This window comes from Paeniglutamicibacter psychrophenolicus (genome assembly GCF_030812255.1).
In the GTDB taxonomy this organism is placed as follows: domain Bacteria; phylum Actinomycetota; class Actinomycetes; order Actinomycetales; family Micrococcaceae; genus Paeniglutamicibacter; species Paeniglutamicibacter psychrophenolicus_A.
This window is the reverse complement of the sequence record NZ_JAUSSH010000003.1, coordinates 226472-284142: the sequence shown is the minus strand read 5'-3', so window position 1 is coordinate 284142 and position 57671 is coordinate 226472. Positions and strand designations below refer to the sequence as shown.

The window sequence follows — 57671 nt, the reverse complement described above, 5'->3', positions numbered from 1 at the left end:
ACTCGTCGCGCAGCCCGGCCCCCTGGCCGACGGAACCGCAGGCATCCCGCCCGAGGATCTGCGCCAGGGCATGGCCCCGCACAAGAACACCCAGGCCTTCATGCAGGCGCACCTGCACATTTCCTCCGGAGAAGCCTGCCGACGCATCAACGGATCCAGGCTCCTGGTGGCCTTGCCCGCTGCAGGCGCCGACGAAACGCCACCGACACCCAGCTACCCGATCCTGGCCAAGGCGGCATCCGACGGCACCGCGGATGTCGCCAACCTCGCCTCGTTGGCCGGGCAGCTGGAATCCATGCAGCCCCGCATCAAGACCCGGCCCGACGCCGAAAACGTGAACACCGCCATCGAGGATTCCCTGGCCCACGAAGCCAGGACCGGCGACCCGAAGACGTGCGGCCAGGCCCTGCGTGACTGGGGCGGCTTCCTGGCCCAGAACGGCACACCCATCAGCGACGAGGAAATCCGTGCCCGGCGCGGAGTCTTCTACCGCGGCTTCCGTGACGGCAGCGACGAGTACCTGCTGCGCTGCGATCCCGAGGACTCCGAGGTGCTTTTCTCCTGCTGCGAGGCGTGGACCAATCCACGCTCGACGAAATCCCCGCCGTTCTCCGTCTCCACCACCCCTCGGCCCCCGGCCGGCGAGATCCCGGGCATGCCGAGCCTGCCCACGATGCCGACCAGGCCGACCAGGCCGACCAGGCCGACCAGGCCGACCAGGCCGACCAGGCCGACCAGGCCGACCAGGCCGACCGGGCCAGTCGACGGCCAGCAGCCGGCAGGCAACCCCCGGCTCGAAGCAGGCAGGGAGCAGCGTCCCGACGAGCCGGACCCCGACACCGGCGACGGAGCCACGCACACGATCCCCGCAAACCCGGAACCGGCCACTGAAGCCCCGCCAAGCGCAGCCACCACAGGTGAAGGCACCACCGGCGAACCCCGGCGGCCAGTGCCGCGCGAGCCCTCGCCCTCCGGGACTCCGACCTTTTCCCCGGCCGGCACCCCCGCCCCGGAATGGGCCACGCCGGCGGGCGCCAGCGGCTCGCAGATTCCGCTCAGCGAGTTCGCCTGCGGCCTGCCTCCCGACGGTTCGGGATTGGAACAGCTCACCAGCCAAGATCCACGCACCAACCCCCAGCTGTTCCTCGACGCGCTCATCGCCGCCTGTGCAGGGGTCATGAACGGGACCGACATCGCCGAATCCGGCGGGATGCGCGTGAAGATCGGTGTGCTGATCGGCTACCGCAGCCTGCTCGGGCAATGCGAGGAAGCCGGACTGACCGACCACAACCGGCCCATCTCAGCGGCCAACGTCCGGAGGCTCGCCTGCAGCGGAGACATCCTGCCGGCGGTCATGGGAGACGAAGGCGCCGTCCTGGACCTGGGCCGCGAGATCCGCGGTTTCACCAAGGCCCAGCGCCGGGCCATCGCCATCCGTGATCGCGGCTGCATCATCCCCGGTTGCAAGCATCCGGCGTCCATGTCCGAATGCCACCACGTGATTCCCTGGAGCGAGGGCGGCCCAACGAGCGTGGAAAATTCGGCGATGCTCTGTGAGTACCATCATTTGCAGGTGCATGCCGGGTTGATCAAGCTCGGATCGATCAATGGCGTGCCGTACGTCGTTGAAATCGCCGGACAGGCACGAGGAGCCCCGCAACGAAACCTTTACTGGCACCCCGAACTGCGCACCGCAGGTTACCAGGCGCCGCTCTTCGAGATGGCGCCGGGAACACGACGCTGCTAGAACCAGCCCGTAGTCCCGCACCAAGCTCCCGGGTGCTGTCTTTCCGCCGGTGGGGTCGCCCCCATGCCCCACCGTCGCGACGCGACGACAGCACCCGGGTTCCTCATATTCTTGTTTCGAACCGGTGCCCGGTGTGCCGGGGCGAATCCCCACAGGGCAATCCTGCAATCGGGGCATGCCAACCGAGTGACCGAGCACGTCGACGGGGCAGGCAACCTGCCTGATCTGCAGCGCCGGAAACGGACACCCGGATGCTCAACTAGGCTGGGGGAGTGAACGATCTGCTCAGTGCCTTGGGTGACGACGAGGAAAACGACGAAGAACATGTGCGGCCGCGCGCACCCCTGGCCGTGCGCATGCGCCCCCGCTCGGTCGAGGAGCTGGTCGGCCAGCAACACCTGCTGAAGGCGGGTTCGCCCCTGCGGCAACTGGCCGGCGTCGACGGGCCGGGCCCGTCGGGTCCCTCCAGCATCATCCTCTGGGGCCCGCCCGGCACCGGAAAAACGACCATCGCGCACGTGATTGCCCGATCCCCGGGCCGCCGTTTCGTCGAGCTCAGCGCCATCACCGCCGGCGTCAAGGACGTCCGCCGCGTCATGGACCAGGCGCTCGAGGACCGCGACCTGCGCGGCTTCACCACCGTGCTCTTCCTCGACGAGATCCACCGATTCAACAAGGCACAGCAGGACGCGCTGCTGCCCGGGGTGGAAAACCGCTGGGTCGTGCTGGTCGCCGCCACCACGGAAAACCCGTCCTTCTCCGTCGTTTCCCCATTGCTCTCGCGTTCCCTGCTGCTGACCCTGCGTCCCCTGGAAGAGGGAGACATCGCCGCGCTGATAACCCGTGCCCTTGCCGACGTGCGCGGGTTCAACGACGAGCTGGTCCTTGACCCGGGAGCACTCGACCACCTCGTGCGCATGGCCGGGGGAGATGCCCGCCGCGCACTGACGGCCCTGGAAGCGGCGGCAGGCGTGGCCTGGAGCGCCGCCGAGGCCCACGGACTGCTCGCCAAACGAGCCAAGTTGCTGCAGGCCGCCCGCTCGGATAACACCGCGGAGGTCCCGGACGGGGAAACCGTCGACATGCCGGCCCCGGTTCCACCCGCGGTCCTGACCGACGAGGAACCCGCGGACGGCGAACCCGCCGTGCCGGCGGACGAAGTCCCATCCGCCGACGCAACCCAAGACACCGCTGCCGTACATGACGACGCCGGTGCGCTGACCCCGGCGGGCCAGATCGTCATCACCATCGAGCACACCGAGCGTGCCATGGATGCCGCGGTCCAGCGCTACGACAAAGCCGGGGACCAGCACTACGACATCATCAGCGCCTTCATCAAGTCGGTCCGCGGATCCGACGTGGACGCCGCGCTGCACTACCTCGCCAAGATGCTGGAGGCCGGCGAGGACCCGCGCTTCATCGCCCGGCGCATCATGATCAGTGCCTCCGAAGACATCGGCATGGCCGATCCCACCGCACTGCAAACCGCCGTGGCCGCCGCCCAGGCGGTGCAGCTGATCGGCATGCCCGAGGCCCGGCTCATCCTGGGACACGCCGTGGTGCACCTGGCCACCGCGCCCAAATCCAACGCCGCCTACAACGCCATCAACGCCGCGGTGGCCGACGTCCGGGCCGGCCGCGGCAGGGGCGTGCCCAAGCATCTTCGCGACGCCCACTACGCCGGCGCCCAGCAGCTGGGCCACGGCAAGGGCTACATCTATTCGCACGATGCACCGCACTCGGTCGCCACCCAGCAGTACGCGCCGGACGACCTGCTGGGCGTGGACTACTACAAGCCCACCGCCAACGGCGCCGAGCGCGGCATCGGCGAACGCGTCGAACGCATCCGCGGCATCATCCGGGCCAAGGACCGCCGACGCACGTAATCCGACGCGCGAAGACGACGCATCCCACAGGGCAGGCCGCCACCCGGGGTGCACTTTGGGTTTGCGCGCGGTGGTAGGATTGATCCTTGGCTGGCAAGCTGCCCAACCGCAAACCACCCGGAACCCCGGTCCCGGACGGCGTGCACCGCGGCAGTTGTAGTGACTAGGGATGCGGTTTCCCACAACTCTCCATCATGGAGGCCAGACCCAATGACAACCGCTCACAAAAGATAAGGACACTCGTGGCTAACAACACTCGTGCCCGCCGCAAGGTTCGCCTCTCGCGAGCCCTCGGCCTTGCCCTGACCCCCAAAGCTGAAAAGTACATGGAGCGTCGTCCGTACGGTCCCGGCCAGCACGGCCGTGCCCGCAAGAAGCAGGACAGCGACTACGCAGTGCGTCTGCGCGAAAAGCAGCGTTTGCGCGCCCAGTACGGCATCCGCGAAGCACAGATGACCCGTGCCTTCGAGGAAGCCAAGCGCACTCCGGGCCAGACCGGTGAAAACCTGGTTGCCCTCCTGGAAATGCGTCTGGACGCCTTGGTTCTGCGTGCAGGCTTCGCCCGCACCATCGCCCAGGCCCGCCAGCTGGTTGTGCACCGCCACATCATGGTCAACGGCCAGCGCGTGGACCGTCCCTCGTTCCGCGTGTCCGAGGGTCAGCTGATCCACGTTCACGAGCGTAGCGAAAAGATGGGTCCGTTCCAGATCGCCGCTGCAGGCGCCCACCGCGATGTTCTCCCCGCCGTACCGGCCTACCTGGACGTCAAGCTTGAAGCCCTTCAGGCCAAGCTCGTCCGCAAGCCGAAGCGCTCCGAGGTTCCCGTAACCTGCGAAGAGAACCTTGTCGTCGAGTACTACGCACGCTAAATTCACCGGGTTCACACCCAGCGAATGCAGTTTGCAACACGAAGCCCGTGGCCCCGCGCCGCGGGCTTCGTGTTATCCAAGACGTTTCGGTTCCGTGCTACCGCCAAGCATTCGGTAAGGTGGAAAAGCACACGTCACCAACGGTAGAGGAAAAGCACATGACAGGGTCGGATATCGCCGGACTCATTGCGGCAGGCGTCTTCGCCATACTGGTGGCCTTGCTCGCCATCCCCATCTGGAAGCTCGGAAAGGTGTTCGACGAGCTGCGCGGCGCCGTGCGGGAAGTATCCGACGGCACCACCCCGTTGCTGTCCGAGGTCACCAACACCGTGGCAACCACCAATGACCAGCTACGCAAGGTCGATGGCATCACCTCGCACGTCTCCGACGCGTCTGCCAACATCAGCGCGCTGTCCTCGTTGACCGCGGCCACCGTCGGCCGTCCCCTGATCAAGGTCGCCGCCTTCTCCGCCGGGGTCCGCTCGGCCCTTGGCACCAAGCCGACCGGCAAGGGCCGACGCTCGCGCTGACCGGCACCGAGGCAGCACCGGGTTTGTTGCCCCGTCACCACCCGGTCCCGTCGGGGGAGCGGAGTCTGCCGGCAACCGGCAGCTGCCGTGCAGCGCACGATCCACCATCCACGAAACGAGGAAACCGCAGATGAAGAAACTATTCTGGGTCGGCATCGGTATCGGCGTCGGAGTGCTGGCCGCCCGCAAGCTTTCCGAAGCCAGGGAGCTTGCCAGCGCCGACGGACTGAACCGCACCGTGGGCCGCATCAGCGATTCGCTGCATGAAGTGGCCGAGGCCTTCCGCACCGGCATGAACGAACGCGAAACGGAATTACGCCAGGCCCTGGGCCTGGATGAAACAACCGGCGCAAGCCACCACTAAACTTATTGACGTGGCACTCCGGTGACCGCCACGATGGCGGAACCCGGCAGCACGCCGTTCCCCGGCCAACCGGCCTCGGGGGAACCGGAACTGGAAGCCACATCCAAGCACAGCGCCCGTAAGCTCGAAGGGATCGAAGAGGAACGATGAAATCGCAGGAAATTGCACGCCGGTGGGTCGACTACTTTGAGTCGAAGGGCCACACCGCGGTTCCCAGCGCCTCGTTGGTCTCCTCCGACCCGTCGTTGCTGTTCACCGTCGCCGGCATGGTGCCGTTTATTCCGTACCTGACCGCACGCGAAGAACCGCCGTACAGCCGCGCCACCTCCGTCCAGAAGTGCATCCGCACCGGCGACATCGAAGAGGTCGGCAAGACCGTGCGCCACGGCACCTTCTTCCAGATGGCCGGAAACTTCTCCTTCGGCGACTATTTCAAGGAAGGCGCCATCTCCTACGCCTGGGAGCTGCTGACCAGTTCCCTTGAGGACGGCGGCTACGGCCTGGACCCGGAAAAGCTGTGGATCACCGTTTTCCACGAGGACACCGAGGCACTGGAGATCTGGCGCGACAAGATCGGCATCCCGGAGAACCGCATCCAGAAGATGGGCATGGAGGACAACTACTGGTCCACCGGCCAGCCCGGCCCGGCCGGCCCCTGCTCGGAGATCTTCTACGACCGCGGACCCGAGTACGGCATCGAGGGCGGCCCGGAGGCCGACGACACCCGGTACATCGAAATCTGGAACCTCGTGTTCATGCAGTACCAGCGCGGCGAGGGCACCGGCAAAGACAGCTTCGAGATCCTGGGCGAACTGCCCAAGAAGAACATCGACACCGGTCTGGGCCTCGAGCGCCTGGCGATGATCCTGCAGGGCGTCGAGAACATGTACGAGACCGACCAGGTCCGTCCCGTACTCGACAAGGCAGCGGAGCTGGCCGGCAAGGCCTACACCTCCACCGAGGACCCGAAGGACCCGAACCACGCGGACGACGTGCGCATGCGCATGGTCGCGGACCACATCCGCTCCTCGCTGATGCTGATCTCCGACGGCGTCTCCCCTGGCAACGAGGGCCGCGGCTATGTGCTGCGCCGCCTGATCCGCCGCGCCGTGCGCGCCATGCGCTTGATGGGCGTGGAAACCGCGGTGCTCCCCGAGCTGCTGCCGGCCTCCCGCGACGCCATGAAGGGCGTCTACCCGATCGTCGAAACCGACTTCGAGCGCATCGCCCGCATCGCCTACGCCGAGGAGCGCGCCTTCCTGCGCACCATCGCCTCGGGCACCACCCGCCTGGAGGAAGCGCTGAAGGTCTCCAAGTCCAAGGGCAGCTCGCTCTCCGGCGAGGACGCCTTCGCACTGCACGACACCTTCGGCTTCCCGATCGACCTGACCCTGGAAATCGCCGCCGAGGCCGGCCTGGCGGTCGACGAAACCAAGTTCCGCGAGCTGATGAACGAGCAGCGCACCCGTGCGCAGAAGGACGCCAAGGCCAAGAAGGCCGGACACGCGGACCTGACCGTCTTCACCCAGCTGCACGAGCGCGGCGACGTCATCTTCACCGGCTACGAGGAACTGACCAGCGAATCCACCGTGCGCGGCATCGTGCGCGACGGCTCCCTGGTCGAGGTGGCCGAACAGGGCCAGCAGATTGAACTGGTCCTCAACGAGACCCCGTTCTACGCCGAGGCCGGCGGACAGGCCGGAGACGTCGGGCTGATCACCGGCGACGGCTTCGTGCTCGAGGTCCTGGACGTCCAGGCCCCGATCCGCGGGCTGAACGTCCACCAGGCCATCGTGCGCGAGGGCGAACTGCCCGCGGGCGCCTCGGTGCTGGCCGAGGTCGACCGCACCCGCCGCCACTCCGGGGAGCAGGCGCACTCCGCCACCCACCTGGTCCACGCGGCGCTGCACGAGATCCTGGGCCCCGACGCCCTGCAGTCCGGCTCCTTCAACAAGGCCGGCTACCTGCGCTTCGACTTCTCCTGGTCCGAAGCCCTGTCGGCCGCGGCCCGCAACGAGATCGAAGAGGTCGTGAACCTGGCCATCCGCAACAACCACCAGGTGCGCACCAACGTCATGCCGCTGGCCGAGGCCCGCGCCGCCGGCGCCATGAGCCTGTTCGGCGAGAAGTACGGCAACACCGTGCGCATGGTGGAGATCAACGACGCCTGGAGTCGCGAGCTCTGCGGCGGCACCCACGTGGCCAACACGGCACTGATCGGCTCGCTGACCCTGCTGGGCGAGGCATCCGTGGGCTCGGGAAATCGCCGCGTGGAGGCTCTGGTCGGCATGGAGGCTTTCCGCCACGGGGCGGCCGAGCGCGCACTGGTTTCGGATCTGTCGGCCATGTTCAAGGTCCCGGCCTCACAGCTGAACGAACGCATTTCCGACACCGTCGCGAAGCTGCGCCACGCCGAAAAGGAAATCGAGAAGCTGCGCGGGGCCCAACTGGCCGCCCAGGCCGGCGCCCTGGCGGCAAAGGCCGCCACGGTCAACGGCATCAAGGTCCTGGCACAGGATGTCGGCGAGGTCCCCTCGGCCGAAGCGCTGCGCACCCTGGCCCTGGACCTGCGCGATCGCCTCGGCTCGGAGGCATCCACCGTTGCCCTCACCGGTGCGTCCAACGGACGCCCGCTGGTGCTGGTGGCCACCAACGACGAGGCCCGTGCCAAGGGCGCGAAGGCCGGGGCGCTGGTGCGCACCGCCGCGAAGATCCTCGGTGGCGGCGGCGGCGGCAAGGACGATGTGGCACAGGGCGGCGGCCAGGACGTTTCCAAGACCGCCGAGGCCCTGGAAGCCATGGTCCGCTCGATCCGGGAGCTGTCATAACCTCGGTGCCAGGCGAAAGCGCACCTTCCGGGGTTGCCGGGGTGCTGCTGGGCGTCGACGTGGGCATGGCCCGCGTCGGCGTCGCGGCGTCCGACCGCAACGGGGTCCTGGCCACCCCGGTCAAGACGCTCAAGCGAGACCTGAAGAAGTCCAGTGACATTTCGGTGCTGGTCAAGCTTGCCGCCGAGCGCGAGGTCGCCCAGATCTTTGTCGGGCTGCCATGGTCGATGTCCGGCGGGGAAACCGCTTCCACGACCATGGCCCGCGATTATGCACGAGACTTGGCCAACGCCCTGTCCCGTGCCCACGTGGTGGCGGAAGTCAGGCTGGTCGATGAGCGACTGACCACCGTCAGCGCGCACCGCGCCCTGCACGAGGCCGGCCTGGACGGGCGCAAGCACCGGGCGGTGGTCGACCAGGTCGCCGCCGTGGAGATTCTCCAGCAAGTGCTTGAAATGCGCCGCAACGGGCAGCACTCGCCCGGGCAGCTTGCCGACGGCCGAACCTTCGGGCCGGGCGATGGCAGCTGAACCGGGACAAACCGCCGGCGCCGACCGGGGGAGCGCACGCCGCGCTGCCCCCGGGGTGGTGCCCGACGGCCCCGCTTTGGGTTACGATCGCATAACATCTCATTCGGCTGAAGACACGGGCCTGCGTCGCCCCTCGGCTACTACGTTGCCTGCGGGCAAGGGAGAAAACCGCATGACACACGAATCGTCCAACGATTCTCCGCGCCACGAACCCGGGACTTCACCCCGGCGTGCCGCCCGCGCCGCGCGCGAAAACGCCGAGCGCGAACGCGCCGCGGCCCAGGCACCGGGCACGGGGGATCCGTCCCCCGACCCCGCGCCGACGGAACACCCCCAAAAGTTGCCTGCCGCAACCGCAGCCGACGAAGAATCCGCGAGGGCCGCCGCCGCGGCACAGGTTCTTGCGGAGGAACGCGCGCGGGCCGCTGCCGCGGAACGCGCCACGGCGCTGGATGCCGCACAACGGGCGCGGACCCAAAGCGCGCAGCGGGCACGCAAGGAAGCCATCGAGGCCCAGCGCGCCGCCGCCGAGCGCGTGCGCCAGACGCTGCGGGCCAACGCCGCACCATTGCGTGACAGGTCCGCCGCGGCCCGAAGCGCCATCACCCCCGATTCATCGCACGCCGCGCCGTCCACCGGCCAACCCGTAGTCCCGGCCGCCGCACCGGTCGACCAGGACGCGTCGCGGCACCGCACCGGCGCCACCCCTGAAGCAGTGGATCCCGCGGCAACCCAGGCGCAGGCCCTGTCCACTCCCGGCACCCAGGGGCCGCCCGCGCACCCGGCCGTCCCGCAGACCTTCCCGCCGGCCGTGCAGAAGCAGCAGACCCGGGAAACGCGCCGGGACCAGGCCGACGCGGCCGGTTCCGCCTACCCGGACCCCGACCCCGAACACCTGCAGTTCCCGGATGCCCACGGTGCAGGGGTCCACGCGCGGCCGGAGGTCCACGAGGACCCCGGCGCCCACCCCGAGGCCTACGCCGCGGAACCCGGCATGGAAAATGCCGGCACGGATCACCATGCCATCGATCCCCACCAAGCCGGATACCAGGACGTCGGCCACTACGACGCGGGACACCCGGACCTTGGGCAGCCCGGGGCGGAATTCCTGCCCGCGGGCCCCTACGACGGCACCACCGCTTACCCGGAGGCAGCCGACGAGTCGCTGGAACGCGAAAACCTGTTCCTGACCACCATGGAGGCAGACCCGAAGGCGCGCAAGACCCGCCGCCGCCGGCGCAACTGGATCGTGCTCGTGGTGCTGCTGGGCTTCTGCGCCGTCATCTTCGGCGTCGTTCTCTTCCTGCAGGGACTCATGGAACGCCTGAACCCTGGGGACTACCCGGCTCCCGGCGGCGCGGCCGTTTCCTTTGACGTCAAGCCCGGCTGGGGCCCGAAGCAAATCGGGCGCGAACTGGAAAACCGGGACATCGTCGCCAGCGACAAGCTCTTCCTCGAGGCCATCCAGCTGGTGGACACCGAAAACCGCGAGATCCACCCCGGAACCTATGACCTGCGCCAACAGATGCCCGCCCTGGATGCCGCCACGATCCTGATCGGCGAGCCCGCCGCCAAGGTCTCCTACGTGGCCATCAAGCAGAACACCCGCCTGTCCGGCGTGCTCGAGGAAATCTCCACGTCCACCGGCGTGAAGCTCGAGGACCTCCAAGCCCTGTCCGAGGACCCCAAGGCCTTCGGCATCACATCCGGGGCCGGCAACCTCGAGGGCTACCTGCACCCGGGCGAGTACCGCTTCCCGCTGGATGCCGACGCCAAGACGGTGCTCAAGGACATGGTCGATGCCACCACCAAGACGCTGAAGGCCAACGGCGTCACCGACCCGAAGCAGCAGTACCACGTGCTCAAGGTCGCCTCGATCCTGCAGGCCGAGGCCCGCCAGAACGACTACGCCACCGTGGCCGGCGCGCTGGAAAACCGCCTGCACCCGAACAACACCGAGACCAACGGCCTGCTGCAGGTCGACTCGGCCGTCATCTACGGGCTGGACCGCTACACCCTGCAGATCAGCGGGGCGGAGAAGGTCGACGCGAGCAACCCGTACAACACCTACATGCACAAGGGGCTGCCGCCGACCCCCATCGGTTCCCCGGGGGACCCGGCCATCAAGGCCGCGGCCAACCCGACGCCCAACGACTACTACTACTGGGTCACCGTGAACACCAACACCGGTGAAACGAAGTTCGCCAGGACCTACGCCGAACACCGCGTGTACCAGAACGAATTCCGTTCCTGGTGCGCCGCCAACACGGACGTGTGCAAGTGACCGCGGCGCGCCGCGCGGCGGTGCTCGGCCACCCGATCTCCCATTCGCGTTCCCCGCTGCTGCACTCCAGCGCCTACCGCGCCCTGGGCGTGGACATCGCCTACACCGCGATCGACACCCTCCCCGGGCAGGCCGAGGCCTTCGCCCAACGCCTGCGCACCGAGCCGGGCTGGGTCGGGGTCTCGGTGACCATGCCGCTGAAGGACGCGCTGATCCCGCACCTGGACGAGCTTTCCGAGCGCGTGCAGCGGCTCGGTGCACTGAACACCGTGGTGGTCCAGCACCGTGACGGGGCCGTTCACCTGTACGGGCACAACACCGACGTCGACGGGATCGTGGGGGCGATGGCCGGGGTGCTTCCCGCGCGCCGCCCCGGCGACACGCCGGGCGCCGAACGCCGCGCCGCGATCCTGGGGTCCGGGAACACCGCGCTGGCCGCGTTGGAGGCCTGCGCCGAGCTCGGGCTCACCCAGGTGGACCTGGTGGTGCGCAACCCGCTGCGCGCCGCCGACGCCCTGGCCCTGGCCCACACCCTGGGACTGGAATGCGAAGCGATCGACAGCACCGTCGCCGGTCGGCGGCTGGCGCACTACCAGGCGGTCATCTCGACGCTACCGGCGCACGCCGCCGACGGGCTGGTGGCCCCGTTGGGCCTGGACCCGGAACACAGCCCGGACCCCGGCCTCAGGGCGCCCGGCGCCCCGGCCCCCGGAGCGGTGCTGCTGGATGTCGCCTACGATCCCTGGCCCTCGGTGCTTGCCACCGCCTGGGAGCGCGCCGGCGGCACCGTGGTCTCCGGGCTCGCGATGCTGCTCTACCAGGGAGTGGAGCAGGTCAAGCTCTTTTCCGGTGTCCAGCATGCGGACTGGAAGCACGTCACAAATGTGATGTGCGACGCAGTGGGGCTCTCCCGGCCCTGATCACGGCCCCGGGACATGGCAAGATGGAGTGCATGTTGCGTTGGTTGACGGCGGGCGAATCACACGGCCCCGCATTGGTTGGAATTATCGAGGGACTGCCCGCGGGCATTGCCATCTCTTCACAGGATGTGCGCGATGCCCTGGCACGCCGCCGCCTCGGCTATGGCCGCGGTGCCCGGATGAAGTTCGAGCAGGATGCGGTGTCCTTCATCGGCGGTGTCCGCCACGGACTCACCCAGGGTGGCCCGGTGGCCATCGAGGTCGGCAACACCGAGTGGCCCAAGTGGGAAAAGGTCATGAACCCCGACGAGGTGGACCCCGAGGAACTGGCGTCGATGGCGCGCAACGCGCCGCTGACCCGCCCGCGCCCGGGCCACGCCGACTTCACCGGCATGCAGAAATACGGGTTCGACGACGCCCGCCCGGTACTGGAGCGCGCCTCCGCCCGCGAAACCGCCGCCCGCGTCGCCCTGGGCTCGGTGGCCGCAAACTTCCTGGCCCAGCTCGGCATCCAGCTGGTCTCCCACACCGTGTCGGTCGGCACCGTTGCCTCCCCGGAGCATTCGCCGCTGCCGCGCGCCGCCGACGTGCGGGCCCTCGACGCCGACCCGCTGCGCTGCTTCGATTCGGAGACCTCCGAGGCCATGGTCGCCGAGGTCGACGCCGCCCACAAGGAGGGCGAGACCCTCGGCGGCATCGTCGAGGTGCTGGCCTACAACCTGCCCCCCGGACTGGGCTCCTACGTGCACTGGGACCGCCGCCTCGACGCGCGCCTGGCCGGTGCGCTCATGGGCATCCAGGCTATCAAGGGCGTGGAGGTGGGAGACGGCTTCCTCACCGCCTCGCGCCGCGGCTCCGCCGCCCACGACGAGATCGTGCGCGGTGAAGACGGGATCATCGACCGCTCCGGCAACAAGGCCGGCGGCATCGAGGGCGGCATGAGCATCGGGGACGTGCTGCGCGTGCGCGCGGCCATGAAGCCGATCGCCACCGTCCCGCGCGCCCTGCGCACCATCGACACCGCCACCGGCGAAGAAACCACCGCGCACCACCAGCGCTCGGACGTCTGCGCGGTCCCGGCCGCCGGCGTCGTCGCCGAGGCCATGGTCGCCCTGGTGCTGGCCCAGGCCATGCTGGAGAAGTTCGGCGGCGACTCGATCACCGAGGTCAAGCGCAACGTGGAAAACTACCTCGGGGCCATCCCGCAGAACCTGGGGTCGGTCCGCGCCCCATGAGCACGCCGATCTTCCTGATCGGGCCGATGGCCAGCGGCAAGAGCGCGGTCGGGGCGATCCTGGCGCGCCTGCTGGGAACCACCCTGATCGACACCGACGCCCGCGTCGTGGCGGCCCACGGCACGATCCCCGAGATATTCGCCGCGCACGGGGAGGCGGGATTCCGCCGCTTCGAGTCCCAGGCGCTGGCCGAGGCCGTGCACCCGCACGCCAAGGCGGCGCCCGACGCCGACCCGGCCGACCCGGCCGACCGGTGCGCCCCGGCGGTCGTGGCCACCGGGGGAGGCTCGGTGCTCGCGCCCGGGAACCGGGAGCTGATCGCCACGGGCTTCGCTGTGTACTTGCTCACCGATGCGGCCACCGTCGGCCCGCGCATCGGCGCCGACACCACCCGCCCGCTGCTCGGCGCCACCCCGCTGGAATCGTGGAGCCGGATCTTCGCCGAACGCAGCGAACTCTACGAGGCGACCGCGACGCTGTGCATCGACACCCGGGGGAGGACCGCGGCACAAATCGCCGAGGCGATCCTCACCGCATACCGTGATGCCGGACACTGAAACCCCAACTCGGACACCCAAACGCGTAGGCTTAAGCCAAGCAACGGGCGCATCCGCGCGCCCACTGCACGGCTAATTGGTCACCGGCGAAGAATCGGTTGACGCGTATTCACCCACGCGCCCAAGCCCCCAACCGCACCAACGATGGTCGGTGCAGGGGGTTCGGCGCGCCACGCAGCACATGGAGGATCCAACGATGAACCCCGCACCCACGACGATCAACGTCACCGGATCGGCTCCTGCCGAGAACTACGAGGTGATCGTCGGCAACGGCCTGCTTGGGCGACTGCCCGGCCTGCTGGGCCAGCGCGTCAAGAAGGTGCTGATCATCCACCCGCGGGCGCTGCGCGCCACCGGCGACATCGTCAAGGCCGACCTCGAGGCCGCCGGCTACGCCGCGATGGTCGCCGAGATCCCCGACGCCGAAGAGGGCAAGCACATCGAGGTCGCCTCCTTCTGCTGGCAGGTGCTGGGCAAGAACGACTTCACCCGCTCGGATGCCATCGTGGCCGTGGGCGGCGGGGCCGTGACCGACCTGGCCGGCTTCGTCGCCGCCACCTGGCTGCGCGGCACCAAGGTCATCCACATCCCCACCTCGCTGCTGGGCATGGTCGACGCCGCCGTGGGCGGCAAGACCGGCATCAACACCGCCGAGGGCAAGAACCTCGTCGGCGCCTTCCACCCGCCGGCCGGGGTGCTGGTGGACCTGGACACGCTGGCCACGCTGCCGAAGAACGAGCTGGTCACCGGCATGGCCGAGGTCGTCAAGTGCGGCTTCATCGCCGACGAGCGCATCCTCGAGCTCATCGAGGAAGACCCGGCCGACGCCACCGACGCCACCTCCGCCCGCCTGCGCGAGCTGATAGAACGCGCCATCGCCGTCAAGGCCAAAGTCGTCTCCAACGACCTGCGCGAATCCGGTGAGCGCGAATACCTGAACTACGGGCACACCCTGGCCCACGCCATCGAGCTGGTCGAGCGCTACTCGATGCGCCACGGCGCCGCGGTGTCCATCGGAATGGCCTTCGCCGCCGAGCTGGGCCGCAGCGTGGGACGCACCTCGGATGCTGTCGCCGACCGCCACCTGGCCATCCTGACGTCCCTGGGACTGCCCACCACCTACCGCGGGGACCGTTGGCAGGCCCTGCTCGACGGGATGCGCCGGGACAAGAAGACCCGCGGCGACCTGTTGCGCTTCGTGGTGCTCGATGCGGTCGGCAGCCCCCGCATGCTCGAGGTGCCCGACACTTCCCTCTTGTTCGCCGCCTACCAGGAGATTGCACAATGATCACCGCACCGGATCGGGACCTGACCCACACCCAGGCACTGCTGCAGGTACCCGTCGGGGGACTGGACAGCGCCCCGCGCCAAAACATCGAATCGGGCATCCCCGGGGTGCGCCTGAACCCCTCGCTGATGCGCCACGAGATTTCCGACGCTGCCCTGGCCGACGAAACCCTGCGCACCGGCTCCGCCGCCTGGCAGGTCGTGGTGCTGCTGGCCAAGGGCGAGCTGCGCGCCGCCAGCGAACTGGTCGCCGAGACCCGCCTGAGCGACCCGCAGGACTTCGCCATGCGCGTGCTCGACACCTCGCTGACCCGTGCCGCGGGCGACGCGCCGCGGGCCATCAACCGCCTGCGCGCGCTGCTGACCGAGTTCAAGGACACCGAGCACGAGGCCATCCTGCAGCAGCACCTGGGCTTCGCCTACGTGGAATCCGGGGACCTGCTGGCCGCGGCCAACCGCTTCCGCAAGGCCCTTGACCTGCGCACCGCCGCGGGGGCCGACGCCCACCTGGTCGAATCCTCGCGCGCCTGCCTGGCCTCGGTGCTCGAGCACACCGGATCCGGGACCGCGCAGCCGGCCCACCAGCACCCCGCGCCGTAGCGCCGCCCCCGCCGGCGCACCCCAGGTGCGCCGGCAGGGTGCCGACGTCCGGGAGATCACCATCGGGTGTTACCCGGGCAACCGCCCCGGTGCGCTAAACTGAATCTTGGATTTTTGACAACACGCCCGGGGTTGCCGCTTTGCGGCGGCTGGGGCCCGCCGGCGCGATTCCGCGCCGGGCGAGCCGGCGGCGACATACGGAAGAAGAGTAGATCGTGGCATCAACCACCGACATCAAGAACGGACAGGTCCTCAAGATCGAGGGCCAGCTCTGGACCATCATCGATTTCCAGCACGTCAAGCCCGGCAAGGGCGGCGCTTTCGTGCGCACCAAGATGCGCAACGTCATCACCGGGCGCGTCCTGGAGAAGACCTACAACGCCGGTGCCAAGATCGAGACCGCCACCGTTGACCGCCGCGACTACCAGTACCTGTACCAGGACGGCGAAGACTTCGTGTTCATGGACCTGAGCGACTACGACCAGATCACCGTCGCCGGTGCCACCGTGGGAGACGCCGCCGGCTACATGCTGGAGAGCCAGAACGCCACCATCGCGATGCACGAGGGCTCCCCGCTGTACGTCGAGCTGCCCCCGTCGGTTGTCCTGGAAATCACCTACACCGAGCCGGGCCTGCAGGGCGACCGCTCCTCGGCGGGCACCAAGCCGGCCACGCTGGAGACCGGCAAGGAGATCCAGGTGCCGCTGTTCGTCGAGCAGAACACCAAGGTCAAGGTCGACACCCGCACCGGCGATTACCTGGGGCGTGTCTCCTAGTGAGCGCCCGCGCCAAGGCCCGCCGCCGGGCACTTGACATCCTTTTTGAAGCCGAACAACGCGATGTCTCGCCGCTGGCGGCCATGCGTTTGCGCCGTGAAGCCACGGACATCACCATCAACGAATACACCGTGACCCTCATCGAGGGCGTCATGGGCGAGCTGGACAGGATCGACGAGATCCTCTCCTCCTACTCCAAGGGCTGGACCCTGGAGCGCATGCCCACGGTGGACCGCACCGCGCTGCGCATCGGCGCCTGGGAACTGTTGTTCAACGACGACGTTCCCGACGGCGTTGCCGTTGCCGAGGCGGTCTCGCTGGTCCGCGAGCTGTCCACCGACGAGTCCCCGGAATTCGTCAACGGACTGCTCGGACGCATCCAGCAGATGAAGCCGACACTGCTGGCCTAGCGGCCCGCACGTCGAACCTCTCCGCCGGCCGGCGGGAACCCGAATCATCGGGCTCCCGCCGGCCGCGGTGCGTTAACCGGCATGCCGGTCCCCAATCGACCCGGCGGCCAAACGGCCCGGCGGCCCAGCGGCCCGGCGGCCAAACGGCCCAGCCAGCAGGCCAAGCCGCCGGCATGTCGCATCTTCTCGCGGCGCCCGTCCCGGCGGCAAGTCGGCATTCCCCGGCGCGGGGCCGCGGCCCGGCCTGTGAATCGTGCCACACTGTGTGCTTGGGCCGCAGAATCCGACAACCACATGGTTTTTGTTCCCCGTGGCACTCGCGCCCACCTTTGAACAGAGGAGAACACGTTGAATTGGCTCGACCGCTCCCGCTCCATCGCCCCGCCGGGCTTCAACCGCTGGCTGATCCCGCCCGCCGCCCTGGCCGTGCACCTGTGCATCGGCCAGGCCTACGCCACCAGCGTGTACAAGTCCGCGCTGATCGGCCACTTCGGCCTCTCGCAGACCGCCATCGGGATCATCTTCTCCATCGCCATCGTGATGCTCGGCCTCTCGGCGGCCATCATGGGCACCTGGGTCGAACGCAGCGGGCCGCGCAAGTCGATGTTTGTCGCCGCGTCCTTCTGGGGTGCCGGCTTCCTGGTCGGAGCCGCCGGCATCTTCACCTCGCAGCTCTGGCTGGTGTACCTGGGCTACGGCTTCATCGGCGGCATCGGCCTGGGCATCGGCTACATCTCCCCGGTGTCCACGCTGATGAAGTGGTTCCCGGACCGCCCCGGCATGGCCACCGGCATGGCGATCATGGGCTTCGGCGGTGGCGCGCTGATCGCCTCCCCGATGTCCACTGCGCTGCTGAAGTTCTTCGACGGGTTTGACCCGGCCGTCGACGGTGCGGACTGGATCGCCTCCGGCTCCTCCGTCGGCAAGCTCTTCCTGGCCCTGGGGGTGCTCTACTTCGCGGTGATGATGTACGGGGTGCTGAACATCCGCGTGCCGGCCCCCGGCTGGATGCCGCGCGGCTGGGACCCCTCGAAGGCCAAGGTCTCGGCGATGGTCACCACCGCCCACGTCTCGGCGGCCAACGCGATCAGGACCCGCAGCTTCTGGTTGGTGTGGGCCGTGCTGTTCCTCAACGTCACCGCGGGCATCGGCATCCTGGAACAGGCCTCCCCGATGATCCAGGACTTCTTCCGCGGCGCCGACGGGAACTCCGCGGTCAACGCGGCGGTGGCCGCCGGGTTCGTGGGCATGCTCTCGATCGGCAACATGGCCGGGCGCTTCATCTGGTCCAGCGCCTCCGATGTGATCGGGCGCCAGCGCATCTACATGGTCTACCTCGGCGCCGGTGCCCTGTTCTACGTGGTGCTGGCCTTCTTCGGCGGCAGTTCGATGCTGCTCTTCGTGGCGATGGCCGTGGTCATCATCAGCTTCTACGGCGGTTCCTTCGCCACCGCGCCGGCCTACCTCAAGGACCTCTTCGGCACCTTCCAGGTCGGGGCGATCCACGGACGCCTGCTGACCGCCTGGTCCGCCGCCGGCATTGCCGGGCCGTTGATCGTCAACGGGCTGTTGGACGCCCAGGGCAAGCCCGGGACGATGAACGCGCACAACTACCTGCCGGTGCTGCTGACCATGGTGGGGTTGCTTGTCATCGGCTTCGTCGCCAGCACGCTCATCCGCCCGGTCGACGCAAAGTACCACGAGCCGGAGGAAGAACTCGCTTCCGCCAGGAAAGGATCCTAGATGCCAGCGCAACCACATGACGCCGTGAACCCCGCAGGCGGCACCGACGTCCCGGTGATTCCCGCCACCGGCCGGCTGGTTTTCGGCTGGCTGCTGGTCGGCATCCCGCTGGCCTACGGGGTCGTGACCACCCTCTCGAGGGTCGGCCAGCTCTTCGGGTAGCACCGGCGGCCACCGGGCAAGGCAGCGGGCGTTCGGCGTGTTGCACCGCGACACGCCGAACGCCCGCCTCCCGACTGGCGGCCGGCCTTCCGGCGGGGACCCGCACACCCTGGCGGCCCGGCACCGGCCGGCACCGTCGCGGCGGTTCCGTCCCGGCGGCCCCGGACTCAGGCCATGTTCAGCAGCTGCGCCCGCTGCACGTGCGAGTTGTGCAGCAACGCCAGCTCCCGGGCAAAGTCGGTGCCCGTGGGGTGTCCGGCCACGATCCGCTGGCGCACCGCGGCCAGGTTCATCGCGGTGGCGGTGAAATCCTTCATCTGCCGGCGGCGCCCGATGCCCGCCGCCCAGCGCCGGGCATTGCGCCGGCCCGCACGGGTGGCAAACATCGCCACCTCCGCGGCGGTGAACCAGCCGCTGGCCCGGTACTCGTCCAGTCGCTGCTCGGTCAGCTTCCGCTCGCCGCGCTGCAGCAGCACCACGGCCACGATCGAGGCGGCGAACAAGGGCACCTGCAGCACGAAGTAGAAGCCCAGGAAGTTGTCGAAGAAGATCCCGACCCCGCCGTTCCACAGGAAGTGGCCGACCATCGCCGGCAGCAGGCCGACCAGCAGGTACAGCGGCCAGCGCCCGCGCCTGCCGCGCGCGGCACAGAGCCCCAGCGCGAAACCCGTCCATGCGGTGAACATCACATGCGCGAAGGGCGAGAACAGCCCGCGCAGCACGAAGACCGAGACCAGCTCGCCTTCGGCCGCCGGGGCGATGTAGCTGGAGGCGAAGTACAAGATGTTCTCGGTGAACGCGAACCCGGCACCGACGATGCCGCCGTACACGATCCCGTCGATGGGCCCGTCGAAGTGCGAGCGGTTGATCCAGAAGATCAGCAGCACCCCGGCGCCCTTGGCCAGTTCCTCCACGATGGGGGCCTGCACCACCGCGCCGAAGAGGTCAAGGTCCAGGTGTTCGGCGGGGTCGAAGAACAGCTCCATGAACACGTCCCCGACCAGCAGGGCCCCGGCCACCGAGGCCCCGGCACCCCAGAACAGCCCCAGCGCCAGCAGGGCGCGCGGTTCCGGGTCCCAGCGGTCCACCCAGCGCAGCCCCAGCAGGCACAGCGCCAGCGGCACCATGGCCAGGGCGCCAAGCCACAGCACCGTGCCGGAGCCAAAGGCCCCGGCCAGGAAGAAGCCCACACCCAGCAGCACCACGGTGCAGGCCACCAGCGCCAGGGTCACCGCCGTGGACCCGGAACGGTGCCGGCGCCCCGGCGGCGAACCGAAGGGCGCGGGAGCGGACCCGGGCAGGCCGTGCACGCCCGGGAAACCGGGGGAGCCGGCGGAGGCCCAAGGGTCCTGCGGGGCCGAGTGCGGGGAGGCTTGCGGGGGGTGTGAGGTAACGCGCATGACTCAAATCCTACGTGCGGCACGGCCTGTGATAATTTTGATCCAGCAAGCAACCTTTAAATTCCGTCCAGTGAGGCGGGGAAGGAGGCCGCACATGGGCAACGAGCAGAACCATGCCCCTGCCACAGCGCCTGTCAGTGCCCGGATAGTCCTCTCCAGCGAGGACATCGACCGCGTCATCACCCGCATCGCCCACGAGATCATCGAGGCCAACAAGGGAGTGGCGGACCTGGTGCTGTTGGGCATCCCGTCCCGCGGATTCCCGCTGGCCCAACGCCTGGCGCAGCGCATCGCCGCCACCTCGCCGGGCCTGGATCCGGCCTCCATCACCGGACAGCTCGACGTCACGATGTACCGCGACGACCTGCGCCGCTCCACCACCCGCACCCCTGCGCCCACCCGCCTTCCGGCCTCCGGCATCGACGACAAGGTCGTGGTGCTGGTGGACGACGTGCTGTACTCCGGGCGCACCATTCGCGCCGCCCTGGACGCCATCGCCGACCTGGGGCGCCCGCGCATCGTCCGCCTGGCGGTCCTGGTGGACCGCGGCCACCGCGAACTTCCCATCCGCGCCGACCACGTCGGCAAGAACCTGCCCACCGCCACCACCGAAAAGGTGCGCGTGCACCTGGCCGAGGTCGACGGGGCCGACAACAACGAGGTCGTCATCGAGGCCCACGCATGAAGCACCTGCTCTCCACCCTTGACTTGTCGCGCGCCGACGCCATCCGGATCCTGGACATCGCCGAGGAAATGGCCGCCGTGGGCACCCGCGAGGTCAAGAAGCTCCCGGCGCTGCGCGGACGGACCGTGGTGAACCTCTTCTTCGAGGACTCCACCCGCACCCGCATCTCCTTCGAGGCCGCGGCCAAGCGGCTGAGCGCGGACGTCATCAACTTTTCCGCCAAGGGCTCCTCGGTCTCCAAGGGCGAGTCGCTCAAGGACACCGCACAGACCCTGCAGGCCATCGGCGCCGACGCGGTGGTCATCCGGCATGGCGCCTCCGGGGCCCCGGCCCGCCTGGCCGCCACCGACTGGATCGACGCGCCGGTGGTCAACGCCGGGGACGGCACCCATGAGCACCCCACCCAGGCGCTGCTGGACGCGTTCACGCTGCGCACCCACTGGTCCGCGCTGCACGGGCACACCTCGCTGGGTTCCGACCTTTCCGGGATGCGCGTGGCCATCGTCGGGGACATCCTGCACTCGCGGGTCGCCCGCTCCAACCTCTGGCTGCTGCGCACCCTGGGTGCCGAGGTGACCATGGTGGCCCCGCCCACGCTGCTGCCGCACGGCTCCAACGTGTGGCCGTGCACCATCAGCTACGACCTGGACGCCACACTGGCCTCCGGCACCGACGCGGTGATGATGCTGCGCGTGCAGGGCGAGCGCATGCACGACTCCTACTTCCCCAACACCCGCGAGTACTCGCGGCTCTGGGGCTTCGACGACGCGCGGCTCGCGGCACTGGATGCCCGCGACACCGGCGAAACCATCATCATGCACCCCGGCCCGATGAACCGCGGCCTGGAAATCTCCTCCGCCGCGGCCGACTCGCCCCGCTCCACCGTGCTGGCCCAGGTGGCCAATGGCGTGGCGGTGCGCATGGCCGTGCTGTACCTACTGCTATCGGGGGACCAGCAGCGTCCCGCCCCCTCGGACGCCACCCGTCCGGCCGGCCTGTAAAGAAACGGGAGTCAATCCTCATGAGCACCAACACCAGCTACCTGATCCGCGGCGCCAAGCCGCTGGGCAACGAGGCCAGCGACATCCTGGTCCTGGACGGCAAGATCGCCGCACTGGGCGCCGACGCCGCCACCCACCCGGGGGCCGCCGCGGCCACGGTCATCGAGGCCGCCGGCCAGATCGCCCTGCCGGGCCTGGTCGATTTGCACACCCACCTGCGCGAACCGGGCCGCGAAGACGCCGAGACCGTGGAGACCGGCACCCGGGCAGCGGCACTGGGCGGATTCACCGCCGTGCACGCCATGGCCAACTCCAACCCCGTGGCGGACACCGCCGGGGTCGTGGAGCAGGTCTGGTCGCTGGGCAAGCGCTCGGGCTGGGTCGATGTGCGCCCGGTCGGCGCGGTCACCGTCGGGCTTGCGGGCACGCAGATGTCCGAGATCGGCGCGATGGCCGACTCCCGCGCCCAGGTGCGGGTCTTCTCCGACGACGGGATCTGCGTCTTCGACCCGCTGCTGATGCGCCGCGCGCTGGAATACGTGAAGGCATTCGACGGCGTCGTCGCCCAGCACGCCCAGGAACCGCGCCTGACCGAGGGCGCCCAGATGAACGAGGGCGAGGTCTCCGCGGTGCTCGGCCTGGCCGGATGGCCAGCCGTCGCCGAGGAATCGATCATCGCCCGCGACGTGCTGCTGGCAGAACACGTCGGCTCCCGCCTGCACATCTGCCACGTCTCCACCGCCGGGTCCGTGGAGATCATCCGCTGGGCCAAGTCCCGCGGGGTCAACGTCACCGCCGAGGTCACCCCGCACCACCTGCTGCTCACCGACGAACTGGTCAAGAGCTACGACCCGGTCTACAAGGTCAACCCGCCGCTGCGCCGCGAGGCCGACGTCATGGCGCTGCGCGCCGGCCTGGCCGACGGCACCATCGACATCATCGGCACCGACCACGCCCCGCACCCCTCCGAGGCCAAGGAATGCGAGTGGGCGGCCGCCGCCATGGGCATGACCGGGCTGGAAACCGCGCTCTCGGTCGTGCAGCACACCATGGTCGAGACCGGCATGATCAGCTGGGCCGACTTCGCCCGCATCACCTCCACCGCCCCGGCGGCCATCGGCCGCGTCGCGGACCAGGGCCGCGAACTGGCCATGGGCGAACCGGCCAACATCACCCTGGTGGACGCCGAGGCCCGCTGGATCGTGGACCCGTTTGCGATGGCCACCAAGGGGCGGAACTCCCCGTTCAAGGGCCTGGAACTGCCGGGCAAGGTCACCTCCGTGTTCTTCCACGGGCACCCCACGGTGCTGGGCGGCAAGCTGGCCACCCCGCGCGTCTCCGGGGCCTTCTAGATGGGCGAGTACACCGGCGCCATCCTGGGCACCCTGGCGGTCATCGTGCTGGTGGTGGCGCTGATCCTGCTGGGCTGGCGCAACCGCCTGCGCCGGCAATCCGACGTGCCGGCCCCGCCGCGGATCCCGCTGGACGCCGCCGGGGACCCGGAGCTGGGCGACTTCATCGGGGAACCGGCGCAGGGCGTGTACGTGTGCACCACCACCGCCGGGGACTGGCTGGACCGCATCGCCGCCCACCGCCTGGGCATCCGCACCAACGCAGACTTGTCCATCCACCCCGAGGGCGTGCTGCTGGCCCGCCACGGCGCCCCCGACGTGTTCATCCCCGCCGCCGCCATCACCGGGGCGTCGCGCTCCAGCGGCATGGCCGGGAAATTTGTGGAGAAGGACGGCCTGCTGGTCATCGGCTGGATGCTGGGCACCGAAGCCGTGGACACCGGGTTCCGCCCGCGGTACCACGCAGAACTCCCCGGGATCCTGGCGCGCATCGCCGCGCTGGGCACTGCCGGAACAGACAACAACGAAGAACCACCCGCCGAAACAAAGGAAAACCAGTGACAGCAGTACAGGGAACCGAGCAAGCCCTCTTGGTGCTCGAAGACGGACGGGTTTTCCGCGGCCGTAGCTACGGCGCCATCGGAACCGCCTTGGGCGAAGCGGTCTTCTCCACCGGCATGTCCGGCTACCAGGAGACCCTCACCGACCCCTCCTACGCACGCCAGATCATCGTGCAGACCTTCCCGCACATCGGCAACACCGGCGTCAACGACGAGGACGCCGAGTCCTCCCGCATCTGGGCCGCCGGCTACGTGGTCCGCGAGGCCGCCCGCATCCCATCGAACTGGCGTGCGCAGCGCACCCTCGATGAGGACCTGGTTGCCGGCGGCATCGTCGGCATCCAGCAGGTGGACACCCGCGCGCTGACCCGCCACCTGCGCGACCGCGGCGCCATGAAGTCCGGCATCTTCTCCGGGGAGGCGGCGAAGGCAAGCGTCGAGGAACTGGTGAAGACGGTGAACGCCCAACCGTCGATGGAGGGCGCGAACCTCTCCGAGCTGGTCTCCACCAAGGAGGCCTACACCGTGGAGCCGGCGGACCACGGCTACACCGGCGAGGTCCGGTACACCGTCGCGGCCATCGACCTGGGCATCAAGATGATGACCCCGCAGCGCTTCGCCGAGCGCGGGGTGCGCGTCCACGTGCTTCCGCACGACGCCAGCTTCGAGGACGTCACCGCCACCGGCGCCCACGGCGTGTTCTTCTCCAACGGCCCCGGCGACCCGGCCACCGCCAACGTGCAGGTGGACCTGGTCCGCCAGGTGCTCGAGGCGAGGATCCCGTACTTCGGCATCTGCTTCGGCAACCAGATCCTGGGCCGTGCCCTGGGCTTCGGCACCTACAAGCTGCGCTTCGGGCACCGCGGCATCAACCAGCCGGTGCTCGACAAGGCCACCGGCAAGGTGGAGATCACCAGCCAGAACCACGGCTTCGCCGTCGACGCACCCCGCGAGGGCGCCGCGAACGCCCCGCTGGAGCGCTTCGGCCGCGTCGAGGTGTCCCACATCTCGCTGAACGATTCCGTCGTGGAGGGCCTGAACTGCCTGGACCTGCCGGCCTTCTCGGTGCAGTACCACCCCGAGGCCGCCTCCGGGCCGCACGATGCATCCCACCTGTTCGACAGGTTCATCACCAACATGGCAGCGGCCAAGAACGCCGCCGCAACCACCGCAGATTCCACCCAGGGAGAGAAGTAATGCCGAAGCGCGAAGACCTCAAGTCGGTCCTGGTCATCGGCTCCGGGCCGATCGTCATTGGCCAGGCCGCCGAATTCGACTACTCCGGCACCCAGGCACTGCGGGTGCTCAAGGAGGAGGGCCTGCGGGTCATCCTGGTCAACTCCAACCCCGCCACCATCATGACCGACCCGGAGTTCGCCGACGCCACCTACGTCGAGCCGATCACCCCCGAGGTCGTGGAGAAGATCATCGCCAAGGAGCGCCCCGACGCGATCCTGCCGACCCTGGGCGGCCAGACCGCCCTGAACACCGCCATCGCCCTGGACAAGGCCGGCGTGCTGGAAAAGTACAACGTCGAGCTGATCGGCGCGAACATCGAGGCCATCGAGCTCGGCGAGGACCGCGAGAAGTTCAAGGGCGTCGTGGAGCGCTGCGGCGCCGAGTCCGCCAAGTCCGTCATCGTGCACACCATGGAGCAGGCCTTCGCCGCCGTCGAGGAACTGCACTACCCGGTCGTGGTGCGCCCCTCCTTCACCATGGGCGGCCTGGGCTCGGGCATGGCATACGACGCCGAGGACCTGCGCCGCATCGCCGGGCAGGGCCTGCAGTACTCGCCGACCACCGAGGTGCTCCTGGAGGAGTCGATCCTGGGCTGGAAGGAGTACGAACTGGAAATGATGCGCGACAAGAACGACAACGTCGTGGTCATCTGCTCCATCGAGAACTTCGACCCGGTGGGCGTGCACACCGGCGACTCGATCACCGTGGCCCCGGCCATGACGCTGACCGACCGCGAGTACCAGCGCCTGCGCGACATCTCCATCGCGGTCATCCGCGAGGTCGGCGTGGACACCGGCGGCTGCAACATCCAGTTCGCCATCGAGCCTTCCACCGGGCGCATCGTGGTCATCGAGATGAACCCGCGCGTCTCGCGGTCCTCCGCGCTGGCCTCCAAGGCCACCGGCTTTGCCATCGCGAAGATCGCCACCAAGCTCTCCCTGGGCTACACCCTGGACGAAATCCCCAACGACATCACGCTCAAGACCCCCGCGGCCTTCGAGCCGGCCCTGGACTACGTTGTGGTCAAGGTCCCGCGCTTCGCCTTCGAGAAGTTCCCGGCCGCCGACGCGACGCTGACCACCACCATGAAGTCGGTCGGCGAGGCCATGGCCATCGGCCGCAACTTCACCGAGGCCCTGCAGAAGGCCCTGCGCTCCCTGGAGCAGAAGGGGTCCGAGATCGCGTTCAACAAGCCGATGGACTTCGAGATCGAGCAGCTGCTCGAGGACTCGGTCAAGGGCTCCACCGAGCGCCTGTACAACGTGCAGCGCGCCCTGCTCGGCGGGGCGTCCATCGAGCAGGTCTTCGAGAAGACCGCCATCGACCCGTGGTACCTGGACCAGCTGGTGCTGATCAACGAAACCGCCGCGATGATCCGCTCCAACCCGGATTTGAACGAAGAGGTGCTGCGCGAGGCCAAGCGCCACGGCTTCTCCGACGCGCAGATCGCCAAGCTCACGCACAAGACCGAAGCGGTGGTGCGCGGCATCCGCCACGCGCTGGGCATCCGCCCGGTGTTCAAGACCGTTGACACCTGCGCCGCCGAGTTCGAGGCCTTCACCCCGTACCACTACTCCTCCTACGACGAGGAGACCGAGGTCGCGCTTCACGAAAAGCCCTCGGTGATCATCCTGGGCTCGGGCCCGAACCGCATCGGCCAGGGCATCGAGTTCGACTACTCCTGCGTGCACGCCACCATGGCGCTGCGGGCCGCCGGCTACGAGACCGTGATGGTCAACTGCAACCCGGAAACCGTCTCCACCGACTACGACGTCTCCACCCGCCTGTACTTCGAGCCGCTGACGCTCGAGGACGTGCTGGAGGTCATCCACGCGGAGGAATCCACCGGCGGGGTGCTCGGCGTGTTCGTGCAGCTCGGCGGGCAGACCCCGCTGAAGCTCGCGCAGGAGCTTGCCGACGCCGGGGTGCCGATCCTGGGCACCTCCCCGGAGGCCATCGACCTGGCCGAGCACCGCGGCGCCTTCCAGCGAGTGCTGGATGCCGGCGGGCTGATCGCCCCGAAGAACGGCACCGCGGTGTCCTTCGACGAGGCCAAGAAGATCGCCGACGAAATCGGCTATCCCGTCCTGGTCCGCCCAAGCTACGTGCTCGGCGGCCGCGGCATGGAGATCGTGTACGACGAGGCCAACCTCGCCCGCTACATCACCAACGCCACCGAGATCACCGAGGACCACCCGGTGCTGGTGGACCGGTTCCTCGAGGACGCCATCGAGATCGACGTCGACGCCCTGTTCGACGGCAAGGACCTCTACGTCGGCGGCATCATGGAGCACATCGAGGAGGCCGGCATCCACTCCGGGGACTCCGCCTGCGTGCTTCCCCCCATCACCCTGGGCCAGGACGTGCGCGACCGCGTGGTCGAAGCCACCCGCGCCATCGCCGAGGGCGTGGGCGTGCGCGGGCTGATCAACATCCAGTTCGCGCTGGCCTCCGACGTGCTCTACGTGATCGAGGCGAACCCGCGTGCCAGCCGCACCGTGCCGTTCACCTCCAAGGCCACCGGCGTGCAGCTGGCCAAGGCCGCGGCGATGATCGGGGTCGGCGTGTCCATTGCCCACCTGCGCTCGGTGCACCACCTGCTGCCGGAATCCGGCGACGGGGCCAACCTGCCCGAGGGCGCCCCGGTCTCGGTGAAGGAGGCAGTGCTTCCCTTCGCCCGCTTCCGCACCCCGGAGGGCAAGGTCGTCGACTCGCTGCTCGGCCCGGAAATGCGCTCCACCGGCGAGGTCATGGGCATCGACAAGTACTTCGACACCGCCTTCGCCAAGTCGCAGGCCGCGGCCAACTCGCCGCTGCCGACCAAGGGCAAGGTCTTCGTCTCGGTCGCCAACCGCGACAAGCGCTCGATCGTGATCCCGGTCAAGCACCTGGCCGACATCGGGTTCGAGATCGTGTCCACCGGCGGCACCGCCGAGGTGCTGCGCCGCAACGGCATCCCCTCCACCGTGGTCCGCAAGGTCCGCGAGGGCCAGGTCGAGGGCGAGTCCAACATCGTCGACTTGATCACCGACGGGGAGATCAGCCTGATCCTGAACACCCCCTCGGGCGGCGACTCGCGCGGGGACGGCTACGAGATCCGCGCCGCAGCGGTCTCGGTGGGCACCCCGATCATCACCACGGTCGCCGAGTTCGGCGCCGCGATCCAGGCCATCGACGCGATGCGCCACTTCGAATGGTCGGTGACCTCGCTGCAGGAGCACGCCAAGACCCTGCAGGCCGCCGGCATCGCCGAGGCCGACGCGGCCGCAGCGGCTGCCAAGGACGGCGCCAATGCCTAGCCCCGAGGCACGGGCCGCCGCGGCGGCCGGGCGCACCGCCTTCGGGCAGCGACTGGCCGCGGCGATGGCCGCGCACGGCCCGCTGTGCGTGGGCATCGACCCGCACCCGTCCCTGCTGGCCGCCTGGGGCCTGGAGGACGACGTGGCGGGGCTGCGCAGCTTTTCCCTCACCGTCGTCGAGGCCCTGGCCGGGCACGTCGCGGCCCTGAAGCCGCAGGTTGCCCTGTACGAGCGCCACGGATCGCGCGGCATGGCGGTGCTGGAGGAAACCCTGGCGCTGTGCGCCGCCGGGCACGTGCTGTCGATCGCCGATGCCAAGCGCGGGGACATCGGCTCCACCATGGCCGCCTATGCCGATGCCTGGCTGGGGGAGGGCAGCCCGCTGGCCGCCGACGCGGTGACGCTGAGTCCGTACCTGGGCTACGAGTCGCTGCGCCCGGCGCTGGACCTTGCGGCGGCCACCGGCCGCGGCGTGTTCGTGCTGGGGTTGACCTCCAACCCGGAAGGCAAGACCGTGCAGCACGTCGGCGGCGCCTCCTCGGTGGCCAAGGGCATCATCGGTGCCGTGGGCACGGAGAACGCCGGGGCCTCCCCGTTCGGTTCCACCGGCCTGGTCATCGGCGCCACCGTGGGCGCGGCGCTTGAGGAGCTGGGCATCGACCTGGCTGCCTCCGCCGCACCGATCCTGGCCCCGGGCCTGGGTGCCCAGGGCGCGACGGGCGCGGACATGAAGGCGTCCTTCGGGGCCTTCTGGCCGCAGGTGCTGGGAACCTCGAGCCGCGACGTGCTCAGGGCCGGCCCCGGCCCCGACGCCCTGCGTGCCGCCGCCGCCGCCACCAGGGATTCCCTGCTCTAGGCCTGGGAAGCGAAGCACCGGCAGCCGGATGCTTTCGATGCCCCCGGCGCTACCCCCAAGGGGGTCGCGCCGGGGGCATCCTTGTCCCGCCAGGGTCGGCGCCGGTGCCCCTTGGGTGGCCCGCGTTGGCCCGGTCGGGCGCCATCCGTGGACAGGCTCCCGCCCCGGACGCATCGGTGCATGTGGGGCCGGGATCGGACGCGGAGCGGCATTCCCGGGATGATCTTGCTTACACCCGTGGCGCCGCTTTGGGCCCAATGACCGGAATTTTCCGGTTGTTCACGCATTTGTGGTAGCCACAGCGCGATTAACCATTGCATCGGGGCGCTCGATTGGTTATCTTCAGTTCAGGGCTGTTTGCCCTGGTGCTTGACCCTATGGATGGATTGGCGGCAAGAGGCATGGTACTGCGAGAACTCTCAGACGAGGACCGTATTCGCGCACGGGCAAAGGCGTTGGCGGCACGCACGCGACGGGCCGAGATCAAGAACCAATTCGGCGCCGGCAAGCTCAGCATCACCGACCTGTTGGAGCTGGTACCCCAGGACGAGGCCATCGGCCGGCTGCGGGTCATGGACCTGCTCGAGTCCGTTCCGGGTGTCGGCGAGATCCGCGCCCACACGCTTATCGATAGACTAGGTATTTCACCCAGCCGGCGCCTGCGCGGGCTGGGGCGCAAGCAGCGCATCGCATTGGTGGAACATTTCCAGCAATCGCCCCCCAAAACGAAAGAGTAACGAAGCACACCATGACGGTTAGCCCCCACCCAACGGTCACAGTCCTCGCCGGTCCCACGGCCGTAGGTAAGGGAACGATCTCGACCTACATTCGCGACAACTATCCCCAGGTGTGGCTCTCGGTGTCCGCCACCACGCGCAACCCGCGCCCCGGCGAAGTCGACGGGGTGCACTACTTCTTTGTCGGACCCGAAAAGTTCGGCGAACTGGTCGAAAACGGGGAAATGCTCGAATGGGCCGTCGTGCACGGGCAGAACAGCTACGGCACCATCCGCACCAAGGTCGAGGAGGCGGTGGCCGCGGGGAAGCGGGTGTTGCTGGAGATCGACCTGCAGGGCGCACGCCAGGTGAAGGCCAACCTGCCGGAGGCGAAATTCGTGTTCCTGGCTCCTCCCAGCTGGGAGGAATTGGTGCGCCGGCTTGTGGGCCGCGGCACGGAAACGCCCGAGGAGCAGCAGCGCCGGCTGGAAACCGCTAAACTGGAGCTTGCTGCCGAATCCGAATTTGACGTGACCATCGTCAACGACGAGATTTCGCGGGCGGCTGACGAGCTGGTGACCCTCATGGGGTTGACCCCGCACGCACGCTAAAAACTTTTGTGTCAGACCCGTTGACCCCTTGGCGCCGCCCGGCACCCGGGGGAGTAAGCGGGTGCAGTACTTATCGTCTTGATCCACCACCTAGTTATTTGGAGGCTTCGTGAACACGAACCTTGAAGGCATCATCAGCCCGTCCATCGACTCGCTGCTGACCACCACCGATTCGAAGTACGCACTGGTGATCAACTCCGCCAAGCGCGCACGCCAGATCAACGCGTACTACGCCCAGCTGCACGAGGGCCTGTTCGAGTACGTCGGCCCGCTGGTCGACACCCGCCTGAACGAGAAGCCGCTGTCCATCGCCCTGCGCGAGATCAACGAGGGCCTGCTCAGCGTCACGAAGATCGAGGAAGTCGCCGAGTAGGAACCCGGACACAAACGACTTACGACGCGTAGGCGCCGGCGCACCCCGACACCCCGCCCCTCACCGGGCGGGCGGGCCCGGCGCCACGCACTAGCATCGGTGGTAGCAGTGAAGCGCATTGTCCTAGGTGTATCCGCAGGGATCGCCGCCTACAAGGCAGCTTTGCTGCTACGGCTGTTTAAGGAGGCGGGGCACCACGTCGATGTCATCCCCACCATCGCGTCGCTTCAGTTCGTCGGCGCCGCCACCTGGGAGGCGCTGAGCGGCAACCCGGTGCACACCTCGGTGTTCGAGGCGGTGGACACCGTCAACCACGTGCGCCTTGGCCAGGAGGCCGACCTGGTCGTCATCGCCCCGGCCACCGCAGACGTGTTGGCCCGCGCCGCCGCCGGGATGGCCAACGACCTGCTCACCGGCACGCTGCTGGCCACCGGGGCCCCGGTGGTCATGGCCCCGGCAATGCACACCGAGATGTGGGAACACCCCGCCACGGTCGCCAACGTCGCGACGCTGCGCTCCCGCGGCGTACACATCATCGAACCGGCCGTGGGCCGGCTCACCGGCAAGGACTCGGGCGCCGGACGGCTTCCGGACCCCGAGGAGATCTTCGCCGCCGTCTCCCGGTACCTGGAGGACGAGGCAACATCCCGCAGCTCCGGTCCCGGTCCGCTGGCCGGGAAGATCGTCGCGATTTCCGCCGGAGGCACCCGCGAACCGCTGGACCCGGTCCGCTACCTCGGCAACCGGTCCTCGGGCCGGCAGGGCATCGCCCTGGCCAAGGCGGCCCTCGCGGCCGGGGCCACCGTCCGCTTCATCGCCGCACACATGGACCTGCCCGCGCCCGAGGGCGTGGAACTGAGCACCGCCTCCACCGCACGGCAGCTGCAGGGCGCCGTCACCGAGGCCGCGCGCGGGGCCGACGTGCTGATCATGAGCGCCGCGGTCGCCGACTTCCGGCCCGCCGAATACGTGGACGCGAAGATCAAGAAGTCCGACGACCACGCCGACCCGGTGATCACCCTGGTCCGCAACCCCGACATCCTGGCGATGCTCATTGCGCAGCGCGCCGCGGAAGGACGCTCCGGGGACCTCCCGCCGCTGGTGGTGGGATTTGCCGCCGAGACCGGCGACGCCGAAGCCGGCGTGCTGGAATACGGGGCCGCCAAGCTGGCACGCAAGGGCTGTGAAATGCTGGTCGTCAACGAGGTCGGGGAGAACCTGACCTTCGGGACCGACGAAAACACCGTGACCATCCTCTTCGCCGACGGCGCCCAGCCCGTGCACGCCTCCGGGTCCAAGGACCTGGTCGCGGCCACGGTCATCGACGCCGTCGCCGGCGCGCTGGGCGACGGGTAACCGAGGCCGGCCGGCAGGCCGCGGGGGCCGGCTGCGGTCCTTGCCGCACCCCGGTTCGCCATGTGCCGCCGGAACGCGTCGCACGGCGCCGCAATCCGTCACGCAGGCGGCCGCAAGCGGGCATGTGACGGGGCGGAACCGCGAATCTGACCCGGGGCCCGGTTACCGGTAGAGTGGCTGGGTGACTTTAGAATCCCCGCAGCTACGCCTCTTCACCTCCGAATCGGTTACGGAGGGCCACCCGGACAAGATCTGTGACCAGATCTCCGACGCCATCCTCGATGCCATGCTGGCCCAGGACCCCAACTCCCGGGTTGCCGTGGAGACCCTGACCACCACCGGCCTGGTGCACGTGGCCGGCGAGGTGACCACCGACGGGTACGTGGAGATCCCGGAGATCGTGCGCCGCACCATCCTGGACATCGGCTACGACTCCTCGGCCAACGGCTTCGACGGGGCACGCTGCGGGGTCTTGGTGTCCATCGGGCAGCAGTCCCAGGAAATCTCCGACGGCGTCTTCAACTCCCTGGAGGTCCGCGAGGGCACCGCCGTGGACCCGCGCGACGCGCAGGGCGCCGGCGACCAGGGCCTGATGTTCGGCTACGCGTCGGATGAGACCGCGACGCTGATGCCCACCCCGATCCACCTGGCGCACCGGCTCTCCGAGCGCCTCACCGCCGTCCGCAAGGACGGCACGCTCTCGCTGCTGCGCCCGGACGGCAAGACCCAGGTCACCGTCGGCTACGACGGGGACACCCCGGTCTCGGTGGAGACCATCGTGGTCTCCTCGCAGCACGCCGCCGATTTCTCCCTGGAGGACCTCAAGGACGGCCTGCTGGCCGAGGTCGTCACCCCGGTGCTCGCGGGCACCGGGCTGGACACCTCCAACACCCGCATCATCCTGAACCCCTCGGGACCGTTCATCATCGGCGGCCCGGTCGGCGACGCCGGGCTGACCGGCCGCAAGATCATCGTGGACACCTACGGCGGGTTCGCCCGCCACGGCGGCGGCGCGTTCTCCGGCAAGGACCCCTCGAAGGTCGACCGCTCGGCCGCCTACGCCATGCGCTGGGTCGCCAAGAACGTGGTGGCCGCCGGCCTGGCGCGCCGCGTCGAGGTCCAGGTCGCCTACGCCATCGGCGTGGCCCGCCCGGTGGGCCTGTACGTGGAGACCTTCGGCACCGAGACCGTGGACCCGGCGAAGATCACCGCGGCCATCAACGAGGTCTTCGACCTGCGCCCGCTGGGCATCATCGAGGACCTTGACCTCAAGCGCCCGATCTACCAGAAGACCGCCGCGCACGGCCACTTCGGCCGCGAGGATGCGGACTTCACCTGGGAGAACCTGGACCGCGTCGACGCGCTGAAGGCGTACTTCAACGCCTAGCACCGTTCACCGGCCGGGACATCCGCCGGGCATCGGGTGCCGCGCCGGGCAGGGTGCGGCACCCGATGCGTTCTTAAGCCGCTCCCCGGCCGCCGGGGTGTCGGCGGTAGTGTGATTCTCAAGGCGTACGAACGGGAGGTGGGGTGCGTGGACCAGTCGCTGCAGCCCTCGCTGCTGGCCGGCTTCGACCTGTCAGCGCCGCTGCCCGGAATCCCGCACATGGCCAGCACGCTCCCGGTCGCCCGGGTGGTGATCGATTCGGCCCTCCCGCACCTGGACAGGCCCTTCGACTACCTGGTCCCCGCCGAACTCGATGCGGCGGCGCAACCCGGGGTCCGGGTGAAGGTGCGCTTCGGCGGGCAGGAGCTTGCCGGATTCCTCGTCGAACGCCTCGGGCATTCCGAGCCCGGGATCAAGCTGCAGCCGCTGCGCGCGGTCGTGTCTCCGGAGGTGGTGCTCTCCGCCGAGGTGCTGGCCGTGGCCCGCGCCGTGGCCGAACGCTACGCCGGCGGGGTGTGGGACGTGCTGCGCTCGGCCGTCCCGGCCCGCATGGCCCGGGTGGAAACCGAGAAGACCGAGGCCGGGGATGGCGAACACGGCGACGAACCGCCGGTGGCCGGCCCGGCCATCGACGCGCCCGCCGTGAAGGGCCCGGCCGGCGACCCCGGCGGCGACCCGGCGGCCCCGCTGCTGTCCGAATACCACGGCGGAGCCGACTTCGCCCGGATGCTGCGCACCGGCCAATCCCCGCGCGCCGTGCTCTCCGCGGTGCCCAACCGCCCCGGGGACTGGCCCGGGCTGCTGCTCGAGGCCTCCGAACTGGTCCTGGCCTCCGGGCGCGGGGTGCTGATCGTGGTCCCCGACGCACGCGACCTGGCCAGGCTCTGCGCCGTGCTCGACGAGCGCTTGGGCGCGCACGCCTATGCGCGGCTGACCGCCGAGGACGGTGCCACCCCGCGCTACCGGAACTTCCTGCGCGTGGCCCGCGGGTCCGCACGGCTGGTGGTCGGCACCCGCAACGCCGCCTTCGCCCCGGTGACGAACCTGGGCCTGGCGGTCATCTGGGACGACGCGGACAATTCGCACGCCGAGCCGCGCGCCCCCTACCACCACGCCCGCGAGGTGCTGCTGCTGCGCTGCGGCATCGAGAACGCCGGGCTGCTGCTGGCCGCCCCCGGGCGCAGCGCCGAGGCCCAGCGCCTGGTCCGCAGCGGCTGGGCCCACGAACTGGAGGCCGACCGAAAGCTGCTGCGCGCCCACGCGCCGCGGGTCATCGCCGCCTCGGACGAGTTCGAGGCCGAACGCGACCCGCTGCTGCATGCCGCCCGGCTCCCGGCCGCCGCCTGGCGCGAGGCCAAGGCCGCGCTGGCCCGCGGGCCGGTGCTGGTGCAGGTCGCCCGCACCGGGTTCATGCCGGCGCTGCGCTGCGAACGCTGCCGCACCCCGGCCCGCTGCACCGCCTGCAACGGGCCGCTGGCCCTGGGCGAAGCCCGCGGGGCCCCGGCCTGCGGCTGGTGCGGCCTGGTGGCCCACGACTGGAGCTGCGTGGAGTGCGGATTCATGCGCCTGCGCGCCGCCTCGATCGGGGCGGACCGCACCGCCGAGGAACTTGGCCGGGCCTTCCCGGGCATCAAGGTGGTTGCCGCGACCGGGGCCAAGCCGCTGCACACGGTGCCCGATGCCCCGGCACTGGTGGTCGCGACCCCGGGCGCCGAACCGGTGGCGGCCAACGGGTACGCCGCGGTGCTGCTGCTGGACGGGGACCGGATGATGGCCCGCGAGGGCCTGCGCACCGGCGAGGAGGTGCTCAACCGCTGGATGGGCGCAGCTTGCCTGGCCCGCGGCCGGGATGCCACCGAGGGGCACCCGGGCGGCGGCACCGTGGTGGTGGCCGGGGACCCGACCGAGCCCATGCGCGCGCTGGTGCGCTTTGACGCCGCGGCCTATGCACAGGCGGAGCTCGACGAGCGCCGCGCCCTGGGACTGCCCCCGGCGGTGCGCACCGCCATGGTCAAGGGCCCGGCGGGAACCGCGGACAAGTTCATGGACGCCCTGGTGCTGGGCGAGGAGGTGCGCCGGCACGGGCCGGTGCTGCTGGGGGAGGGCGAGCACCGCTGGCTGCTGTTCTTCTCCTACGCCCAGGGTCCGGCCGTCACCGCGGCGCTGCGTGCGCTGCGCGCCACCTTCAGCGCCGCCAAGGAGCCGGTCGTGGCCATCCGCATCGACCCGGACGGGATCCTCTAGCCCGTCCGGGTCGTCGCGTCCTGCTGATTCGGCTGATTCGACTGCCTTGGCCGGCTCCTTCGCCCGTCGCCCGGGTAGGGCGTGCGCGGCATCCCGCGCGGCACCCACGGGTGCTCCGCGCCCAGGAACTCCTCGATGAGCGCCGCGGCCTCGGCCGCCTTTTCGTAGTGGATCAGGTGCCCGACGTCCCCGATCACCCGCAGCGTGGCGCGCGGGAAGGTGCGGGCCAGGGAGCGCTGGGCGGGCACCGAGCCGAGCTCGTCCTGCTCGCCGACCACCAGCAGCGTCGGCTCGTTGATCCGGGCCGCCACATCGCGCACCGTGGCGGTGATCGATGCCGCGTAGGCCTCGCGCAGGGTGGAGCGCGAGGTGAACCCGGAGAAATAGCTCCGGTGCTGGTCAACGACGTAGTCGCGCGTCGCCCGGTCCCTGGACTTGAGCATGGCCAGCGACATCGCATCGGTGACCAGCCGGGAGCGCAGCAGCGCCTCTCCCAGGGTGGCCGGCAGGAGTGCGCCGGCAGCGTAATAGGCGCCCGCGGCGCGGGACATCAGCGCCTGGCTGCCCTTGAGCGCCGGTTCGCAGATCGGGTTGACCAGCACCAGTTGTTCGAAGGACCCCGGGTGCCGGGCCAGATAGGCGGCGGCGACGATGGTGCCGAAGGAATGGCCCAGCAGGATGGTCGCCGGGCCCAGACCCAGTTGCCCGCGCAGCGCGCCGACGACCTCGCCGTAGCCGGCCACGTCGTGGCGCGGCCCGCTGGCTTCCGGGGCGCGGCCGGGCGCCGGGAACCCCGGGGCACCGTCCGGCGCGCCGTGGGCCGACACGCCGGAAAACGGTGTCGAGGAGCCGAACCCGGGCAAATCCGGAACGATGACGGTGTGGCCCGGCAGCTGCTCGATGATCCGCGCCAGGCCGTGGTGGTCGCCGCGGAAGCCGTGCACCGCAAGGATGACGCCGCGGCAGGGGGCCGTGGCCGGATAGGTCCAGCAGGACACCTCCGAACCATGCACGTGGTGGAGGCTTTTCAGGGCGCGGCGCGGGGCTTGCGGCGGGGAGAGGTGCATGTTCCCAGCCTATCCCGGGCCGCGGGACGGCCGCCGGACAGGCGCGGGAACCGCCGCGGTCCGGCCGGGGTTCGGCAACGATTCGCTTACGCTTCACCGGATGGGCTAGGCACCGGCACCGGCGCCCCGGTAATGTCGAGAAGACCATGTGAAGCACGCTTTACGCCCACTGCAACAGCGAAGGATGGCCCCATCGTGGCAGCCGCAGCGTCCCACCGATCCGAACTGGCTGCGCTGCGCGCCCGCCCCGGAGCCAAGGTCCTCATCGTGGGCGGAGGCATCAACGGCGTGGCGACCTTCCGCTACCTGGCCATGCAGGGCGTGGACGTGGCGCTGGTGGAACGCGGGGACTACTGCCAGGGTGCCTCGGGCGCCTCCTCGCACATGATCCACGGCGGCATCCGCTACCTGGAAAACGGCGAGTTCCGCTTGGTCCACGAGTCCGTGCGGGAACGGAACCGGCTGCTGGAGATCGCACCGCACTACGTCAAGCCGCTGCGCACCACCATCCCGATCTTCTCCACCTTCTCCGGGATCCTCTCGGCCCCCATGCGCTTCCTCACCCACCGCGGCTCCGCCGCCACCGAACGCGGCGCGGTGCTGATCAAGGCCGGGCTGGTGCTCTACGACGTCTTTGCCGGGGCCGTGGGGCGCAACACCCCGTGGCACAAGTTCCGCGGGGCCAAGGCCTCCCTGGCGCAGTTGCCGCTGCTGCGCGGGGACGTGAAGTACACGGCCACCTACTTCGACGCCTCGGTGCACAACCCCGAGCGCCTCACCCTGGATGTGCTGCGCGACGGACTGGAGGCCAACCCCCACGCCCGGGCCAGCAACTACGTCGCGCTGGCCGGGTACGGCGCCAACGGCGCCAGGCTGCGCGACGAGCTCACCGGGGAGGAATTCGACTTCGACGCCGACGTGCTGGTCAATGCGACCGGGGCCTGGGTGGATCTGACCAACGAGGCCATGGGCACCGCCAGCAATTTCATGGGCGGGACCAAGGGCAGCCACATCGTGCTGGACCACCGGGAATTGCTGGAGGCCTGCGGCGGGCGGGAGATCTTCTTCGAGCACTCCGACGGGCGGATCGTACTGATCTACCCGCTGGGGGACCGGGTGCTGGTGGGCACCACCGACATCGACGCGGACATGGGCGTGCCGGCACGCTGCACCGATGCGGAGGTGGCGTACTTCTTCGACCTTATCCGGCACGTGTTCCCATCCATCGAGGTGCGCGAGGAACACATCGTCTACCGGTTCTCCGGCGTGCGCCCGCTGCCGCGCCACGACGACACCGCTCCCGGCTTCGTCTCCCGCGACTACCGCATCGAACGCGCGGCGCTGCCCGGCGGCACCACCGAGCTGTCCCTGGTGGGCGGGAAATGGACGACGTTCCGCGCGCTGGGGGAGACGCTGGGCAAGAAGGTGCTCGCCGAGCTCGGCGTGGCCCCGGGACCCGGCACCCGGAACCTGCCCATCGGCGGCGGGCGGAACTACCCCGGCACCCCCGCCGCGCTCGAGGCCTGGTTTGCCGCCCGCTCCGCGCTGGCCGGACGCCGGCGGCTCGAGGTGCTGCTGGAACGCTACGGCACCCGCGCCGACACCGTCCTGGAGTTCATCGGATCCGATGACCCGACGCTGCCGGCCAGCGACGAACTCTCCGCTGCCGAACTTGCCTACCTGGGCACCCGTGAACACCTGGGATCGCTCGCCGACGTGTTCATCCGGCGCACCTCGCTGGCCTTCCGCGGGCTGGTGACCCAGGAGCTGCTCGAACAGGTCGCCGCGGCACTGGCCCCGGTGCTTGGCTGGGACCAGGGCCAGGCCGCCGCGCAGGTCGCCGAGTGCCGCCGCGTGCTCACCGAGGACCACGGGGCGCGCCCGGCGCTGTCCAACGCGTAGGATTCCGCGCAGGGGGCAGCGGGGCATCGAACACGCTTCCGCGCCCCTTCCCGAGCCCGCCGAGCCGCCCCCACCCGACGCTGAAAGGCACTCCCCATGAACCAGTACGTCATCGCGATCGACCAGGGAACCACCAGTTCCCGCGCCATCGTCTTTGACCATGCGGGCACCATTGCCTCCACCGGGCAACTGGAGCACGCGCAGATCTTCCCGCACCCCGGCTGGGTGGAACACGACCCGCAGGAGATCTGGCGGAACGTGCGGGAGGTCATCGCCGTCGCCCTGGCCGGGGGGAACCTCACCCGGCACGACATCGCCGCGGTCGGGATCACCAACCAGCGCGAAACCACCGTGGTGTGGGACCGGCACACCGGCGAACCGGTCTACAACGCGATTGTCTGGCAGGACACCCGCACCCAGGACATCGTCCAGTCATTGGCCGCCGACGGCGGGACGCAGCGGTACAGGGAACGCACGGGGCTGCCGCTGGCACCCTACTTCTCCGGCACCAAGGTCAAATGGATCCTGGACAACGTCGACGGGGCACGCGAACGCGCCGAGGCCGGGGACCTGCTCTTTGGCACGACCGACTCGTGGGTCACCTGGAACCTCACCGGCGGAAGCGACGGCGGGGTGCACATCACCGACGTCACCAACGCCTCGCGCACCATGTTCATGGACCTGGCGACCCTGGCCTGGGACGAGGAGATCCTGGCGGACTTCGGCGTGCCCGCCTCGATGCTGCCGGCCATCAAGTCCTCCTCCGAGGTCTACGGAAAGGTGGCCTCCTCGCAGCTTTTGCGCGAGGTGCCGGTCGCCGGGATCCTGGGCGACCAGCAGGCAGCGACGTTCGGGCAGGCGGCCTTCGGCGCGGGGGACGCGAAAAACACCTACGGCACCGGCTGCTTCCTGATCTTCAACACCGGCGGGGAAATCGTCCGCTCCGGCAACGGGCTGCTCACCACGGTGGGATACAAGCTCGGCGACGCGGACCCGGTCTATGCGCTGGAGGGGTCGATCGCCGTGGCCGGCTCCCTGGTCCAGTGGCTGCGCGACAACATCGGCATGATCTCCACCGCCGCCGAAGTCGAGACCCTGGCCGCCGGAGTGCCCGACAACGGCGGGGTGTACATCGTCCCGGCCTTCTCCGGGCTGTTCGCCCCCTACTGGCGCGCCGAGGCCCGCGGCGCCATCGTGGGGCTGACCCGCTTTGCCAACAAGCACCACATCGCCCGGGCGGCGTTGGAGGCCACCGCCTTCCAGGTCCGCGAGGTGCTCGACGCGGTCAATGCGGACGCGGCCGTCCCGCTGACCGAGCTGAAGGTCGACGGCGGGATGGTGGCCAACGATGCGCTGATGCAGTTCCAGGCGGACCTGCTCGGGGTCCCGGTCGTCCGCCCGATGGTCACCGAGACCACGGCGCTGGGCGCGGCCTACGCCGCCGGGCTGGCCGTGGGGTTCTGGAAGGACCTCGGGGAGCTGGAGGCCAACTGGTCCGAGGACAAGCGCTGGGAACCTGCCATGGAGCCGGCCGAACGGGAGCGGCAGATGCGGCTTTGGAAGAAGGCGGTCACCCGCACCTTCGACTGGGTCGACGAGGACGTGCGCTAAGCGGCCGCGCCGGCAGCGACATCACGGCGGCTCGTGCGGCCGCGTCTCGGCCGCATAACGTTCCGGGCCAAGACGCCCCGCGCGATGAGCCCGTGGCTAGGGTGGGAGGAACCTCGGCCCGCACTCTTCGGCGTTCGGGCCCACCCACGCTTCCGCCCCTGCGGGCCGGAAGCCGCACGGACAGGCGGGCACGGCATGCGGGCATTGGTCAGGATTCTTGGCGGGGCTGCAGCGGGCCTTGCACTGTTCGCGCTGCTGGGCTACCTGGGAATGCATTTCGATTGGCTCAACAGGGGCATGCGTTTGAACTGGGGAGGGCTGCCATTCGAGGCAATGATGCCGCGGGCCGCATGGGAATTCGGGGCCGCGACCGCACTCACCGTGGCCCTGGCCGGCTGGGCCGCGGTGCGGCATGTGCGGTCCGCGACGGATCCGGGGGTCGGGGCGGTGGTGGCGGCGGCCCTCGCCTTGGCCGCCTGCGTCGTGGTTTTCGGGACCAACGACGTGTACCAGTCGGTCCGGCCCGATCCCACCTACGGGACTTATCCTCCGTTCCACTTGCGGGTGCTGTGGCACGGGGCATCGAACGCGGGCAGCTACGCGGTGATCGGCGTACTGGGAACCATCGCGCTGCTGTCGCGGCGCCCGGCACCGGCGGGACCGCTGCACCACGACGACCCGGCGGCCTACCGCCGCCCCGTGCAATAGGGGGTCCGGGACACGGACCCGCACCCCGCACGGTTCGTGCGGTAGAATTGGCGACATGAACGTTGCGCTCTTGCTAACCTAGCCGTACGGGATACTCCCCGTACGGCCGCCCCTTGCTTGCCAAGGGGCTTTTGTGTGTCACGGGCATTTGCGCCAGGCACACCCACTCGGCTCAGCTGGCCAAGAGACGTTCCCCCACAGGCGCACCACAAAAGAAGGCGAAACACGATAGTGAGCACTCAGCCCACCGGCACCGAAACCGCGGACAACGATTCCACCGCAGCGGCCTACAGCTTCCAGGAAATGGAAGCCAAATGGGCTCCGGTGTGGGACAAACTAGGGGTCTTCACGCCCAAGGACGACGGCAGTGCCGAGCGCCGCTACGTGTTGGACATGTTCCCGTACCCCTCCGGCGACCTGCACATGGGCCACGCCGAGGCCTTCGCCATGGGAGACGTCGTCGCCCGCTACTGGCGCCAGCAGGGCTACGACGTGATGCACCCGATCGGCTGGGACTCCTTCGGGCTGCCCGCCGAGAACGCCGCGATCAAGCACAACGCCCACCCCTCGGAGTGGACCTACGCCAACATCGACACCCAGGCCGCCAGCTTCAAGCGCTACGCCATCTCCGCCGACTGGGACCGCCGCCTGCACACCTCGGACCCGGAGTACTACCGCTGGACCCAGTGGCTGTTCACCAAGTTCTACGACAAGGGCCTGGCCTACCGCAAGAACCACCCGGTGAACTGGTGCCCGAAGGACCAGACCGTGCTGGCCAACGAACAGGTCGTCAACGGCGCGTGCGAACGCTGCGGCACCCCGGTGACCAAGAAGTCGCTGAACCAGTGGTACTTCAAGATCACCGACTACGCCGACCGCCTGCTCGATGACATGGACGAGCTGCACGGGCACTGGCCCGAGCGCGTGCTGGCCATGCAGAAGAACTGGATCGGCCGCTCCGAGGGCGCGCACGTCGACTTCATCGTCGAGGCCACCGACACCCAGGAAGCACACAAGACCACGGTCTTCACCACGCGCCCGGACACGCTGCACGGCGCCACCTTCTTCGTCGTCGCCGCCGACGCCGAGCTGGCCAACGAACTGGTCACCGCCGAGCACCGCCAGGCGCTGGAGGACTACCAGGAGCAGGTCAAGGCGTTGAGCGAGATCGAACGCCAGGCCACCGAGCGCGAGAAGACCGGCGTGTTCACCGGCCGCTACGCCATCAACCCGCTCAACGGGGAAAGGCTGCCGGTCTGGGCCGCGGACTACGTGCTGGCCGAATACGGCACCGGCGCGATCATGGCCGTGCCCGCGCACGACCAGCGCGACCTTGACTTCGCCCGCACCTTCGACCTGCCGGTGCGCGTGGTTGTTGACACCGGCGCCGAGGATCCGGCCGAAACCGGCATCGCCACCGCCGGCGAGGGCACCCTGGTAAACTCCGGCGAACTGGACGGCCTGCCCAAGGCCGAGGGCATTGCCCGCGCCATCGAGATCGTCGAGGCCGCGGGCACCGGAGAGAAGTTCGTGAACTTCCGCCTGCGCGACTGGCTGCTTTCCCGCCAGCGCTTCTGGGGCACCCCGATCCCGATCATCCACTGCGAATCCTGCGGCGAGGTCCCGGTACCCGATGACCAGCTGCCGGTGCGGCTGCCCGATGACCTGCGCGGCGAGGCCCTGGCCCCCAAGGGAACCAGCCCGCTGGCCGCCGCCGAGGCCTGGGTCAACGTCCCGTGCCCCAAGTGTGCCGCCCCGGCCAAGCGCGACACCGACACCATGGACACCTTCGTGGACTCCTCCTGGTACTTCCTGCGCTTCGTCTCCCCGAACTACACCGGGGGTCCCTTCGACCCGCAGGCGGTGCGCGACTGGATGCCGGTCGGGCAGTACGTGGGCGGCGTCGAGCACGCGATCCTGCACCTGCTCTACTCGCGCTTCTTCACCAAGGTCATCTTCGATTTGGGCTTGATCGATGTTCAGGAGCCTTTTTCCGCCCTGCTGAACCAGGGCCAGGTGCTCAACGGCGGCAAGGCCATGAGCAAGTCGCTGGGCAACGGCGTGGATTTGGGCGAGCAGCTGGACAAGTTCGGCGTGGACGCCGTGCGCCTGACCATGATCTTCGCCTCCCCGCCGGAGGACGACGTGGACTGGGCCGATGTGTCCCCTTCGGGTTCGCAGAAGTTCCTGGCCCGCGCCTGGCGCGTGGCCCAGGACGTGGCCAGCGCGCCGGGCACCGACCCGGCCACCGGTGACAAGGCGCTGCGCTCGGTCACCCACAAGGCGGTGCACGAGGCCGCCGGCATGCTGGACACCGGCAAGTTCAACGTCGTGATCGCCAAGACCATGGAGCTGGTCAACGCGACCCGCAAGGCCATCGACTCCGGCGCCGGCGCAGCCGACCCGGCGGTGCGCGAGGCCGCGGAGGCCGTCGCGATCATCCTCTCGCTCTTCGCCCCGTACACGGCCGAAGACATGTGGGCGGCGCTGGGGCACGAGCCCTCGGTCGCCAACGCCGGATGGCCCGCCGTCGACGAGGCGCTGCTGGTCGAGGACACCGTCACCGCGGTGGTGCAGATCAAGGGCAAGGTCCGGGCCCGCCTGCAGGTCTCGGTGGACATCACCGCCGAGGAACTCGAGGCGCTGGCCATGGCCGACGAGGCCGTGGTGCGTTACCTCGACGGTGCTGCGGTCGCCAAGGTGATCGTGCGCGCGCCGAAGCTGGTCAACGTGGTCCCGGCCTCCTAGGCGTCCGCAAGGTAGCCTGTCTTCCATGGACCAATCGCAGCCCGCCCACCAGCCGCCGCGGCCCCCGGGCCCCGGCGGCTGGATCGGTCGGCTGCGCGGCCGGAGGCAGCGCCCCGGTGCACCGGCGTCGGACAAGGCCCAAGGCCCGGTTGTGCTGCCCGTGGGCGTGGTGACCGATTCGGCCGCCGCGCTGCCCGAGGCCTGGGTGGGGCAGCACGCGCAGTTCCTGCGCGTGGTGCCGATGCCGGTGATGGTCGATGACCAGATCTTCTCCGAGGGCACCGACGACGTGCCCACCGAACTGGCCCTGGGCCTGGCCATGGGCAAGGCCGTGCGCACCTCGCGCCCGGCGCCGGGGCAGATGCTGCGCGCCTACCAGGATCTCGCCGCGGCCGGGGTCAAGGAAATCATTTCGATCCACCTATCCGGTGCACTCTCCGGGACGGTGGAGGCCGCACGCCTGGCCGCCGAGTCCTCCCCTGTGCCCGTCACCGTCGTCGATACGCTCACCGTGGCCCTGGCCGAGGGATTTGCGGTCATGGACGTGGTGGAGCTGGCCGCCGCCGGAGCCCCGCTGCAGGAATTGCGGGCCGTGGCCGAAAGGGCCGCGGAGAACCACGTGTACTTTGCCGTGCCCTCGCTGGATCAGCTGCGCCGCGGCGGGCGGATCGGGGCGCTGGCCTCGGTGCTGGGCACGCTGCTGAACGTCAAGCCGATCCTGTCGGTGTCCGACGGCCACATCATCGCCCACGAAAAGGTCCGTACGCATTCGCGCACGCTGGCCCGCCTGGTGGCCATCGCCCGGCAGGAGGCCGCCGAACGCGGAGCGGAGGTCCGCCTGGCGGTGCACTACTTCGGCAACCAGGAAGCCGCCGAGGAAATCGTGCAGGAACTGGCCGGTGCCTCCGCATTCGAGGTCCTGGCGATTCCGGTGCCCGCGGTGCTCGGCGCCCACACCGGTGCCGGGGTGCTGGCCGTGGCCATTGCCGGCGGCCGGGAACCTGCCGCGCCGGGTCCGGTCCGCCCCGAACCGAAACCCAAGCCGGCGCCAAGGCCCAAACCCGAACCAAGGCCCAAACCGGAGCCGAAGTCCCGCAACGAGGCCCCGCGCCGCGAGGCACGCCGCCGCACGGCCGCGCCGCAGGGGCCAGGTGCACCAAGCGCGCACACCCCGCCCTCGGCGCCCGGCCCGGAGCAGCCCGAAACCCGCTAGCACCATGGCCCGCTTGAGCGGGCACCGGCCGGAAAACGGTCCCCGCCGCTGGGGGGTTCTCCACAGCCGGGCACCGAGGGCGGCATGCAACATCGCCGCTCGGGTGCAATGGATTGCATGGGCTCTCACGAATGGGCGGATCAATCCGCCAGGACCAACCTGGGCCCGGCCCCCGGGCACTTGCGTGTGCTCATTGGCAGATCCGCGGCGATCGTCCTGATCCTCGGCGCCCTGACATGGATCTCGGTGTCGCTGCTTTTCAACCCGCCCCCGCGTGCGCCGGGCAATACCGAGACCATCCCGCTGCAGGTCGCACAGTCCCCGCAGGTGGAAGCCCCCGGCGATCCGCCGGGCGAGGAATCCCCGTCCGAGGAATCCGTCGAAGAACCGCTTCCCCCGGTGTCTGGTTCCCCCGGCACCGGGGATGGATCGGCCCCGCCTGCGGCAGGTGCCACCGCCGTGGTCCACATGATCGGCGCGGTGAAGGACCCCGGGGTCTATGCCCTGCCGCTCGGCTCGAGGGTGCTCGATGCGGTGGCCCGGGCCGGAGGCCTGGCCAAGGACGCGGCCCCCGAAGCGATCAACCTGGCGGCCCAGATCCGCGACGGCGAACAGATCCGCATCCCGCGCCGCGGCGAAGCCGCGCGGGCCCCTGATCCCGACCCAGGACAGGCGGGTGGCACCGGCGGCACCGGGCCTCCGGGTGCCGCGCCGGGCAAACTCAACGTGAACACCGCCGACCAAGGCGCGCTGGAGGAACTGCCGGGCATCGGCCCCGCCCTGGCCGGAAGGATCCTGGCTTTCAGGCAGGCCCACGGCCCGTTCAAGAACCTCAGCGAGCTGGACGCCGTCAGCGGCATCGGCCCGGCGATGCTCGGCAACCTGCGGGACCTGGTGGTGTTTGAATGAGCGCCCCGCACGATGGCCGGGCCAGGGGCCGGGTCGCGGGAAAGCTCGCCGAAAAGGCCCGCAAGTGGCTGGAAATCGCCCCAAGGGATGCCCCGGCCCCGGAGCCCGGCCGCGTTGACCTGCGCGGCTGCTGGGCGCTGGCCGGAGCCTGGGCCGCGGCCCTGGGCGGGGTGCAGCTGGCCGAAGCCCACCAGCGATTCTGGGCTGTGGGCCTGTGGCTGGCCGCCGGGACCGGGTTGCTGGCGTTGCTGCGCCCCCGGCACGGGCGCCTGGGGCCGGCCGCGACCCCGAGCTTCGCCGCGCCGGCACTGGCCTGCGTCGCGGCTGCCCTCGTCTTCACGCAATTGCTGCTCACCGGGGCCGGCAGCAACCCGGCCGCCCTGGAAGACGCGGCGGCCAGCGGTGCGCCGGTTCGCGTCCAGCTCGCCTTCACCGCCGCCCCGAGGGCAGGTACAGCCATCGACAGGTTCTCCGAGGACGCCCGGGAACACCGGCAGTTCACCGTCGAGGCGCGCGTGCTCTCCGTGGCCCGGAGCGGGAACTGGATCGTCTCCGGGGTCCCGGTGCGGCTGAGCTACCCCGAATCCCGTGCCGGAGGGATCCGGCCAGCCGCCGGCACCACCGTCGAGGTCATTGCCAAGGTGTCGGCCGCCGAACCCGGGGATCGCCTGCGCTTCTGGCTCAACGCGGCCGCCGATCTGCTCCCGGTGGGCGAGACGAAACGGGCGGGGGTGTTCGAGGCGATGCGCTCCCGCTTCGTTGGCGCCTGTGCAGCGCTGCCGCAACCGGCCCGCGCCCTGCTTCCGGGCATGGTGTTCGGGGACCGCAGCGGGGCGGACGAGGCGTTGAACGAGGCCATGAAGGTGGCCGGACTTTCACATTTGAGTGCTGTCAGCGGCGCAAATTGCGCCATGGTGCTGGGCTTCGTGGTGGCGCTGTGCCGGGTGCTGGGCCTGGGACGGGCGCCGACGCTGGGGCTGGGCCTGGGCGCGCTGGCCGGGTTCGTGCTGCTGGTCGGGTACGAGCCCAGCGTGCTGCGCGCGGCGGTCATGGGCACCGTCGCGGCCGTGGGGGTACACGCCTCCCGGGGCAGGAATGCACTGTCTGCGCTGTCGCTGGCGGTGGTGCTGCTGCTGGCCATCGACACGTGGCTGGCTGGCGAGCCGGCCTTCCAGCTCTCCGCCCTGGCCACCGCCGGGATCGTTGTGATCGGGAGGCGCCTGGCCGAACGACTGAATCGCTGGTTGCCGGCGGTCCTGGCCGAGGGCACCGCGATTGCCCTGGCCGCGCAGATCGCCTGCCTGCCGGTGCTGGTGGCCCTGAACCCCTCCTTCTCGCTCTACTCGGTGCCCGCGAACCTGCTGGTGGCGGCGTTCATCCCGTTGATCACGGTGGCCGGGACGCTCGGCGTCGTGGTGCTGATGCTGGTTCCACCCGTGGGCCTGGCCCTGGTGTGGGTGGCGGGAATGCCGGTGATGGTCGTGGGAATGCTCGGGACGTGGGTCGCCTCGCTGCCCGGGGCGCTGCGGCCCTGGCCCGCGGGGGCCGCGGGGATCCTGCTGGCGTGGGGCATCGTGCTGGGCGTGCTGGTGGCCCTAGGCCAGGTGCGACCGCTTGGTCGCTGCTGGCGGTCCGCGGCACGGCTGGGCGTGCAGGGGGTCGTGACGGGGTTGCTGCTGGGGCTGGTACTGCCGGTCACCGCCTTGGTGCCCGCCCCGGCGATCGATTGGCTGGTGGTCGCCTGCGACGTGGGGCAGGGCGACGGGCTGTTGTTGAACGCCGGGGACGGCAGCGCCGTGGTGGTGGACACCGGGCGCGAGCCCGGGCAGATCGATGCATGCCTGGATCGGATGCAGGTCAAGGAGGTCGCCGCGGTGTTCATCACGCACCGGCACGCCGACCACGACGGCGGGCTGGAGGGTGTGGGGGACCGGCGGCGCGTGGACGCACTGTACTACTCCGCGGCCGATGACCCGGATGACCCTCCGGTGATCACGCACGGGCGGGGCCGGATGCCGGAGGCTGAGCAGCTGGGGTCGGGCGCCACCGGGAGCGCCGGGCCGTTGTCGTGGCGCGTGCTGGGGCCGGTCCCCTCGGGGCTGTTCACCGACGAGAACGACGCCTCGCTGGTCATCCGCTTCGAGATCCAGGTGCAGGGGGCACCGCGGCCGGTGTCGCTGCTGGCCACCGGGGACATGCAGGAAGAAGCCATGGGCGAGCTCATCGACCAGGGGCTCATCACCCACGCCGACATCCTGAAGGTGGCCCACCACGGAGCCGCGAACGGCGGGGTCCGCACGGCGCCGGCGGTGCGGCCGGTGCTGGCACTGATCAGCGTGGGGGCGCAGAACACCTACGGCCATCCCTCCGAGACGGCGCTTCGGGCGCTGGAGGAGAACCACGTGGTGGCGCTGCGCACCGATATCCGCGGGACCATCATCGTGGGCTGGGACGGAAAGGGGCTGGCGGTTTCCTCCCTCGGCCCGGGGCCGGCGGCGGCACCGTGATCGACACGAATACCGGACAACCATAGGGGAGATGCCGCTTTCCGGGCTTGGGGATAGGATCGATGGGGTTGTTCAAACACTAGGTAAAGGTCGGTCATGGCAGCGCCACGAGGCACATCCAAGAACGCGGGCATTTCATGGCGGTCCGTGGCTCCCGCGCCGCTGGTCCTGTTGCAGGGTTCCGAGGAATTGCTGGCCAGCCGCGCTTTCGATTCCGTGCGGTCGGCCCTGCGTGCCGGCGCCGAGATCGAGCTGGTCCGCTTCGAAGCCAACAGCTACGACCGCGGCGAACTGCTGCTGGCCTCCAGCCCCTCGCTGTTCAGCGAAACCAAGCTCATCGAGGTCCGCTCGATGGCCGCGATGAACGAGGACTTCCTCAACGACGCCCTGGCCTACGCGAAGTCCCCGGCGCCCGATGCCACCTTGGTCATGCACCATTCCGGGGGAGTGCGCGGGAAGAAGCTGCTGGATGCCCTCAAGGCCGCCGGCGCGGTTCTCGTTGACTGCCAGCCGCTGAAAAAGGATTCCGAGAAGGTCGACTTCGTCACCCAGGAATTCCGGGCGGCCAAGCGCAAGCTCAGCGCCGAGGGAGCCCGCGCCCTTGTTGCCGCACTGGGCAGCGACCTTTCGGAACTGGCCGCCGCCTGCTCCCAGTTGTTGCAGGACACTACCGGGGCCATCGACCAGGACATGGTGGACAAGTACTACGGCGGACGCGTGGAGGCCACCGGGTTCAAGGTCGCCGATGCGGCCCTGGCGGGCCGGGCCGACATCGCCCTGAGCACGCTGCGCCACGCGTTGGCCACGGGGACCGACCCGGTGCCGATCGTCGCGACCCTGGCCATGAAGCTGCGCCAGGTCGCCAAGGTCGCCGGGGCACGCAAGTCCTCGGGCCAGCTGGCCAGCGAGTTGGGCATGCCGCCGTGGCAGGTCCAGCAGGCCCAGGAACAGGCCCGGCATTGGAACGTCGATGACATCGCCCGCTGCATCCGGCTGGTCGCGGAGGCCGATGCCCAGGTCAAGGGCGCGTCGCGCGACCCCGAGTATGCCGTGGAGCGGGCCGTGACCCAGATATCGTTGGCAGCACGCCGCTAGGACCAATCAGGCGGGGCAGTGAGTCGGGAGCACGGCGAAGGGCCCGCCGGGCGCTACCCGTTCCGGGCTATGCCCACAGCATGAAGCAGTGGAAGGCCGTTGTCCTTGCCGCCGGGTTTCTCGCGGTGCTCATTTCCGTTGTCCTGGCCGTGGTAGGGCCAGGGGCCGCATACCCGGCTGTGGCGTAGTTGCACCAAGGCGACGTGGAAATCGAATTTGCGACCCACCCCTACGCGGTTGCCGCCTGCTTCGGGATCGAATGCAGTCCGCAACTCGTCACGAGATCGGCTGGGGGCACATGGGCAGTGCCGCAAGCCCCGCCATATCTCCCGCCCGAACCGGGTCCCCGCGGTGGGGAAATGCCCGACAACGTCACGACTCTTCGAGTGGTGGGCACCGACTCTTCGGGCTTTGCGGTGGACCGCACATATGCAATCAAGTCGGAATCCGCCGGCGCAGGTCGGTTCTGGCCCAATTGCCAGGGCCCCACAAGATACCTGCCTGTGCAGGTTCCCTGAACGCAAAGTTGATGGAAGCCACGCCGGCTTCGCGGAGCGGTCCCAAATCGGCAAGGCGGCGAAGCCAGGACCCCCTGACTGAACCTGGAAGTGGGGACGCCCCGCCGGTGTATCGAGTTTGGCCACCAGCACTGACTTTCACGCGGGACTTTCCGTCATTAAACACAAAAGGCTTCCGTTCCCCTAGATATGGAGGAAAGGAAGCCTTTTGCTTCAGTGACGCAATCCTTAGAGGGCGTTAACCTTCTTGGAGATGGCCGACTTGTGGTTCGCTGCGTTGTTCTTGTGCAGCACACCCTTCGTGGCGGCCTTGTCGATCTTGCGGCCAGCTGCAACCAGCGCGGTTGCTGCTGCATCCTTGTCTTCGGCTGCAACGGCAGTGTTCACTGCGCGGATTGCGGTGCGAAGCTCGGACTTGACGGCAGCGTTACGCTGGCGCGACTTCTCGTTGGTGAGAATGCGCTTCTTCTGGGACTTGATATTAGCCACTGTATTAAACTCTCTTGCTCATCGCTTGTAATGGTCGGTGAGGGATATCTTCCGGGCCATTGACTGAGCGGCGTGGGGATACCTATGGCGACCCGGGAGAAGTGCCCGTCGACCTGCGCGGACACACAAGAAATAATACTAGCAGGTTCGGGTGGCCATCACGACACGATAGTGACCCGAGGGACTGTGAGCTACCTCCATCGTGGCGGACGGGCGTTCGACCGCCCCGACGTGCTTGGATGCGCCGGATTCAGTTCGCTGCCAGTTGTTCGGCAATTCGGGCAAAGCGCTTGGAGTCAAGCACCGCGCCTTCCCGGCGGATCCCGGCTTCGCGCAGGCGGATGACCCGGTCGAGTTTCACCTCGCTGGGTCGGCCCTGCCTGTCCCAGGGCCCGGTGCCGATGTCGACATAGTCGCGGTCCCGCACCTGCTCGTTGCTGTGGTCCTTGGAAGTCAGCATCAAGGCCAGCAGGTAGCCGTTCTCGCGGCCCACCAGCAGCACCGGGCGATCCTTGCCCTGGGTATGGTCTTCCTCGTAGGGGATCCAGGCCCAGACGATTTCTCCCGGATCCGGGCGTCCGTCGGTCTTCGGGGCGTAATGCGCCCGCACGGTTCCCGTGAAGTCGCCGGGGTAACCGCCGAACTCCCAAGTTCCGGATTCCCCGGTCGTATCGGACGTCGAAGCAGTGCGGTGCGGGGCGGGCCTGCGGTTCGAGGGTGCCGCGGGACGCTTGCCGGCCGGAGGGGTGGTGCCGGGTTGCTGCTTTGGGGCGCCCTTCAGTGCGGATTCGAGCACGCGGCCCAGGAAGCGAAGGACCGAGTTGGAGTTGAACTTCATGTGCACAAACTACCAGCCGGGTCCCGCACCGAGTCGCAGTGCGACACCGTGGCCCCAATCATGGGAGAATGGCCTGTGCGAAGTATTTTGCACCCCACTTAACATTTTCGTCCCCCTTAGCGAGGTCCCTTACGTGTCACCCATGGCCCGCACCGCACCGGTGCCTGCCGCGACTGATCCGGCGATCATCAGAAATTTCTGCATCATCGCCCACATCGACCACGGCAAGTCGACCCTGGCCGACCGGATGTTGCAGCTCACCGGAATCGTCTCCTCACGCGACATGAAGGCCCAGTACCTGGACCGCATGGACATTGAGCGCGAACGCGGCATCACCATCAAGTCCCAGGCCGTCCGCATGCCGTGGGAGGTCGATGGCCAGTCCTACGCACTGAACATGATCGACACCCCCGGGCACGTTGACTTCACCTACGAGGTTTCGCGTTCGCTGGCAGCCTGCGAGGGCGCGATCCTGCTGGTGGATGCCGCCCAGGGCATCGAGGCCCAAACGCTGGCGAACCTCTACCTGGCCATGGAGAATGACATGACGATCATTCCCGTGCTCAACAAGATCGACCTTCCCTCCGCGCAGCCCGAGAAGTACGCCGCGGAGATCTCCAAGCTCATTGGCTGCGACCCGGAGGACATCCTTCAGGTCTCGGGCAAGACCGGCATGGGCGTCGAGGCGCTGCTGGACAAGGTCGTGCGCGACCTGCCCGCCCCCGTGGGCGACCCGGACGCACCGGCCCGCGCGATGATCTTCGACTCGGTCTACGACACCTACCGCGGTGTGGTCACCTATGTCCGTGTGGTCGACGGGAAGATCTCGCCCCGCGAAAAGGTGCAGATGATGTCCACCGGCACCACCTACGAGCTGCTGGAAATCGGGGTTTCTTCCCCGGAGCCCAAGCCCAGCAAGGGCCTGGGCGTCGGCGAGGTCGGCTACCTGATCACCGGCGTGAAGGACGTGCGCCAGTCCAAGGTCGGCGACACCGTCACCAACTTCGCCAAGCCCGCCGAAAAGTCCCTGGGTGGCTACCAGGACCCGAAGCCCATGGTCTTCTCCGGCCTGTACCCGATCGACGGGTCGGACTACCCGGCCCTGCGCGATGCCCTGGACAAGCTGCAGCTCAATGACGCGGCACTGACCTACGTGCCGGAAACCTCGGTGGCGCTGGGCTTCGGCTTCCGCGTCGGCTTCCTGGGCCTGTTGCACCTGGAAATCACCCGCGAGCGCCTCGAGGCGGAATTCAACCTCGATTTGATCTCCACCGCACCGAACGTGGTGTACGAGGTCATGACCGATGACAAGAAGCTGCGCACCGTGACCAACCCGAGCGAATTCCCCGACGGGAAGATCCTCGAGGTCCACGAGCCCATGGTGGCTGCCACGATCCTGGCACCGAACGAATTCGTCGGCGCCATCATGGAACTGTGCCAGTCCCGCCGCGGCGTCATGCGCGGCATGGACTACCTCTCCGAGGAACGCGTGGAGATCCGCTACTGGCTTCCGCTGGCCGAGATCGTCTTCGACTTCTTTGACGTGCTCAAGTCCAAGACCCGCGGCTACGCCTCGCTGGACTGGAAGGCCGACGGGGAACAGATATCGGACCTGGTGAAGGTCGACATCCTGCTCCAGGGCGAACAGGTCGATGCGTTTTCCGCCGTCACCCACCGGGACAAGGCCTACGCGTACGGGCTGATGATGACCCAGAAGCTGCGCGAACTGATTCCCCGGCAGCAGTTCGAGGTGCCGATCCAGGCAGCCATCGGCTCGCGCATCATTGCCCGCGAGTCCATCCGCGCCATCCGCAAGGACGTCCTGGCCAAGTGCTACGGCGGCGACATTTCCCGCAAGCGCAAGCTGCTGGAAAAGCAGAAGGCCGGCAAGAAGCGCATGAAGATGGTCGGCCGCGTGGAGGTTCCCCAGGAGGCCTTCATCGTCGCCCTGTCATCCGACGAGCCCAAGAAGAAGTAGCAATGCCCTCTGCCTTGCCCCTCGGGGACCCGGCGCCGTCCAACGGGTTGCTTCCGGCAACCTGCGTCGACGGCGCCGCGGAGCGCACCTTCTCGGTGTACGTCCACATTCCCTTCTGTGCCGTGCGCTGCGGCTACTGCGACTTCAACACCTACACGGCGCACGAGCTGGGTTCCGGCTCCAGCCAGGACTCCTACGCCGAGGCGGTCTCCGCGGAGCTCGCCTTCGGCGCGAAGGTCCTGGAGGAATCCGGCGTTCCGCGCCGGGAGGTCTCCACCGTCTTCTTCGGCGGCGGCACCCCCACGCTGCTGCCCGCCGGCGACCTGGTCCGGGTGCTGGCCGAAATCCGCACCCAATGGGATCTGGCTCCCGACGCGGAGATCACCACCGAGGCCAACCCGGACTCGGTCACCCGCGAGTCCCTGCAGGTGCTCAAGGACGGCGGGTTCACCCGTGTGTCGATCGGCATGCAGTCGGCCGTCCCGCACGTGCTGAAGACCCTGGACCGCACGCACAACCCCGAGCGGGTGGGCCTGGCGGTGGCCTGGGCCAAGGACGCCGGCCTCCAGGTGAGCGTGGACTTGATCTACGGCACGCCGGGGGAGTCGATCCAGGATTGGCGCACCAGCGTGCAAACCGCGCTGGGCTACGATCCGGACCACATTTCGGCGTACGCACTGATCATCGAGGAGGGCACCCGGCTGGCCGGGCAGATCCGCCGCGGCGAGGTCGCCAACATCGACGACGACGACCACGCCGACAAGTACCTGATCGCCGACGAGCTCTTCGCCGCCGCCGGCTACAACTGGTACGAGGTCAGCAACTGGTCCAAGGACGGATCCACCCGCTGCCTGCACAACCTTGCCTACTGGCGCGGCGGCGACTGGTGGGGAGCGGGTCCCGGCGCGCACTCACACGTGGGCGGGCTGCGCTGGTGGAACGTCAAGCATCCGGCCGCCTACCAGCAGCGCATCGACGCCGGGACCTCGCCGGCGGCCGGAAGGGAAACCCCCGACGCCGAGGCGCGCTACCTGGAAAGGGCCATGTTGCTGACCCGCATCGTGGATGGGATGGACACCGCCGAGCTGCTGCCCGAGGGCCGCAAGGCCATCGCCGGGCTGATCGCCGACGGGCTGGTCGTTCCCGAGGAGGCGTTTGCGAAGAAGGTCGTGCTGACCCTGCAGGGCCGGTTGCTGGCCGATGCGGTGCTGCGGCGGTTGCTGGACTTCTAGCCCGGAAGGTACCCGGGCGGGGACAAAGATGAAGGTGTGGCCGACGATCCCCAAGGGGTTGCCGGCCACACCTTCATTTTTTTCGAAGTTGCGGCTGCTACTTGAAGAGGCGCAGGTTCAGCCCGTAGCGGTAGGGCCGTGACTTGTTCGCGTTGATGCCGGCGCGCACGCCACTGATGGTCAGGAAGAGCCAGATGGCCACGACGAGGATGGCGAAGACCCAACCGATGCCGGGGAGCAGCGAGAACAGGTGCAGCATGATCGCCAGGACGGTCAGCGGGAAGGTGAAGTTCAGCGCTTCCTTGGATTCCTGGGCGGTGAACGGGCCGCGGGCGCGGAAGACCGCGTAGATGATCAACGAGGGGATGCACCCCAGGATCGCGCCGAAGTGGGCGATCATGGCCCACTGCCGGTCCTCTGAAGGTGTCAGGGGCAGGGGTGCGGCCGAGGAACCTTCGAATCGATCCGACTGGCTGTCGCCACCGGGTGCATTTCGTGCCTCGTTTGCCACTGCTGATGTCCTCTTCGTTGGGTTGGGTGAACCGTTGGCCAGTTTATCCTCAAACGGGAATCGCCGAGGAACACAAAATGCCTTTTTGGCCCGCATTTGGGGCAACGGGACGTCTTTGTTGTTGATTCGTAACCATCCCCGCATCTCCACGTGCCCGTTCCCCGGTTCGCGGGTGAGCAACCTCACCCGCGGAACCCGGCCGGTGTCCTGCGGGATCCGGTCAGTGGTCCCCGGCGGTGAGGAAGTCGATGACTTCCTCGACCCGGCCCAGCAGCGAGGGCTCCAGATCCGCATAGGAGCGAACCTGCCCCAGGATGCGTTCCCAGCCCTGGGCCACATCGATTTGCTCGGCGTGCGGCCAGCCCAGTCCCTTGAGGATGCCGGTCTTCCAGTCGGTTCCGCGCGGGACGACCGGCCAGGCGCGGATCTTCAGCACCGAGGGCCGGATGGCCTGCCACACATCGACGTACGGGTGTCCGACGATCAGCACGTTGCCCGCGGCCCCCGGAACCCGCATGGCCTCGGCGGCGATCTTCGCCTCCTTGGTTCCCGGAAGCAGATGGTCGACCAGGACGCCGAGCTTGCGCTGCGGGGAGGGGGCGAAGGCGCGGATGGCGCCGGCCAAATCGTCGACGCCGTGCAGTGGCTCGACCACGATGCCCTCGACGCGCAGGTCGTGGCCCCAGACCTTCTCGACCAGCTGGGCATCGTGCTTGCCCTCGACCCAGATGCGGCTGGCCCGGGCGGTGCGGGCCTTCAGGTCGGTGACCATGCGCGAGCCCGAGGCGCTGCGGGCCGTGCCCGGGGGAGCGGCGGGAGCCGCGGCCGGCTCGATGATCTCCACCGGTTCGCCCTCGAGCAGGAAGCCGAAGCCGGCGCGGAATGACTTGGTGCGGCCATGCCGGTCCTCCAGGACCAGCACCCGCATGCCGCCGGCCTTCTCGCTTCGCACGACCTCGCCGACCCAGCCGCTCTCGACGTCCTCGAGCAGCAGGCCCAGGGCGAGCGGGACCTTGCGCAATACGCGTTTCTTGGGGGCGCTGATGTCCTGGGCGCCCCAGCCGTGGTAGCTCATCGTGTCACTTTCACCTATGGGATCACAGGCCCCTGGGCCGCTGCGCGCACGGGCCCCGGCCTCGGGACCGGAGCCACGGGCCTGGTGCAATCGGCAGGTGTGTCGAACGCGGCATCGCGGCCAGGGACCAAACCATGCTAACAAGAGGTTCGGAACGTATTAGACTTGGCAGTTGAACGTGTCGAGTGCCAATGCGCGCCCCCGGACCCCGGAACCCGGCCGGGGCGTGTGCAATGCCATCCCTTGACCATGGTGAACCGGCTTGTCAGGAGAGGTGAGAATGACCGAACCGCGTCGGCTCGAGGTCCTTCGAGCCATTGTTGAAGATTATGTGCAGTCGCGCGAACCGGTCGGTTCGCGTGCCCTGCTCGATCGCCACAACCTGGGAGTGTCGGCGGCAACCATCCGCAACGACATGGCTTCCCTGGAGGAAGAGGGGCTCATCGTCGCCCCGCACACCTCCTCGGGGCGGATCCCCACGGAAAAGGGCTACCGGCACTTCGTCGACCAGATCGGTGACATCAAGCCGCTCTCGGCCGCCGAACGCCGTGCCATTGCCGCGCTGCTCGAGGGTTCCCACGACGTGAACGACGTGCTGGAGAACACCGTGCGGCTGCTGGCCAGCATCACCCGGCAGGTCGCCCTGATCCAGGTCCCGCAGTTCTCCAACGCCACCGTGCGCCACATCGAGTTGGTCGGGCTGGGCGCCGGGCAGACCCTGGTGGTGCTCATCGCCTCCAGCGGCAAGGTCGAGCAGCGCGTGATCCTGCTGCCCGGCGCCCTGGGCGACGAGGACCTGGGCCGGTTGCGCCAGGTGCTGCTCTCCGCGCTTGACGCCAAGCCGATTGCCGAGGTTGCCCGGCTTGCCCAGGGCATTCCGGATCTCGTGGAGCCGCGCCTGGCCCCGGCGGTGCGCGCGATCAGTGAGGCCCTGGGCGCGCTGGCACGCAATTCCGCGGTGGACAGGATCCTCACCGCGGGCACCGCGAACCTGGCACGAGCCAACCTGGATTTCCCGCTGAGCATCACCCCGGTGCTCGAGGCCCTGGAGGAGCAGGTGGTGCTCTTGCGCCTCTTCTCCGAGCTGGAGCAGGACGCCCATGGCATTGCCGTGGGCATCGGGGCCGAGAACCAGTACGGGGCGCTGACCGAGGCCTCGGTCGTCGCCACCGGCTACGGCCCCGGCGAGCAGGCCATGATCGGCGTGCTGGGTCCCACCCGGATGAACTACCCCACCTCGATGGCCGCCGTGCGTGCCGTCGCCCGATATCTGTCACGAATCCTGGCCGGCTGATGCGGGTCGCCAGCAATTTTTTGAAGTACGAAAGGACACAGCGAGCACTGTGAGCACCCATTACGAAGTCCTGGGCGTCAGCAAGGACGCCACCGGCGAGGAAATCAAGAAGGCCTACCGCAAGCTGGCCCGCAAGCTGCACCCGGATGTGAACCCCGGCGAGGATGCC

The 57671-nt window shown here is 69.1% G+C and carries 48 protein-coding genes (2 of these 48 running past the window's edge); 42 read left to right on the top strand and 6 right to left on the bottom strand.

The features are described from left to right. The 17 genes from J2T21_RS07450 to J2T21_RS07370 form a co-directional block, all read left to right on the top strand. On the top strand, positions 1-1747 hold the 3' portion of the coding sequence (locus tag J2T21_RS07450; protein ID WP_307580038.1) for an HNH endonuclease signature motif containing protein. The gene continues 266 nt to the left of window position 1, outside the view; 1747 of the gene's 2013 nt are visible here — the last part of the coding sequence; its start codon lies beyond the left edge, outside the window; the stop codon is at positions 1745-1747. 272 nt (positions 1748-2019) lie between these two features. Beyond that, complete coding sequence (locus J2T21_RS07445; protein WP_373457903.1) at positions 2020-3633, top strand: replication-associated recombination protein A; 1614 nt, start codon at positions 2020-2022, stop codon at positions 3631-3633. A gap of 242 nt (positions 3634-3875) precedes the next feature. Beyond that, the gene (rpsD, locus tag J2T21_RS07440) at positions 3876-4502 is read left to right on the top strand and encodes a 30S ribosomal protein S4 (protein WP_071215103.1); all 627 of its coding nucleotides are present in this window, start codon (positions 3876-3878) and stop codon (positions 4500-4502) included. A gap of 158 nt (positions 4503-4660) precedes the next feature. Next, positions 4661-5032 carry a DUF948 domain-containing protein gene (locus J2T21_RS07435; protein WP_307580036.1) on the top strand — a complete coding sequence of 124 codons (372 nt, stop codon included), beginning with the start codon at positions 4661-4663 and terminating at the stop codon, positions 5030-5032. Positions 5033-5162: 130 nt separating this feature from the next. Further along, positions 5163-5396: a hypothetical protein gene (locus J2T21_RS07430; RefSeq protein ID WP_307580034.1), complete on the top strand. Its 234-nt coding sequence runs from the start codon at positions 5163-5165 to the stop codon at positions 5394-5396. A 146-nt stretch (positions 5397-5542) separates the two neighbouring features. Continuing rightward, positions 5543-8224, top strand: a complete 2682-nt coding sequence (alaS, locus tag J2T21_RS07425) for an alanine--tRNA ligase (RefSeq protein ID WP_307580033.1) — start codon at positions 5543-5545, stop codon at positions 8222-8224. 5 nt (positions 8225-8229) lie between these two features. Then, entirely contained in the window at positions 8230-8754 is a 525-nt protein-coding gene (gene ruvX / locus J2T21_RS07420) for a Holliday junction resolvase RuvX (RefSeq protein ID WP_307580031.1), read from the top strand. 172 nt (positions 8755-8926) lie between these two features. Next, a complete protein-coding gene (gene mltG, locus J2T21_RS07415; protein WP_307580029.1) occupies positions 8927-11038 on the top strand; it encodes an endolytic transglycosylase MltG in 2112 nt (703 codons plus the stop codon). After that, entirely contained in the window at positions 11035-11958 is a 924-nt protein-coding gene (locus J2T21_RS07410) for a shikimate dehydrogenase family protein (RefSeq protein ID WP_307580027.1), read from the top strand. The genes mltG and J2T21_RS07410 overlap by 4 nt, the downstream gene beginning before the upstream one ends. A gap of 32 nt (positions 11959-11990) precedes the next feature. Next, positions 11991-13193, top strand: coding sequence for a chorismate synthase (aroC, locus tag J2T21_RS07405; protein ID WP_307580025.1), 1203 nt, complete (start codon positions 11991-11993; stop codon positions 13191-13193). Next, positions 13190-13750: a shikimate kinase gene (locus tag J2T21_RS07400; RefSeq protein WP_307580023.1), complete on the top strand. Its 561-nt coding sequence runs from the start codon at positions 13190-13192 to the stop codon at positions 13748-13750. The genes aroC and J2T21_RS07400 overlap by 4 nt, the downstream gene beginning before the upstream one ends. Positions 13751-13946: 196 nt before the next feature. Next, complete coding sequence (aroB, locus tag J2T21_RS07395; protein ID WP_307580020.1) at positions 13947-15038, top strand: 3-dehydroquinate synthase; 1092 nt, start codon at positions 13947-13949, stop codon at positions 15036-15038. Then, complete coding sequence (locus tag J2T21_RS07390) at positions 15035-15637, top strand: tetratricopeptide repeat protein (RefSeq protein ID WP_307580017.1); 603 nt, start codon at positions 15035-15037, stop codon at positions 15635-15637. Before aroB ends, J2T21_RS07390 begins: the two co-directional genes overlap by 4 nt. A 215-nt stretch (positions 15638-15852) precedes the next feature. Next, the gene (gene efp / locus J2T21_RS07385; RefSeq protein WP_071215093.1) at positions 15853-16413 is read left to right on the top strand and encodes an elongation factor P; all 561 of its coding nucleotides are present in this window, start codon (positions 15853-15855) and stop codon (positions 16411-16413) included. After that, the gene (gene nusB, locus J2T21_RS07380; protein ID WP_071215092.1) at positions 16413-16823 is read left to right on the top strand and encodes a transcription antitermination factor NusB; all 411 of its coding nucleotides are present in this window, start codon (positions 16413-16415) and stop codon (positions 16821-16823) included. Before efp ends, nusB begins: the two co-directional genes overlap by 1 nt. 348 nt (positions 16824-17171) lie before the next feature. Then, the gene (locus J2T21_RS07375; protein ID WP_307580014.1) at positions 17172-18566 is read left to right on the top strand and encodes an OFA family MFS transporter; all 1395 of its coding nucleotides are present in this window, start codon (positions 17172-17174) and stop codon (positions 18564-18566) included. After that, positions 18567-18728, top strand: coding sequence for an MFS transporter small subunit (locus J2T21_RS07370; RefSeq protein ID WP_307580012.1), 162 nt, complete (start codon positions 18567-18569; stop codon positions 18726-18728). Positions 18729-18895: 167 nt separating this feature from the next. Here the strand turns inward: J2T21_RS07370 and J2T21_RS07365 are convergent, their stop codons facing one another. After that, positions 18896-20128 carry a PrsW family intramembrane metalloprotease gene (locus J2T21_RS07365; protein WP_307580010.1) on the bottom strand — a complete coding sequence of 411 codons (1233 nt, stop codon included), beginning with the start codon at positions 20126-20128 and terminating at the stop codon, positions 18896-18898. A 94-nt stretch (positions 20129-20222) separates the two neighbouring features. Here J2T21_RS07365 and pyrR point away from each other — a divergent pair, with 94 nt between their 5' ends. The 13 genes from pyrR (at position 20223) to J2T21_RS07300 (ending at position 35807) form a co-directional block, all read left to right on the top strand. After that, on the top strand, positions 20223-20813 hold the full coding sequence (gene pyrR, locus J2T21_RS07360) for a bifunctional pyr operon transcriptional regulator/uracil phosphoribosyltransferase PyrR (RefSeq protein WP_307580008.1): 591 nt from the start codon (positions 20223-20225) through the stop codon (positions 20811-20813). Next, the gene (locus tag J2T21_RS07355) at positions 20810-21814 is read left to right on the top strand and encodes an aspartate carbamoyltransferase catalytic subunit (RefSeq protein ID WP_307580006.1); all 1005 of its coding nucleotides are present in this window, start codon (positions 20810-20812) and stop codon (positions 21812-21814) included. Before pyrR ends, J2T21_RS07355 begins: the two co-directional genes overlap by 4 nt. Positions 21815-21834: 20 nt before the next feature. Next, complete coding sequence (locus J2T21_RS07350) at positions 21835-23166, top strand: dihydroorotase (protein WP_307580004.1); 1332 nt, start codon at positions 21835-21837, stop codon at positions 23164-23166. Next, positions 23167-23727 (top strand): PH-like domain-containing protein, encoded by a 561-nt coding sequence (locus J2T21_RS07345; RefSeq protein WP_307580002.1) that lies wholly within the window; start codon positions 23167-23169, stop codon positions 23725-23727. Next, positions 23724-24923, top strand: coding sequence for a glutamine-hydrolyzing carbamoyl-phosphate synthase small subunit (gene carA / locus J2T21_RS07340; RefSeq protein WP_307580000.1), 1200 nt, complete (start codon positions 23724-23726; stop codon positions 24921-24923). The genes J2T21_RS07345 and carA overlap by 4 nt, the downstream gene beginning before the upstream one ends. Beyond that, complete coding sequence (gene carB / locus J2T21_RS07335) at positions 24923-28264, top strand: carbamoyl-phosphate synthase large subunit (protein WP_307579998.1); 3342 nt, start codon at positions 24923-24925, stop codon at positions 28262-28264. Before carA ends, carB begins: the two co-directional genes overlap by 1 nt. Next, positions 28257-29120, top strand: coding sequence for an orotidine-5'-phosphate decarboxylase (gene pyrF, locus J2T21_RS07330; protein ID WP_307579996.1), 864 nt, complete (start codon positions 28257-28259; stop codon positions 29118-29120). Before carB ends, pyrF begins: the two co-directional genes overlap by 8 nt. Positions 29121-29521: 401 nt before the next feature. Then, positions 29522-29857: an integration host factor, actinobacterial type gene (gene mihF, locus J2T21_RS07325; RefSeq protein ID WP_307579994.1), complete on the top strand. Its 336-nt coding sequence runs from the start codon at positions 29522-29524 to the stop codon at positions 29855-29857. Positions 29858-29868: 11 nt separating this feature from the next. Further along, the gene (gene gmk / locus J2T21_RS07320; protein ID WP_307579992.1) at positions 29869-30447 is read left to right on the top strand and encodes a guanylate kinase; all 579 of its coding nucleotides are present in this window, start codon (positions 29869-29871) and stop codon (positions 30445-30447) included. 109 nt (positions 30448-30556) lie between these two features. Further along, entirely contained in the window at positions 30557-30820 is a 264-nt protein-coding gene (rpoZ, locus tag J2T21_RS07315; protein ID WP_113762374.1) for a DNA-directed RNA polymerase subunit omega, read from the top strand. 108 nt (positions 30821-30928) lie between these two features. Then, the gene (gene coaBC / locus J2T21_RS07310) at positions 30929-32176 is read left to right on the top strand and encodes a bifunctional phosphopantothenoylcysteine decarboxylase/phosphopantothenate--cysteine ligase CoaBC (RefSeq protein WP_307579990.1); all 1248 of its coding nucleotides are present in this window, start codon (positions 30929-30931) and stop codon (positions 32174-32176) included. A 181-nt stretch (positions 32177-32357) separates the two neighbouring features. After that, complete coding sequence (metK, locus tag J2T21_RS07305) at positions 32358-33563, top strand: methionine adenosyltransferase (protein ID WP_307579987.1); 1206 nt, start codon at positions 32358-32360, stop codon at positions 33561-33563. 147 nt (positions 33564-33710) lie between these two features. Then, complete coding sequence (locus J2T21_RS07300; RefSeq protein WP_307579984.1) at positions 33711-35807, top strand: primosomal protein PriA; 2097 nt, start codon at positions 33711-33713, stop codon at positions 35805-35807. Here the strand turns inward: J2T21_RS07300 and J2T21_RS07295 are convergent. Beyond that, the gene (locus tag J2T21_RS07295; protein WP_307579982.1) at positions 35804-36874 is read right to left on the bottom strand and encodes an alpha/beta fold hydrolase; all 1071 of its coding nucleotides are present in this window, start codon (positions 36872-36874) and stop codon (positions 35804-35806) included. The genes J2T21_RS07300 and J2T21_RS07295 overlap by 4 nt on opposite strands. Before the next feature lie 195 nt (positions 36875-37069). On the opposite strand from J2T21_RS07295, the gene J2T21_RS07290 reads away from it, so the two are divergent. From J2T21_RS07290 to holA, 8 genes are all read left to right on the top strand, one after another. After that, positions 37070-38776 (top strand): glycerol-3-phosphate dehydrogenase/oxidase, encoded by a 1707-nt coding sequence (locus tag J2T21_RS07290; protein ID WP_307579980.1) that lies wholly within the window; start codon positions 37070-37072, stop codon positions 38774-38776. Positions 38777-38872: 96 nt separating this feature from the next. Continuing rightward, positions 38873-40387: a glycerol kinase GlpK gene (glpK, locus tag J2T21_RS07285; protein WP_307579977.1), complete on the top strand. Its 1515-nt coding sequence runs from the start codon at positions 38873-38875 to the stop codon at positions 40385-40387. Positions 40388-40582: 195 nt separating this feature from the next. Then, on the top strand, positions 40583-41095 hold the full coding sequence (locus tag J2T21_RS07280; RefSeq protein WP_307579975.1) for a hypothetical protein: 513 nt from the start codon (positions 40583-40585) through the stop codon (positions 41093-41095). Positions 41096-41326: 231 nt separating this feature from the next. Continuing rightward, positions 41327-43843: a leucine--tRNA ligase gene (gene leuS, locus J2T21_RS07275; RefSeq protein WP_373457902.1), complete on the top strand. Its 2517-nt coding sequence runs from the start codon at positions 41327-41329 to the stop codon at positions 43841-43843. A 25-nt stretch (positions 43844-43868) separates the two neighbouring features. Further along, positions 43869-45056, top strand: coding sequence for a DegV family protein (locus J2T21_RS07270; protein WP_307579972.1), 1188 nt, complete (start codon positions 43869-43871; stop codon positions 45054-45056). Positions 45057-45173: 117 nt separating this feature from the next. Next, entirely contained in the window at positions 45174-45965 is a 792-nt protein-coding gene (locus tag J2T21_RS07265; protein ID WP_307579970.1) for a ComEA family DNA-binding protein, read from the top strand. After that, positions 45962-48472, top strand: coding sequence for a ComEC/Rec2 family competence protein (locus J2T21_RS07260; RefSeq protein ID WP_307579968.1), 2511 nt, complete (start codon positions 45962-45964; stop codon positions 48470-48472). Before J2T21_RS07265 ends, J2T21_RS07260 begins: the two co-directional genes overlap by 4 nt. Before the next feature lie 96 nt (positions 48473-48568). Beyond that, complete coding sequence (gene holA / locus J2T21_RS07255) at positions 48569-49567, top strand: DNA polymerase III subunit delta (protein WP_307579967.1); 999 nt, start codon at positions 48569-48571, stop codon at positions 49565-49567. Positions 49568-50313: 746 nt separating this feature from the next. On the opposite strand, the gene rpsT is transcribed toward holA, so the two are convergent. Together rpsT and J2T21_RS07245 are read right to left on the bottom strand one after the other, a co-directional pair. Next, positions 50314-50574: a 30S ribosomal protein S20 gene (gene rpsT, locus J2T21_RS07250; RefSeq protein ID WP_071215068.1), complete on the bottom strand. Its 261-nt coding sequence runs from the start codon at positions 50572-50574 to the stop codon at positions 50314-50316. A 250-nt stretch (positions 50575-50824) separates the two neighbouring features. Continuing rightward, positions 50825-51412: a type II toxin-antitoxin system PemK/MazF family toxin gene (locus tag J2T21_RS07245; RefSeq protein WP_307579964.1), complete on the bottom strand. Its 588-nt coding sequence runs from the start codon at positions 51410-51412 to the stop codon at positions 50825-50827. A 133-nt stretch (positions 51413-51545) separates the two neighbouring features. On the opposite strand from J2T21_RS07245, the gene lepA reads away from it, so the two are divergent. Both lepA and hemW read left to right on the top strand, forming a co-directional pair. Further along, a complete protein-coding gene (lepA, locus tag J2T21_RS07240; RefSeq protein WP_307579962.1) occupies positions 51546-53390 on the top strand; it encodes a translation elongation factor 4 in 1845 nt (614 codons plus the stop codon). Positions 53391-53392: 2 nt separating this feature from the next. Continuing rightward, on the top strand, positions 53393-54622 hold the full coding sequence (hemW, locus tag J2T21_RS07235; RefSeq protein WP_307579959.1) for a radical SAM family heme chaperone HemW: 1230 nt from the start codon (positions 53393-53395) through the stop codon (positions 54620-54622). 97 nt (positions 54623-54719) lie between these two features. Here hemW and J2T21_RS20855 read toward each other — a convergent pair whose 3' ends face one another. Both J2T21_RS20855 and J2T21_RS07225 read right to left on the bottom strand, forming a co-directional pair. Then, positions 54720-55022: a DUF4870 domain-containing protein gene (locus J2T21_RS20855; RefSeq protein ID WP_373457901.1), complete on the bottom strand. Its 303-nt coding sequence runs from the start codon at positions 55020-55022 to the stop codon at positions 54720-54722. A 331-nt stretch (positions 55023-55353) separates the two neighbouring features. Further along, complete coding sequence (locus J2T21_RS07225; RefSeq protein ID WP_307579955.1) at positions 55354-56208, bottom strand: DUF3097 family protein; 855 nt, start codon at positions 56206-56208, stop codon at positions 55354-55356. A gap of 280 nt (positions 56209-56488) precedes the next feature. Between J2T21_RS07225 and hrcA the strand changes: the two genes are divergently transcribed. Next, positions 56489-57502 (top strand): heat-inducible transcriptional repressor HrcA, encoded by a 1014-nt coding sequence (gene hrcA, locus J2T21_RS07220; protein ID WP_307579953.1) that lies wholly within the window; start codon positions 56489-56491, stop codon positions 57500-57502. A gap of 49 nt (positions 57503-57551) precedes the next feature. Then, on the top strand, positions 57552-57671 hold the beginning of the coding sequence (gene dnaJ / locus J2T21_RS07215) for a molecular chaperone DnaJ (RefSeq protein WP_307579951.1). 1014 nt of this gene lie beyond the right edge of the window; only the first 120 of its 1134 coding nucleotides appear in the window; the start codon lies at positions 57552-57554; its stop codon lies off the right edge, out of view.

Bases quoted from the DNA above. Each gene is read 5' to 3' on its own strand.
- J2T21_RS07435 (WP_307580036.1), top strand. From the start codon at position 4,661: ATGACAGGGTCGGATATCGCCGGACTCATTGCGGCAGGCGTCTTCGCC.
- J2T21_RS07430 (WP_307580034.1), top strand. From the start codon at position 5,163: ATGAAGAAACTATTCTGGGTCGGCATCGGTATCGGCGTCGGAGTGCTG.
- alaS (WP_307580033.1), top strand. From the start codon at position 5,543: ATGAAATCGCAGGAAATTGCACGCCGGTGGGTCGACTACTTTGAGTCG.
- mltG (WP_307580029.1), top strand. From the start codon at position 8,927: ATGACACACGAATCGTCCAACGATTCTCCGCGCCACGAACCCGGGACT.
- aroC (WP_307580025.1), top strand. From the start codon at position 11,991: ATGTTGCGTTGGTTGACGGCGGGCGAATCACACGGCCCCGCATTGGTT.
- J2T21_RS07400 (WP_307580023.1), top strand. From the start codon at position 13,190: ATGAGCACGCCGATCTTCCTGATCGGGCCGATGGCCAGCGGCAAGAGC.
- aroB (WP_307580020.1), top strand. From the start codon at position 13,947: ATGAACCCCGCACCCACGACGATCAACGTCACCGGATCGGCTCCTGCC.
- J2T21_RS07390 (WP_307580017.1), top strand. From the start codon at position 15,035: ATGATCACCGCACCGGATCGGGACCTGACCCACACCCAGGCACTGCTG.
- J2T21_RS07370 (WP_307580012.1), top strand. From the start codon at position 18,567: ATGCCAGCGCAACCACATGACGCCGTGAACCCCGCAGGCGGCACCGAC.
- J2T21_RS07365 (WP_307580010.1), bottom strand. From the start codon at position 20,128: ATGCGCGTTACCTCACACCCCCCGCAAGCCTCCCCGCACTCGGCCCCG.
- pyrR (WP_307580008.1), top strand. From the start codon at position 20,223: ATGGGCAACGAGCAGAACCATGCCCCTGCCACAGCGCCTGTCAGTGCC.
- J2T21_RS07355 (WP_307580006.1), top strand. From the start codon at position 20,810: ATGAAGCACCTGCTCTCCACCCTTGACTTGTCGCGCGCCGACGCCATC.
- J2T21_RS07350 (WP_307580004.1), top strand. From the start codon at position 21,835: ATGAGCACCAACACCAGCTACCTGATCCGCGGCGCCAAGCCGCTGGGC.
- J2T21_RS07345 (WP_307580002.1), top strand. From the start codon at position 23,167: ATGGGCGAGTACACCGGCGCCATCCTGGGCACCCTGGCGGTCATCGTG.
- carB (WP_307579998.1), top strand. From the start codon at position 24,923: ATGCCGAAGCGCGAAGACCTCAAGTCGGTCCTGGTCATCGGCTCCGGG.
- pyrF (WP_307579996.1), top strand. From the start codon at position 28,257: ATGCCTAGCCCCGAGGCACGGGCCGCCGCGGCGGCCGGGCGCACCGCC.
- mihF (WP_307579994.1), top strand. From the start codon at position 29,522: ATGGTACTGCGAGAACTCTCAGACGAGGACCGTATTCGCGCACGGGCA.
- gmk (WP_307579992.1), top strand. From the start codon at position 29,869: ATGACGGTTAGCCCCCACCCAACGGTCACAGTCCTCGCCGGTCCCACG.
- J2T21_RS07295 (WP_307579982.1), bottom strand. From the start codon at position 36,874: ATGCACCTCTCCCCGCCGCAAGCCCCGCGCCGCGCCCTGAAAAGCCTC.
- glpK (WP_307579977.1), top strand. From the start codon at position 38,873: ATGAACCAGTACGTCATCGCGATCGACCAGGGAACCACCAGTTCCCGC.
- J2T21_RS07280 (WP_307579975.1), top strand. From the start codon at position 40,583: ATGCGGGCATTGGTCAGGATTCTTGGCGGGGCTGCAGCGGGCCTTGCA.
- J2T21_RS07270 (WP_307579972.1), top strand. From the start codon at position 43,869: ATGGACCAATCGCAGCCCGCCCACCAGCCGCCGCGGCCCCCGGGCCCC.
- J2T21_RS07265 (WP_307579970.1), top strand. From the start codon at position 45,174: ATGGGCTCTCACGAATGGGCGGATCAATCCGCCAGGACCAACCTGGGC.
- J2T21_RS07260 (WP_307579968.1), top strand. From the start codon at position 45,962: ATGAGCGCCCCGCACGATGGCCGGGCCAGGGGCCGGGTCGCGGGAAAG.
- holA (WP_307579967.1), top strand. From the start codon at position 48,569: ATGGCAGCGCCACGAGGCACATCCAAGAACGCGGGCATTTCATGGCGG.
- J2T21_RS07245 (WP_307579964.1), bottom strand. From the start codon at position 51,412: ATGAAGTTCAACTCCAACTCGGTCCTTCGCTTCCTGGGCCGCGTGCTC.
- hemW (WP_307579959.1), top strand. From the start codon at position 53,393: ATGCCCTCTGCCTTGCCCCTCGGGGACCCGGCGCCGTCCAACGGGTTG.
- J2T21_RS20855 (WP_373457901.1), bottom strand. From the start codon at position 55,022: ATGATCGCCCACTTCGGCGCGATCCTGGGGTGCATCCCCTCGTTGATC.
- J2T21_RS07225 (WP_307579955.1), bottom strand. From the start codon at position 56,208: ATGAGCTACCACGGCTGGGGCGCCCAGGACATCAGCGCCCCCAAGAAA.
- hrcA (WP_307579953.1), top strand. From the start codon at position 56,489: ATGACCGAACCGCGTCGGCTCGAGGTCCTTCGAGCCATTGTTGAAGAT.